This is a genomic window from Amycolatopsis nivea (assembly GCF_004522235.1).
GTDB lineage: Bacteria > Actinomycetota > Actinomycetes > Mycobacteriales > Pseudonocardiaceae > Amycolatopsis > Amycolatopsis nivea.
On record NZ_SDLT01000003.1, the window covers coordinates 113,146 to 169,385 of the forward strand.

A 56,240-nucleotide genomic window follows, 5' to 3' on the forward strand; every position below is an offset into this window, starting at 1 on the left:
CTTTCGCGCAGATGCCGCAGCCGCGCCCCGGCGAAAGTTTTGTCCATGAGTGCTCCGTCCGGCCGGAAGGTTTCCGGGCCTGAACGATTACGTGAACGATCAAGCCCGCGAATTTTCGGTGTGGTTGCGAACAGCAGATTCGCAACCTTTGCAACATGCTAGGCAATCTTCACAGAAATTGGCAAATTGGAGCAGTAGACCGAGTTTTCCCGCTCGTGTCAGGGTCGTGACCAGGCAAGGCGAGCAATCGCAAACTTCGCAACACGGGAGAGTCCGATGACCGAGCAGGCCAATCAGCTCGAGCAGGCGGCGGCCGAGCTGGCCGAGCAGTGGAAGACCGACCCCCGCTGGGCGGGTGTCCAGCGGACCTACTCCGCCGCCGACGTGGTGAAGCTTCGCGGTTCTGTCGTCGAAGAGCACACCCTGGCCCGCCGCGGCGCCGAGAAGCTGTGGGAGCTGCTGCACAGCGAGGACTACGTCCACGCGCTGGGCGCGCTCACCGGCAACCAGGCCGTGCAGCAGGTGCGCGCCGGCCTGAAGGCCATCTACCTGTCCGGCTGGCAGGTCGCCGCCGACGCCAACCTCGCCGGCCAGACCTACCCGGACCAGAGCCTCTACCCGGCCAACTCGGTCCCGGCCGTCGTCCGCCGCATCAACAACGCGCTGGGCCGCGCCGACCAGATCAACTGGGCCGAGGGCAACGGCGACATCGACTGGTTCGCCCCGATCGTCGCCGACGCGGAAGCCGGCTTCGGCGGTCCGCTGAACGCGTTCGAGCTGATGAAGGGCATGATCGCGGCCGGTGCCGCGGGCGTGCACTGGGAAGACCAGCTCGCGTCCGAGAAGAAGTGCGGCCACCTCGGCGGCAAGGTCCTCATCCCGACCAAGCAGCACGAGCGCACCCTGAACGCCGCCCGTCTCGCCGCCGACGTGCTGAACGTGCCGTCCCTGGTCGTCGCCCGCACCGACGCCCAGGCCGCGACCCTGCTGACCAGCGACGTCGACGAGCGCGACCGCAAGTACCTCACCGGCGGCCGCACCTCCGAGGGCTTCTACGAGGTCAACAACGGCATCGAGCCGTGCATCGACCGCGGCCTGGCCTACGCGCAGTACGCCGACCTGCTGTGGATGGAGACCTCCACGCCGGACCTCGAGGTCGCCCGCAAGTACGCCGAGGCGATCAAGGCGCAGTACCCGGACCAGATGCTGGCCTACAACTGCTCGCCGTCGTTCAACTGGAAGAAGCACCTCGACGACGACACCATCGCGCGGTTCCAGCGCGAGCTCGGCGCCATGGGCTACAAGTTCCAGTTCATCACGCTGGCCGGTTTCCACGCGCTGAACTACTCGATGTTCGACCTGGCGCACGGCTACGCCCGCAACGGCATGAGCGCCTACGTCGACCTGCAGGAGCGCGAGTTCGCTTCGGAGGAGCGCGGCTACACCGCGACGAAGCACCAGCGCGAGGTCGGCACCGGCTGGTTCGACCTGGTGTCCACCGCGCTGAACCCGGAGAGCTCGACCACCGCGCTCAAGGGTTCGACCGAAGAAGACCAGTTCCACTGACGCACCCCGCGGGCCGGCGATTCCGGTCGCCGGCCCGCCCCTTCCCTTTCCCCCTTCGCGGAGGTACGAGATGGCTGACACGTTGAACACCCGCATCGAGGTCACCGGGCCCGCCGATGGCCGCTTCGCCGAGATCCTCACCCCGGCAGCACTGGACTTCGTAGCCAAACTCGACAACACCTTCGCCGGACGCCGCCGCGAACTCCTCGACGAGCGCCGCCGCCGTCGCGAGCGGCTGCAGTCGGGGGAGGAGCAGCTGGACTTCCTGCCCGAAACGCGGGCGATCCGGTCGGACGAGAGCTGGCACATCGCCCCCGTCGCGCCCGGTCTGGAGGACCGCCGCGTCGAGATCACCGGCCCGACCGACCGGAAGATGACGGTCAACGCGCTCAACTCCGGCGCGAAGGTGTGGCTGGCGGACTTCGAGGACGCGACGTCGCCGACCTGGCACAACGTCGTCGACGGCCAGCTCAACCTGTTCGACGCCATCCGCCGCAACATCGACTTCACCACCGAGGCCGGCAAGCGCTACACGATCGGCGACGACCCGGCGACGATCGTCGCCCGCCCCCGCGGCTGGCACCTGGTCGAGAAGCACATCCGCATCGACGGCCGCCCGGTTTCGGCGAGCCTCGTGGACTTCGGCCTGTACTTCTTCCACAACGCCCGGCAGCTTTTGGCGCGCGGCAGCGGCCCGTACTTCTACCTGCCGAAGCTGGAAAGCCACCAGGAAGCGCGCCTGTGGAACGACGTGTTCCTGCTGGCGCAGAAGGAACTCGGCATCCCGCGCGGCACCATCCGCGTGACCGTGCTGATCGAGACGATCACCGCGGCCTTCGAGATGGACGAGATCCTCTACGAACTCCGCGAGCACGCGGCCGGCCTGAACGCCGGACGGTGGGACTACATCTTCAGCGTCATCAAGAACTTCTCCGCGCACGGCGCCGACTTCGTGCTGCCGGACCGTGCCCAGGTGACGATGACGGTCCCCTTCATGCGCGCCTACACCGAACTGCTCGTCAGCACCTGCCACCGCCGCGGGGCCCACGCGATCGGCGGGATGGCCGCGTTCATCCCGAGCAAGGACCCGGTCACCAACGAGAACGCGCTCGAGAAGGTCCGCCAGGACAAGGAACGCGAGGCCGGCGACGGCTTCGACGGCTCCTGGGTCGCGCACCCCGGCCTGGTCCCGGTGTGCCGCGAGGTGTTCGACCAGGTGCTCGGCGGCTGGCCGAACCAGCTCGGCAAGCTGCGTGAAGACGTGACTGTCGACGCTTCGGACCTGCTCGACGTCGCGAGCGCCGGCGGCGAGGTCACCGAAGCGGGCGTGCGGGCGAACATCAATGTCGCCCTCCGCTACATCGACTCCTGGCTGCGAGGCACCGGCGCCGCGGCGATCCACGACCTCATGGAGGACGCCGCGACGGCGGAGATCGCGCGGTGCCAGGTGTGGCAGTGGATCCGCAACGGCACGAAGCTCGAGGACGGCACGGCGCTGACCCACGAGCTGGCCGTCGAATTCCTGGACGACGAACTGACGAAGGTCCGCACGGACCTCGGCTCGTCGGCCCGCCTCGACGACGCCCGCGCGATCTTCACCGAGACCGCCCTCGGCGAGAAGCTGCCGAGCTTCCTCACGACTGTCGCCTACGCCCGCTACCTGACCGAGCGGTGACAGGCTCCGGTCGCCAGTGACCTGACCACCGGCGACCGGTTACCCAGCACCACATTTTGGGATGGTGCAGGGGACGGGTCCGGTGGCGGAGGCTCCCCGCCACCGGACCCGGGTCTTTCCGGACCCGCGCTCCTTCGCTGTTGAGCGGCGAGGGGCGCGGGTTTTCGGCTTCGCGGGTTTTCGATGCTTCGGGCTTGGCCGTGGCTTGGCTTCTCGCTCACTTCCGCACGCACGCTGCCCGAACCCCGGGTGCTGTTCGGGTCGGCGGTGTCGTGGCCGCTCAGTGGCGAACCCCGCGTACGCCCCAGGTCGCGCTTGATCTCGCCTCTCGTCGCGGATCAAGCCGATCACCGCTGCCAGTTCGACCACGTACCCAGTTCGGACCCGCGCTCCAGCCCCGACGCCCGATGTCGCCGAGTCCCTGACACGCCCGCGCCGGATGGATCTCGCCCGCTCTCTTCAGCCGGTCTCCAGCCCCTTGGCTGCGCTCAGCCATCGCGCTCCCCGAACGGCCTACCCCGCTGAGATCCTGGCTCCTCGCCCGGTCCGGCTGGTAACGCGAACGAGCTGCGACCAACTACCCGACTCCGACGTCTCCGCGGCCGAACCACCGTTGCCGCTCAATGGCGAATGCCTGGTAGACGCCCATTTCAAGCCTTCGATCGCCCTCCTGGCCACGACGGCTCCCTTCCGCGGCAGGCACCCGAAGCCGCGCCGCTCACCTGCCGAACACCCCTTGCCTATTTGATTCGACATACATATATTGCACATGTAACTACCTGGGGGAGCGTCGCCGGCGAGGGTGCCGGGCAGCTTCCGATCTGACTCGCATCCGGAGAAACCATGCATTGGCTTTACCTCGGCATCGCTGTGCTCTTCGAGATCGCCTTCGCGCTCGGAGCCAACGCCACGGACGGGTTCACCAAGCTGTGGCCGTCGGTGTTCACGCTGGTCATGGCAGCCGGCGGCATCTTCTTCCTCAGCCGGGCCCTGCTGACCCTCGACGTCGGCGTCGGCTATGCGATCTGGACCGGTCTCGGCTCGGTGGGCATCGTGCTGCTGGGCGCGCTGATCTTCAAAGAGAAGCTCAACTGGCGCAAGCTCATCGGCTTCGGCCTGGTGATCTGCGGCATCATCGGTCTCCAGTTGACCGGTGCCTGACGCTCCTCTTCCCGCTCCCGAAAGGATTTCCGCCGTGTCCGTTCAGCCCGAAGCAGCACCAGCCATCACACCGGAGAGTACGCAGACTAATCGCCGAGCATGGGGCATCCTTCTCTTCGCCGGAGTCTGCGAAATCGCGTTCGCCGTCAGCACGGACGGCAGCCGAGGCTTCACCAACCTGCCGTGGTCGATCGCCACGGTGATTACGGCCGCCGCAACGATTTTCACGCTCAGCCTGGCCTTGCGCACCATCGATGTCGGCGTCGGTTACGCGGTCTGGACGGGTATCGGCGCGAGCGGTGCCGCGATCTTCGGCGCGATCATCTTCGGCGAAAGTCTGGGACCGCTGCGCATCCTGTTCCTGGCAGTGATCATCACCGGCGTCATCTGCCTCAAACTCGCCGGCGGATCAACCGATTCGGCGAAGGCCGACGACTGACCGTATCCAGCCCGACGTCCCGCCAAATCCGCCAAGTGGCGGCGAATCTGCTTAGCTCTGGCGGCGGGCGCCGTGAGCACGTTTTCGTCACTACGCTGCACCATTGCTTGCGACGAACCTGGAGGCCAGCCAATGCCGATGGCGACCGTCAACGACCGCCCGATCTTCTTCGCCGACACCGGGGGAGACGGACCGGTCTTGCTCCTGGGACACGGCTACTTCCTGGACCACTCAACGTTCTCGCCGCAAGCAGCGGTGCTCGCGCCCACGTGGCGCCTGATCACCTGGGACGCCCGCGGCCACGGGCAAACCCCGGATAACGACCCCGGCACCTCATACACCTATTGGGACCAAGCCCGAGACGCGCTCGGCCTGCTCGACCACCTGGGCATCGAACGCGCCGTCGCAGGCGGACTGTCCCAAGGCGGATTCACCGCGCTACGAATCGCTTTGCTGGCACCCGAACGGGTCGCAGGCCTGGTGCTCTGGGACACCGAAGCAACACCGTGCGACCCAGCCGACAAAGCAGCCTACGGCGGCATGTTCGCCGCATTGCGCGAATACGGACCAATCGATGACCTCATCATACCGTTGTCGACACAGCTGCTCGGAGAATCCGACCTGCGTGACGAGTTGCGCGCACGATGGCGAGCCACCTCCGCACTGCCGCTAGGCCCGGCCGCGCAGTGTCTGCTGGAACGAGACGACGTCTCGGGCCGCCTGAACGAAATCACCTGCCCGACGTTGCTGATGTGGGGCGAGCAAGACGTTTCCCTTCCGCACGACCGCATGGACCTGCTGAGCGAACGCCTCCCGAACGCCGGAGAGGTGCACGTAATCCGCGGCGCGGCCCACACCCCAACCCTGACTCATCCAGAGCAGGTCAACCCGTTGCTGCAACAGTTCCTGCAGACGCTGGCCTGACCGGTACCACCGAGCGGCCGAGAGTGCTCGCGCAGCTAGAAAACCCGAATTCTCCCACCTCCCAGCGCCATGCAGACCACCGCGATCTCCGGACACGAGAGACTTGACGAACGCACAATTGCATGCACGCACATGTGCTATACAAGAGGCCTCGGCGTCACTTCTCGACGCTGGACAAGGCTTTCCGGAGAGGTCGTTCGCGTGACCACCACACCTTCCCCTGGCCGCAAGCAGGCCGGGGCGAAACTCACCACCCTCGGCGCGATGTGGCCCCGCATGATGGCCCTTCGCAGCCGCATCGACCATGAGGTCGAGCAAGCCTTGCAACGGCAGCTCCACCTGGGCTTCTCGGAATTCGTCGCCCTGATGTCGCTGGCCGATCGCCCCGACGGTGAACTCCGCATGCAGGAGCTCGCGGACGCGACATCACTCAACCAGAGCTCCGCGACCCGCCTGGTGGGCCGGCTCGAGCGGACCGGTCTGACCGAACGACGTCTCTGCGAATACGACCGCCGAGGCGTCTACACCGGAATCACCGACGCCGGACGAGCCACGTTGCGCAAGGCTGTCCCGGTCTACGAAGCAGCCTTGGCGAACGCTTTCGACCGCGTGGCAGCGGACCCCGACTACCGCGACCTAATCGCCGCCGTCGACCCCCGCTGAAAGCGCTCTGACCAGGTATTCGCCACTGAACGGCGAATCTCGCCGACCACCTTCGACCAGCGCTGAACTTACACCTCGAACGCGTTGCCAGTAGCGATCTTCGGCCGTCCCAACTCTACCGGTTCGCCGACCCGAGCCCGCCGATAAACCTCGACGGTCGCCTCAGCGATCCGCCCCCAGTCGAAGTCCGCGCCCAGCCGGGCCTGCGCCGCACGCGCGCGCCGGGTCGCGGCTGGAACGTCGCTCAAGACAGTCGTCACGGATGAGGCAAGACCCGCGACGTCACCTGGCGCGAAGGCCAAGCCGGTCTCCCCGTCGATGACAACCTCGCCGAGCCCGCCCGCGGTCGACGCCACCAACGGCGCTTTCGCGGCAGCAGCCTCCAGCGCGACGATCCCGAACGGCTCATACCGGCTCGGCAGCACGACCGCGTCGGCCGCGGCGAGGAGAGCGCGCAGGTCACGGTCGGAAAGATGACCGACGAAGTCCACTGCCCGGCGAATCCGCAGCTTTCGAGCCTGCGCGACGAGTTCGTCGTGATGTCGCCCTTTACCGGCGACGACCACCCGAGTCCCTGGGAACCGCCGGCGGATCCGCGGCAGCGCGGCCAGCAGGTCTTGCACGCCCTTTTCCCACTCAAGCCGACCGAAGAACAGCAGGAACGGAGCCCCGTCCGGGCTGTGCTGCTCCCGCATCCGCGCGACCTCGCTGGACGATACGCGCCAGCTGCGCCCCTCGATGCCGTTGTGGATCACCGCGACGTCAGCAGGGTCGATCTCGAAGAGGTGCGCGACCTCCTTGCGCATGGCCTGCGAACAGGTGATCACCGCGTCGGCGCGGTTGGCCAGCCACCATTCGACCGAATGCACCTGCTGGTTGAGCGGATGCGACAGCCACCCCGAATGCCGGCCCGCTTCGGTCGCGTGGATCGTCCCGACGAGCGGCACCCGGGCAGCCTCGGCGACCGCGATCGCCGGATGCGTGACCAGCCAGTCGTGGGCATGGACGACGTCGGGTTGCCACGTGCGGAGCAAATCCTGCGCTGCCCGGATCATGGCGTGGCCCATGGCGAGCGTCCACGCGACGAGATCCCGCTCGAAAGTCAGGTGCATCGGATCCTCGGCCACGCGGACGACCCGGACCCCCTCGATGACCCGATCGCTGCGCGGATGAGTCGAGGCGTCGGTGCCCGCGGTGTGCCGGCAGAGGACGACGACGTCGTGGCCCTGCTGCGCGAGGTGCCTTGCCAGCGCGTGAACGTGCCGGGCCAGGCCGCCGATGACCACCGGCGGGTACTCCCAGGACAACATCAGCACGCGCATGGCCCGAGGTTACTCGCCAGTCGCTTACCCCGGGGCGGCCGTCCGAACGACCGGCGGAAAGCCTCGCCTTCTGCTGGCGAAAAAGTGCCTGAGCAGGCAAGAACCAGCTGGTCAGAGCGTTTCGCCAAAAAGCGGCAACAGGTCCGCACAGCCGCTCCGACGGCTCGCGACCACCGCATCCCCGCAGCTCAGCACCGCGCCGCGGTCCGCAGGGAGCACTAGGCCGAAACACAGGTTCCAGCTACAGCCACCCGCCGCGACGAGTAACCCTCACGCGCCGCGGCACACCTACTGCGCTCGCGGGCGCAGCGTGCTGGCGAGCTGCTGACCAGCGATTAGCCACTCAGTGGCGAGGAGGTTGTCGACGGCATCTCCACCGTCTCGCCTGCGGAACGGCCATCAAGGACCAGTTGCCAGCCAGCGACCACCGACAGCCGACATGACCGTCGAGCAGGACCTGGGTCGTCGGTTGCCGGGCGGCGCCCAAGCCATGCCGCGGAACGCGATTCTCTGCCACCATAACCAGTGATGACTCCAACAGAGCCCGAATGGCAGCGAGCGGATTCGCCACTGACCACCCCGTGGACCGATCGAGTCGACCCGGCCGCGGTGCTTCCCGAGTACCCGCGTCCCCAGCTCCGCCGACCGGAATGGCTGAGCCTCAACGGCGTCTGGGAGTACGCAGGATGGCCCGCTTCGCCCGCGGAGCCGCGCCCGGTCGGGTACAGCGAGCGCATCCTGGTTCCCTTCGCGCCGGAATCGGCGCTCTCCGGAATCGGCCGACGCGACGAAGTGCTCTGGTACCGACGGTTGTTCGAGGTTCCGCAAAGCTGGCGCGGGCGACGGGTGTTGCTGCATTTCGGTGCAGTCGACCAGAAAGCCGAGGTTCGGGTCAACAACCAGACGGTGGTCACCCATGAGGGCGGGTACACGTCGTTCTCCGCGGACATCACAGACGCGCTCCGTGCATCGGGACCGCAGGAAATTACCGTTCGCGCAGAGGACCGTACGGATATCGAGCCGTACCCGATCGGCAAGCAGCGCAACGAACCTGGCGGTATCTGCTACACCCCGACGTCGGGAATCTGGCAGACCGTCTGGGTCGAGCCGGTGCCGGACGAGCGCATTTCCTCCCTTGAGATCACCTCGGACTTGTCTGGTGTCTCAGTGTTCCCGCAGGTCACCGGTGGCGCTCAAGTGGAGCTGATCGTTTCGCCGCCAAACGGCGACGAGGCAGTACGCGTTCGGAGCACCGCTGGCGCGCGGCCGCGAGCCAACCTTCCGGAACCGCGTCCGTGGTCTCCTGACGATCCGTTTCTCTACGACATCACCGTCCGTCTTCTCGATGCGCACGGTGATGTATTGGACGAAGTCGCCAGTTATTGCGGCCTGCGAACGGTAGAAATCGTCCCGGATGTCGACGGACAGCCACGGATCGCTGTGAACGGCCGGATCACCTTCCTGCACGGACCACTCGACCAGGGCTACTGGCCGGACGGCGGTTACACCGCGCCGACAGACGAGGCGCTCCGGTTCGATCTGGAGAAGACGACGGAACTCGGGTTCAACCTGGTCCGCAAGCACGTCAAGGTCGAACCCGCGCGCTGGTACTACTGGGCGGACCGGCTGGGTTTGGCGGTCTGGCAGGACATGCCGTCACTGGTCGTCTCGTTCGCCGGACCGCCCGGGCACGCGCCGGATCCGCTGCCCGAAGGACAACAACGGTTCGAGGCCGAACTGCGGGAAATGGTCGCGCAGCTGAGCAACGTCACGTCGATCGTCGCCTGGGTGCCGTTCAACGAAGGCTGGGGAGAATTCGACACTGCCCGGATTGCCGCGCTCGTAAAGGAACTCGACCCGACTCGGCTGGTGATCGCCAACAGCGGCGTGAACTGCTGTTTCTCTCGCCCCGACACTGGTGCTGGCGACATCTACGACGACCACACCTACGTCGGGCCAGGGGAGCCGCACGAGGGGGACCATCGCGCCCTGGTGGACGGTGAATACGGCGGCCTGGGCTTGGTGCTCGACGACCACATTTGGCCAGGTCCGCCCAACGCCTACGAAATGACGGCGGATTCCACGCATCTCACTCGCCGGTACGCGGAGGTGAGTGAACGCCTCGAACGGTTGGTTTCCGATCTGGGGTTGTCCGGCGCGATCTATACTCAGACCACTGATGTAGAGAACGAAGTGAACGGCCTCCTCACCTACGACCGCCGAGTGGAAAAGCTCGACTTCACCGACGCCGCGAACCACAACCGAGCGGTGATCGCGCGTGGTTCGTATCCCGACGTGAAGACCGCGGCCGAACTGGCTGGCGAGGCTTCGGACAGCCGTTGACCTGCAATTCGCCGTTGAGCGGCAACGCGAGACAGGCAGCCCTGCACTGGGCTGCGGCCTGGGGGACGAACCAGGCCGACTTGCGATTCGCCGCTCACTGGCGACGAACTGGCCAACGGTGTTTCGAAGCTGCCAGGGTTTCGTCCAGTTCGGACATGGCGGGTCACCGTCCACCGTGCTGTGCCGACGTCACTGCCGAATTAGCCTTTGAACGGCGACGGCATCCTCGGTCGTGGCACCGGCCTGACGTTGTGGTGCGCGGTGACGTCCACTCGTGGCGACTTATGGCGCTGGTCGTCAGTCGCCGATAAGTGGCGACACCACCGCGGACAAGCAGAGGTGAGGAACGCCGGATCTTTCGCCACTGAGCGGCAACGGCAGCAAACGGCTAGCGCTGTCTCCTTGGGAAGCCAGCCGCCTCGGCGTTTGCCAGCAGTTGCCGAAAAACGGCAAATGCCCTCCGGCCGCGATGAACGCTGGCCGGAGAGCAGGACCGGAGCTCAAGCAGGCAGCGCCGCTTCGATCGCCGCGACGATCGTCTCGTCTTCGGGCTCCGTGCGCGGCCGGAAGCGACCGAGCACCTTGCCGTCCGGGCTGATCAGGAACTTCTCGAAGTTCCACTGCACGTCACCGGCTTCGCCGTCCGCGTCGGGAGTTTCCGTGATGCTCGCGTAGAGCGGGTGCCGGTCTTCGCCGTTGACGTCGACCTTTTCGAACAGCGGGAAAGACACACCGTACGTGGTGGAGCAGAACGTCTGGATCTCCTCCGCCGTGCCTGGCTCCTGACCGGCGAACTGGTTGCAGGGGAACCCGACGACCGAGAAGCCCTTGTCGCCGTAGCGTTCTTGCAGGCGTTCCAGGCCGGTGTACTGCGGCGTCAACCCGCACTTCGACGCCACATTCACCACGAGCAGCGTCTTGCCGGCCAGCGGTCCGCCAAGAGTGGCGTCTTCGCCAGACAGAGTCTTGAGGGGCAGGTCGCGGATTCCCATGGAGTTCCTTTCGATCGTCATGCGCGAGGACGCCGCAGGGTGCGCGCGTCCAGATGTCCGAACGGGCCGTCGGCCCGGCGGTATTCCTCGGCCAGGGCGAGCGCGCGAGAGCGATCTCCGCTGCGCAGCAACCCTGCCAAGGCGTCGAACCGCTCGGTGTGCACACGAGCGCGCCGGCGGGCGTAGTCGGCGGCGGAGTCTTTGGTGACCATGAACGCCCAGTCGCTGGACAGTGCCATCATCGCCTCGGCGACGGCCTGATCGGCAACGGCGTCGCGAGTGGTCCCATCCTGCTTATCGACCAGGTCGAGCAGGCGGGCCTGCAGTGCGGTGTTGTCCTGCACCATGTCCGCGACCTGCTCGCCGTCCCATACACGCCAGTCCTTGCCGGAACCCCATGAGGATGCGGGCAGCTGGACCGGTTCGCCTAGGTGGCCAGCCTCGAGCGCGCCGCGCAACGTGGTCACCCGGACGCCTGCTTCGGGCAGTGCGCGCAGGATTCCTTCGAGCCACGCGGGCCCTTCGTGCCACCAATGTCCGAAGAGTTCCGTGTCGTATGCCGCAACCACTAGCGACTCGCGGCCATGTTGCTCGCGGAGAGACCTCAACCGCGCGACGACTGTCTCGACGAAATCCTTGACGTGCGAACCTAGAACGTCTGCGGCGAGCGCAGGATCGTATGGAGCTTTGTCTTGTGGCTCAACGGTTTTTCCGGTGACGCGCGACGCCTTCAGTCCGACTTCATGTGCCCAGGTGTGGAAATCCCGATACGCGGCATGGCCTGGATAGCCGGCTTTCGGCGACCAAACCCGGTAGGTGACTTCGAGATCGCGGCCGAAGCAGACGACGTCGGAGTCTCCGACGGGATGCGCGGCCGAAGTGTCACCATGGAGTGAAGGGCCGTCGACAAGGAAGCGTCGCACACCGGCATCGTGATAATCTTGTTCCATCCCCGGTGCGTAACCACATTCAGGTGCCCAAATACCTTCTTGTGCGCGGCCGATGCGCAGCGCAGTGTCCTCGAGCCCGGCCTGGAGAGCGAACCGTCGCACTCGCTGATCCAGGAGCGGCTGGAACGGATGCGCCAGCGGCCCGCCGAGCAGTTCGATCGTGTCACTGTCCACAAGCGACCGAAGGACGGGCGAGAAACCGTGCCGCCAGCGCGTTTCCAGCTCTTCGGTGGCGTGCATCGCGGCCTGGTGCTCGGCGGCGGCCAGGTCGCGCAGCAATGGATCGCCGTGCCAGAGCGTCGATGCGTGCTGCGTGCGCAGCTGCCAATGGCCGATCCAGTCGTGGCAGGCGCGGATGGCGTACGGATCGTCGAGCTGTGCGGCGAGAACCGGCGTCATGCCGAGTGTCAGGACGTCGCGTCGCCCCTCAGCGGCGAATCGGCGCAGCAGGTCGACGACCGGCAGGTACGAATGTGTCCACGCCTGGTACAGCCACTCCTCGCCGACCGGCCAGCTGCCATGGTGCGGCAGCCATGGCAGGTGGCTGTGCAGGACGAGGCAGAACGTGCCTTCGTGGGCGGGATTCCGGGCGCTCACGGGCGCACCGCCACGGCCACCAGGTCGAGGCTCGCGTCCAGGTCGTCACTGTGGACGGCGAAATCGTCGGCCCGGATCGCTGCGACGTCCGCGAGGAGGTCGGCGGGCCAGGCGGCCTGCCCGGGGAGCGAACCCATGACGACGTCTAGTTGGGCGTCGATGATCGAGCCGCCGTAACGGGTTTCCATGGTGCGCAGGGATTCCGCATGGTGCAGCCCGTTCAGCGCCGCCACGGTGAACCCGGCTGCGCGCAGCAAGTCGTCCATTTCGGACGGTGCCAGTTCGCGCGTGTGGAACGGGTTGAGCGGGGTGTCGCTGTCCGGCGTGAAAGTTAGTCGGTTCGGGGTCGTGACCAGCAGTTTTCCGCCCGGGCGCAGGACCCGGAAGCATTCGGCGAGGAAACCGTCCTGGTCCCAGAGGTGCTCGATCACCTGGAAGTTCGCCACCACGTCGACCGCGCCGTCCTGCAACGGGAGGTACGCCAGGTTCGCGCGCGCGACGTCGACACTTGGGTACCGGCGTGCAACGTGCTCGGTGGTCGGTACGTCGTAGTCCAGTGCGAGCACTCGCCGGGCATGCTGGGCGATGAGCCCGGCGCCGTAGCCCTCGCCGCAGCCGGCTTCGAGCACCGTCGCGTCGGTGCAGTGGGGGAGGAGGGCGAGGTACGCGGCTTCATGGCGGCGGAACCAGTAATTTTCCTCGGGGATGCCGGGGACGGTCCGTTCGCCGGTGAGGTGCAGTGCCTCGGCCCGGGTGGCTGCGTTGGTCACCTGCGCGACCCTAGCGCCTGTCACGTTTCGCGCAGCCGTCTCGTTCCAGCGGTATGCAACGGACGATCACGCGCATCCTCCTGATCCTGCTCGGTCTCTACACCCTGGTGCAGGGGCTGTGGCCGCTGCTCGACCCGATGGGGTTTTACCAGGACTTTCCCGGTTTCCGGCATGGCTGGGTCTCCATGGACGGGCCCTACAACGAGCACTTCATCATCGATTTCGGCGGCCTCAGCCTGGCGCTCGGCGCGATGCTGGTGGGCGCTGCCGTGATGGGCACCACAGCTGTCGCGAGGCTGGTGGCGATCGCGGCGTTGCTGTTCGCCGTCCCGCACCTCGTCTACCACGCGGGTCACGTCGGGCACTATCCGCAGCTCGACCAGGTGCTCATCATTGGCGGGCTCGCGGTGACGGTCCTGCTGCCGCTCGTGGTGCTTGTGGTCCCGGGGCGGCGAATCGAGATCAGTTCGACGGCGACACCGTGATGCTGAGCGCACCCGGGCCGACGTGAGCGCCGATCACGGTGCTTGCGTCGCCCACCACGATCTCGCCCGCGCCCGGCACGCGTTCCCGCAGCCGCCGGACGATCTCGTTCTCGTCAGAGCCGAACCGGGTCACCGCGAGGTCCACCGGCTGGTTGCCCGCGGCCTTCACCGCCAGGTCGACGAGCCGGTTCATCGCTCGTTTAGTGCCGGGAACGCGGGCGAGCGGACTCACTTCTCCATTGCGGACGGTGAGCAGCGGCTTGATCGCGAACGCACTTCCGAGCATCGACTGGGCGGCACCGATCCGTCCTGACCGCCGCAGGTACTCGAGCGTGTCGACATAGATCAGTTCGGTCGAGTTGCGCACTCGTCGTTCCGCGGCGTCCAATACCCGTTCGAGCTGCCCGCCGGCCCCGGCGACCCGGGCGGCGGACACGGCTGCGTAGCCGAGACTCATGCTCGCCGTCCCGCTGTCGAGGATGTGCACCGGAATGCGGACCTGCTGGGCGGCTTCGCGGGCGGCCTCGACGGTCTGCGAAAGCCGTCCGGAGATGTGCAGGCTCACGATGGCGGACGCGCCGGCGGAGGCCGCGTCCTGGTAGCTCCAGAAGAACGCGCCCGGATCCGGCGGCGAAGTCGTGACGGCCGCGCCGGATTTCATCGTCTGGATGAGCTCGCTCCGGTCGAAGCGGTGCTCGTCGTCCGTCTGGTCGCCGACATGCAGCTGGACCTGGACGACACTGATTCGCCACTGAGCGGCGAGTTGCTCGGGCAGGCACGAGGTCGAGTCGGTGACTACGGCGATGTGCGCGGACATGGTGCCGGAGCGTAACCCCTAACGGCCTACTGCGAGTAAGTGACCGTTGCTCCGATCGGGCGAGCGGCGCGCTGGAAGGGCTAACCGGCCAACTACTGGGACGATGGTCCCATTAGATTGCTCATCCAGGTGAATGCCGTCACCTCGAGGGGTCCGGCCGCGGAATTGCCCCTAATCTACCGCTCAGTAGAGCACTGTCCCGCGGCCGAGAGCCGGCCCCAACCGGGAGGTCGAAGAAGACCCATGACGAACATCGTTGTCCTGGTCAAGCAGGTACCGGACACCTACTCGGAGCGGAAGCTCTCCGGTTCCGACAACACCCTTGACCGCGAATCCGCCGACGCCGTGCTCGACGAGATCAACGAGAAGGCCGTCGAAGAGGCCCTCAAGATCAAGGAAGCCGGCGAGGGCGAAGTCACCGTGATCTCGGTCGGCCCGGACCGCGCGACCGACGCGATCCGCAAGGCGCTCTCCATGGGCGCCGACAAGGCCATCCACGTCTCCGACGAGGCGCTGCACGGCTCCGACGCGATCGCCACCGCGAAGGTCATCGCCGCCGCCGTCGGCAAGGTCGAGGGCTTCGACCTGATCCTGGCCGGCAACGAGGCGTCCGACGGCCGCGGCGCTGCCGTGCCCGCGATCCTCGCCGAGCTGCTCGGCGTGCCGCAGCTGACCTACGTGCGTCAGCTGACCGTCGAGGGCTCCGCCGTGAAGGCCGACCGCGAGACCGAAGACGGCATCACCCACCTCGAGGCGAACCTGCCGGCGCTGGTGAGCGTGAGCGAGAAGATCAACGAGCCGCGCTACCCGTCGTTCAAGGGCATCATGGCCGCGAAGAAGAAGCCGGTCGAGACGCTGACCATCGCCGACCTGGGCATCGACGCGGGCGAGGTCGGCCTCGCCAACGCGTGGTCGACGGTCGTCGAGGCCTCGCCGAAGCCGCCGCGCACTGCGGGCGAGAAGGTCGAGGACGAGGGCGACGGCGGCTCGAAGGTCGCTGAGTACCTGGTCGCGCAGAAGCTCATCTGAGACACGGTTTCGAGGAGGATTCCGGAAAATGGCTGAAGTACTCGTCCTCGTCGACCACGTCGACGGTGATGTCAAGAAGGTCACGCTCGAGCTGCTGACCGCTGCGCGCGCTCTCGGCGAGCCCTCCGCCGTCGTGGTGGGCCCGACCGGCACCGCGGCGAAGGCCAAGGAAGCGCTCGCCGGCCACGGCGCGGCGAAGGTGTACGTCGCCGAGGGCGACGACGCCGCCGGTTACCTGGTGACGCCGAAGGTCGACGTGCTCGCGAAGCTCGCCGAGCAGGTCTCCCCGGCCGCGGTGCTCGTCGCCGCCAGCGCCGAGGGCAAGGAGGTGGCCGCGCGGGTCGCGCTGCGGCTGGGCTCCGGTCTGCTCTACGACGCGGTCGGCGTGAACGCCGACGGCACCGTGGACCAGTCCATCTTCGGTGGCGCGTTCTCCGTGAAGGCCAAGGCCGCGAAGGGCGCGCCGGTCGTGTCGGTGCGTCCGGGCGCGGTCGAGGCGGAGGCCGCCGACGGCGCGGCCGCCGAGGAGACCGTCGAGATCCCGGCGCAGGACCCGGCGAAGTCCGCCAAGATCACCGGCATCGAGCCGGTCGTCGGCGGCGACCGTCCGGAGCTGACCGAGGCGTCGATCGTCGTGTCCGGTGGCCGCGGCGTCGGCTCGGCGGAGAAGTTCGACGTCGTGGAGAAGCTGGCCGACTCGCTCGGCGCGGCTGTCGGCGCGTCCCGTGCGGCCGTCGACTCCGGCTACTACCCAGCGCAGTTCCAGGTCGGCCAGACCGGCAAGACGGTGTCGCCGCAGCTGTACATCGCGCTCGGCATCTCCGGCGCGATCCAGCACCGCGCCGGCATGCAGACCTCGAAGACGATCATCGCGGTCAACAAGGATGCCGAGGCCCCGATCTTCGAGATCGCCGACTTCGGTGTGGTGGGCGACCTGTTCAACGTCGCGCCGCAGCTGACCGACGCGGTCGACAAGCGCAAGGGCTGACGTTTTCTTTTCGCTCGGAAGGCCGTCGCGTGCTCGCCACGCGGCGGCCTTCCGCGTTCTCCGGAAGCTTCCCAGCTGCCTGAGAGGAACCTGAGAACCCGCAATTAACTCAACGTGCACTGACCGGTCATCGATTGGCACTCTCCGAGGCCGCTTACCGGCAGGTACACCTTGACCATGACGTCGTCACAGCTCCTCGTCAGTACTGATCAGGCGGGTGCCGACCTTCCCGCAGGCGCTCCGCGGTATTCGCTTCTGGTCGCCAACGGGAACGATGAAGTGCTCGCCGCACAGAAACTGCGATACCGGGTTTTCGCCGAGGAGATGGGGGCGGAACTGCATTCCCCGGAGCCCGGCCGGGACGTCGACTACTTCGACGAATTCTGCGACCACCTCGTCGTCCGCGACGACAACACCGGCGAGATCGTCGGCTGCTATCGCATGCTTCCGCCGGAGCGCGCCGCGCAGGCTGGAAAGCTTTATTCGGACAGCGAATTCGACCTGACGACGCTCGCCGCCCTGCGGCCGTCCTTGGTCGAGACCGGACGGTCTTGCGTCCACCCCGACCACCGCAGCGGTGCCGTCGTGAGCCTGGTGTGGGCCGGGATCGCGCGCTACATGCTCCTTTCCGGACACCGCTATCTCGCCGGGTGCGCTTCGGTCCCGATCGACGACGGCGGCAGCTATGCCGCGGGCGTCTGGGATGTCTTGCGCACCAAGCATCACGCCGACGACTCGTTGCGCGTCTCGCCGTTGACGCCCTGGGAACCGGGCGCGATCCCACGTCCCGACCGGGCCATGCTTCCGCCGCTCATCAAGGGTTACGTGCGGCTCGGCGCCAAAGTGTGCGGCCCGCCGGCTCTCGACGCCGACTTCGGGGTCGCGGACTTTTTCGTCCTTCTTGATCTGCAGCAGGTCGACGAGCGTTACTTGAAGTTCTTCCTCGGGGCGCAAGGATGAGCCACGCATGGATGCCGACGTCGCCCTGCGGTGACGGTTGCCTCACCGACGGCGCACCGACGGTCGGCCTGCCGCGACGGATTTTGCGTTTCACCGCAGCGGTTTCAGTAGTCTTCGCGGCGTTGCTGCTCGCGCCGGCGTTGCTGGTGATTCGCGGCCGGAGCCGGGAACGCTTGGTGCGCCGGATCTTCCGGGCAGTGCTGAGGGCGTTCGGCGTGCGGATGTCCGTGGTCGGCGGCGGGGACTTCCTCCTCGCCGCCCCCGCGGGTCGCGGTGCGCTCGTGGTGAACAACCACATCTCGTGGCTGGACATCATTGCGATCAACGCGCTGCGCCCGATGCGGGCCCTCGCGAAGATCGAGATCGCCTCCTGGCCGATCTTAGGGGCGCTTGTCCGTCGCGGGGGCAGCATTTTCCTGGACCGCAACCGTTTGCGCGCTCTGCCGGACACCATGTCCGAACTTGCCGACAGCCTCCGCGCCGGCGCGCTCGTCAACGTGACTCCCGAGGGCACCACCTGGTGCGGCTTGGCCTCCGGCCGCTTCACGACGGCCACCTTCCAAGCCGCGATCGACGGCGGTGTTCCGGTCCGGCCGATCGCCCTCCGCTACCGCCTCGCCGATGGCCGCGAAACCAGTCAGCCGGCGTTCATCGGACCGGAGTCGCTCATCGCGTCTTTACGCCGGGTCGCCGCGCTGCGCGGCCTGGTGCTGGAAGTGCATGTGTGCCCGGAGATCGCTCCCGGCCGCGCAGAGGACCGCCGTTCGCTGGCCGCCCTTGCCGAAGCGGCTGTCCACTCGGCCCTCGGCACAGTCCGCATCCCGCCGCAGCGTCGTCGCCGGGTTCTCGTCGGCCGCCCTGCGGATTCCCAGCCGGTTGCGCACTGACGAACCCCCTGGTCACGGGGCCGCGGAGGGGAGTTGCCGTTTTTTGGCGACACCTTCTCCGCGGCTCCCAGCCCAGCCGCGGTTAGCCTTTCGGCTGACAGTGGACCAGCCCATTCGCCACTCAATGGCGACAGCCGCCCGACTCGCCTCACCGCCGGATGGCTACCCGCTCGTCGCCTGTAACCGCCACCTCGTCATCCGCCACTCGCCTCCCAGCGGCGAATCACTCAGGTCGGCGCGCCTAATTTCCGCGACTCACATCTCTCGCCGCTGAATGGCGACAGTCGCGTATCGTCGGCGCGTCTGCCCACGGTGCTTAGCCTTTTCGCCACTGAGCGGCAACGGCCCACGCGCCGCGGTCGCCGTAAACCGGCAACACCAACTTGCCGAGCCGTGTCGTCCTCAAGGCTAGCCGACGAACATGGTCAAGAAATGGCAAGAGTCAGCTTCCCGCCGGGGTGCCCGTTCCGGCTCTCCTCTTGCGCAGCCGCTGCTTCCGCCAAGGGGAACGTCTTACCCTGCGCAATCCGCAACCCGTTGTGTACATATCCGAGGATCTCGTTCAGGACCTCTTGTGTCTGTCCGTCCTGGCCACCAGACGAAAACGGCACTCCGAGTTCGAAGGCCGCACCGTCGGCAATGGTCACGATGCGATCCTTCGACCCGCGCAACTCGATCGATTCCGGCAAAACGCCATGGCCGGACGCGTCGAACACCGCATCGACCGGTCGGTCCGCCACTGCACGGACCCGCTCGAGCCACCCGTCGCCGTAACGCACTGGAATCGCACCCAGCGCTTTCACCTCATTGAGATTGTGTTGTCCAGCCGTCCCGATTACCGTCGCGCCCAATGCGACCGCGATCTGTGTCGCGAAACGACCGACAGCGCCGCTCGCTCCGTGGACAACCAACAGCTCGCCAGCTTTGACGTCGAGCAGCCGCAACACGCGCAACGCAGTTTCGCCAGCAACCGGCAACGCAGCCGCGTCTTCCCAGGAGAGGCCGACAGGCTTGCGAACGATCGCACCGCCGAGCGCGTACTCCGCGTATCCGCCGGTCGCCGACCAGCCGAACACCTCATCTCCGACGCCGAATTCAGCACCGTCGCCCACCGCGTCGACCACTCCGGCGATCTCCAACCCCGGAATCTGCGGAGTTTTGAGCGCCGCACCGCCAGCCATCGCCCCCGAACGAATCTTCCAGTCGATCGGGTTGATCCCCGCGCGCCGGACCGCGACCCGGACCTGCCCCGGGCCAGGCTCCGGTGTCGGAACCTCGTTCAGTTGCAGCACTTCGGGCCCGCCGTACTCGGCGAAAGTGATGGCTCGCATCTCGGTTCGCACTCTCCTTCGGTCGCCGTACGTCCTACTTAAAGCCAGCCAGCATCCGGCGCATTCCGAACCGCACGCTCGATTCGCCAGTCAACGGCAAAACCCGGGCTCTGTCGCGCTCGACCACCAGCTCTGAGCCTGATCCATCGTTCTAGGCGACTGCAACGACGTCGCCAGTTACCCGGTGTCATCAACTTCCTGTGCCGAGCGACCCTCGCTCGGCCCGCCGCCGCATCCACGGGCTGACGCCAACCTGAGGCAACGATCCACCCTGGATGCGATCCGCCCCACTGTTCACCCCTGAAGACCTACGGGTGGCTTGACCTCCAGAGCGCTGGAGGTTGCAAGCTTCCGATCATGAGCCAGGCCGTCGAAGCGCAGCCTCGAAAAAGTGTCCTCTGGAGTCGCGAACACCGCCTTGTCACCGTCGGGCTGTTGCTTGTGGTCACGCTGGTGGCCTTTGAAAACATGGGCGTCGCCACCGCGATGCCGACGCTGGTCGCCGAACTTCACGGTCTTGCGCTCTACTCGTGGCCGTTCACCACGTTCCTGGTGGCGAGCGTCGTCGCCACCGTCTTGTCCGGACGGCTAGGCGACCGTCGAGGCCCAGCGCCAGCACTGCTAGTGGGGCCGGCTCTGTTTGCCGCAGGACTAGCTGTCGCAGGCATCGCCACGACGATGCCGACGCTCCTGGTCGGCCGAGCCCTGCAGGGCTTCGGCTCGGGGTTTCTGCTGGTGTCCGTCTCGCTGCTGATCGCACTGACGTTCACCGACCGCGAACGCCCCGTCATCTACGCGGCGAACGCGACCGCTTGGGTTCTCCCCGCGGTCATCGGCCCGTCCGTCGCCGGCGTGGTGACCGTGACGGTGGGCTGGCGATGGGTCTTCCTCGGGCTGCTTCCCCTGGTCGGGATCGGAATTGCTCTCCTTTACAAGATCACTCGCCGCTTGCCTGCCCATGTGCCGCTGCCAGCCGGACGTCGCGCGGGCGTCATCGCCGCCGTCGTCGCCGCGCTCGGCGTTGCCGCCCTGAGCTGGGCCGCCCAACACCCATCGCCTGCCGCAATCGCATACGGAACCCTGGGTCTTGTCGCGCTAGCCGTCGCACTGCGCAAACTCCTGCCTGCCGGAACGATGACCTTTCGCCCCGGACTGCCCACGGTGGTCGCCTCCCGCGCCTTGATCGCCGGCGCATATGCAGGAATGGAGGCGTATCTCCCACTGACCATGACCGCCGTTCACGGCTACAGCCCCGCACTCGCTGGCTTGCCGCTCACCATCACCGCTCTCGGCTGGTCCGCCGCATCCGCCCTCCAAGGCCGGTTCCTCGACTGGTCCCGCGAGGCATCGCTGCGTACTGGTTTCGCACTCGTCGCGATCGGCCTGGTCGGCTTCGGCTTTGTCGCCCAACCGTGGTTCCCGGCCTGGGTGGCCTTCGCTGTTTGCGCGGTCGGCGGGGCCGGGATGGGAATCGCGATGCCCGCCATCTCGGTCCTCCTACTGCGTTACTCCCCGGAGGGAGAGCGCGGCTTCAACACCTCCGCGATGCAGCTCGCCGACTGGGTCGGATCAGCGCTGCTCATCGGGCTCGGCGGGGTACTCCTGGCCGCTGTCGCGTCCGCCGCCCAGCCGTCCTCCGCGATGGGACTGCTCAGTATCGCCCTCGTCCTGCTGGCGCTGCTCGGCGTCCAACTCACGAGCAGGTGGCCGAAACAGGTGTGACGTGCCACTCCGCGGCCCGGGGCGAGCTTCGTCACAGGCCGCATCGGTCTACCCTGATAGAGCGATGACCTATCTCGACCATGCGGCAACGACTCCGATGCTGCCCGAAGCCATTGCGGCGATGACTGAGGCTTTGTCCACCGTGGGCAACGCCTCCGCGCTGCATTCTTCGGGCCGTCGTGCTCGGCGGGCCGTCGAGGAAGCGCGCGAAGTGATCGCCGCCGCTCTGGGCGCGCGGCCCTCGGAGATTATCTTCACCGGCGGCGGTACGGAGAGTGACAACCTCGCGGTCAAGGGCATCTTCTGGGCTCGCCATGGCGAGGACTCGGCCCGGCGTCGCATCCTTTGCAGCACGGTCGAGCATCACGCGGTCCTCGACACTGTCGAGTGGCTTGAGCAGCACTCCGACGCCGAGATCACCTGGCTCGAAGTCGACGACCAGGGCCGGGTCTCGCCGGAAACGCTCCGCGCGGCGATTGAATCGGCACCGGAGACTGTCGCCCTGGCAACGGTGATGTGGGCGAACAACGAGGTCGGCACGGTCAATCCGGTCGCCGCCCTCGCCGCGGTCTGCAACGAGTACGGCATCCCCCTGCACACCGACGCCGTCCAGGCCGTCGGTGCAATTCCGGTCGACTTCACCGCATCCGGCGCAGCCGCACTCACGCTGACCGGTCACAAGCTTGGCGGCCCGTACGGCGTCGGTGCGCTGCTTCTTGACAGGGATACGTCATGTGTCCCGGTCCTCCACGGCGGTGGCCAGGAACGCAGCGTTCGTTCGGGCACTCTCGACGTCCCAGCGATTGCTGGCTTCGCCGCTGCTGTCCAAGCGGCGATCAGCGGCCGCGCAGAGTACGCCGACCGAGTTGAGAAGCTGCGCGACGAACTCGTCGCCGCGGTCTTGCGGGAGGTCCCGGACGCGATTCTTAATGGTCGCGACGGCGAGCGTTTGCCGAGCCACGCTCACTTCACCTTCCCCGGCTGCGCAGGCGACAGCCTGCTGATGCTTTTGGACGCCAAGGGCATCGAGTGCTCCACCGGCTCGGCATGCACCGCGGGTGTCGCGCAGCCAAGCCACGTCCTCCTGGCAATGGGGGCAGACGCCGCCGCGGCTCGCGGTTCGCTCCGATTCTCGCTTGGCCACACGTCGACACTGGACGACGTGCACACGCTGGCGCGCGAGATCGGTGGCGTCGTCACCCGTGCCCGACAGGCCGGCCTCGCCGGCATGCGCAAGCAGACCCAGAAGCAAGAGGTGTAAAGCAATGCGGGTACTGGCCGCAATGAGCGGAGGAGTCGACTCGGCCGTCGCCGCCGCGCGTGCAGTGGACGCCGGCCACGATGTCGTCGGAGTGCACCTGGCGCTTTCAGCTCAACCTGGCACGCTGCGGACAGGTTCCCGCGGCTGCTGCACCATCGAAGATTCACACGACGCTCGCCGGGCCGCGGATATCCTCGGTATCCCGTTCTACATCTGGGATTTCGCGGAGCGCTTCACCGAAGAGGTCGTTGAGACGTTTGTCGGCGAGTACGCCGCCGGACGTACGCCCAATCCTTGCGTGACTTGCAACGAGAAGATCAAGTTCGAGGCGCTGCTTGAGAAGGCGCTCGCTCTTGGCTTCGATGCTGTCGCGACCGGTCACTATGCGCGCCTGGCGACCGTTGACGGCGAATTGGAACTTCGCCGGAGCGCGGACGAAGGCAAGGATCAGTCGTACGTGCTGGCTTCCCTGCAGCCAGAGCAGCTGCGTCATGCGATGTTTCCGCTGGGCGACTCCTGGAAGTCGGATGTGCGTGCCGAGGCGGAGCAGCGCGGGCTTTCCGTCGCGCGGAAGCCGGACAGCCACGACATCTGCTTCATCCCGGATGGCGACACCAAGAAGTTCTTGGAGAAGCGACTCGGCGAACGTCCTGGCGAACTCGTCGATGCAGAGACCGGCGCGGTGCTTGGGCATCACACTGGCGTGCACGGGTTCACCGTCGGCCAGCGGAAGGGCCTCGGCATCGATGCGCCGGCCGCTGATGGGCGACCGCGGTATGTCCTTTCGCTTGAACCTGTTTCGGGCACGGTGAAGGTCGGGTCGTCGGCAGACCTCGGTGTCCACGCCATCGACGCGGACCGCCCGATCTGGCCGAGCGGACGAGCATTGGACGGGCCGACCGAATGCACCGTCCAGGTTCGCGCGCATGGGGGCATTGCCGATGCGGTCGCCGAAGTGGATGAAGACGGACGAGTCTCCATCCAACTGCGGGAGCCGCTGCGCGGTGTGGCACCTGGCCAGGTCGTTGTTCTTTATCGGCAAGACGACCAGGCCGGCGACCTTGTGCTCGGGAGTGCCAAGATTTCTGGCACGCGCTGATCTCTCTACGCGCCTAGGCGTTCCTCCTCAGGCTGTTCCGGCGTGGGCTGTGGATCGTGCAGTGGCGGAGGCGCGCTTTCAGCCGTCTCGCCCGTCGGAGTCGTGACGATCAGCTTCCCGTCCTGCATGACCTCATAGCTCCAGTCGGCTCGATTCTTGAGACGACGGTGACGTAGGCAGTAGCTCAAAGTCGAGTCCGCGTCCGCGGAATCGGGGCCGGTCGGCTCCGTGAGGCAGTTGTGCGCGGGCCGCGGGCAGCCGGGCTGTCGGCACTCACGGTCGCGGACCCGCACGAACTCCTCGACATCGATGTTCGGCCGATACCGGAACTTGCCGACCTCGATCACTTGCCCGGTCAGCGGGTCAGTGATGACCCGGCGGACGATCGTGTCGGGACCAGTCGCGATGTGGCGCGCGAGTTCGGCGGGGATATGACCGTGGCCGGCTAGCTCAGCGGGATTCTCGTTGAGGCCTAGATATGTCTTCAGATCGACATAGAGGTACACCTCGGTCTGCTCGGGAACGCCGCCCTTGCCGCTGAGCAGCAGATCGATCGCGACGTCAGCGCGCAGCTGGTCGAGGGTTCGCTTTTCGTCGCCCGTCTTGAGCGACCGAGCGATCTTGTCGACGCGGAGGTAGGCCGCTGCGGCTTTGTCCGTCGAGGCGTTGTCGATGGAGAACCGCGAGATTCCTTCGCTCTGGTGCTGCAGGATGACGCGACGCTCGGCTTTCCGCTGAGACAGTCGGTTCATCGCCCCATCTGGGTCGATTTTCGTTGCGGCGTAAGCGGTCGCCTTGCGGACTTGGGTCGGGTTCTTGTCTTCCAGCCGGTGTTCGAGCAGGTAGTCGACCATCCGCGCGTGGTGGTCGGACAGCTGGCTGGTGCCGTCGGTGACTTTCATGGCGCGGTAGAGATCGAACTTGCCCTGGTCCATCAGCCGGAAAGTTCGAGGCAGACGGTGGGCCAGAGCTTCGGCCGCGTGGATCATCGCTCCGGCTCGGGTATCGGTGATATGCAAGGCAATCGCGAGCTCGCACGCCAGTTCGTGCGGGTCTGATCTTCGTCTTCGCATGCCCGCCATGCAATGCAACTGCAACGCCTGCAAGCGGGCGATCTGCCGGTTCGCATCCTTCACTGCCGCTATCAACTGGTCTGGCTGCAAGCGATCGAAAAGGCTGAGGTTCGCGTGCATGGTTCGGAGCAGGAAGGCGAGGTCTGCGGTTTCGGTGGTGGTGGTGGTGGTGGTCTGGCCGACGTGATCCGCCGGCGCGGTCGACTTGCTCATGATCGTCACGATACGCAGTTATTCGAGCACAGTCAGCTAAATTGCACGAGGGGACCCCTCGTGCAATCGCTTGGCTTCCGCGTGGCAACTCTGGCACGGTGAAGGCAGGGCTATCGAGCGTGCGGACGGTTGAAGCTGCGGGAGGGAGTGATCAGAGATGCAGCTTGAAACCCGTGTGACTCGCGACGAAGCCCAATCGTTCGTAGAAGCGGTGCGCTGCCGTCCTCGTTGTGTCCGAGGTGAGCTGGACCAGGTTGCAGCCGCGTCGTCGTGATTCGTCGATGGCCCACTGCACGAGTTGTGCGCCCATGCCCGAGCTGCGGTGATCGCGGTGCACGCGCGCGGCTTCGATTTGCCCGCGAAGTGCTCCGCGCCGCGCGAGACCGGGAATGATCGTCAGCTGAAGTGTGGCTACCGGTCGGTCGTTTGACGTTGCGACGACCAGTAGCTGATTTGGGTCTGCATCAATGGTTTTGAAAGCCTGCAGGTAGGGCTCGAGGTCGGCTGGCGAGTCGCGGGTTGCTCCCAGTTGGTCGTCCGCAAGCATCTGGACGATCGCTTCGACATCGTCGGCTCGAGCTCGTCTCACAGTGGTAGGAGGCACGGTAGTTCAGTATTCCAGTGGGTGAGCGTGGGATGGTCGACCGCTACGTGGTCTTGTAGCGGCGAATGCCGTCGACTTCTTCGGCCGTGAGCTTGTTCTGTGAGACCAGCAGATCCAGGTGTGCGCCGGTTTCCAGGACGGCGAGCATCTGATTGAAGGCGTCCATTTCGGACAGTTTGCGGCCGCGGCGGGTCCAGCCGAGGCGGTTGGCGGCTTCGAAAGCGGTGCTTGCCCCTGCTTCGATCTGGGCCGCCATCGTGTCGAGACGTTGCCGGTGGTGTTCGAGAAGTTCGTCGACGCGGGCATGCACGCTGTCGGTGACTGGGCCATGAGCCGGCAGCATTCGCCGGTCCGGCATGCCTCGAACGAGACGGAGGGAGTCGAGATAGTCGTTCAGCGGCAACTCAGCCGGAACTGGCTGGAAGCCGATCGACGGAGTGATGTGCGGGAGCACGTGGTCGCCGGAGAACAACAGGTTTGCTGCGCCGTCGACGAAAACCACATGTCCGTTGGTGTGCCCTGGGGTGTGGACTACGTCGAACTCACGGTCGGGCAGCACCGCTCGCCGGCCGGGCGTCAGCCATTCGTCCGGCTCTTCCCAAAGATTCGCCTCGGTGTGGCGAGGTTCCGAACCGAACAGCTTGCTGAGCGCGGTGATGACCTCTTGTCCGTCGCTGAGGCGAAGGAGATCGAGCTGGGCTTGCATGGGGAACTGGTTTGGGTTGGCGCTCGCGTCCAGTGAAGGCTGCTCGAGCTTGCCTAGGGCGATCCGGTTGCCGAACTCCCGCCGAAGCGCGACTGCCTGTGTGTAGTGGTCGCGGTGGACGTGGGTGATGAGGAACTCACGGACGTCGCCGAGTTCGGCGTCGATCGCCTTGAGTGCGTCGGCCAGCAACTGGCGAGATTCGGTGAGGGCCCATCCCGAGTCGACGAGCACGAGGTTCGCGCCGTCGGTGACGGCGTAGACGTTGACTGCGCGCAGGGCGTCGTTCGGGAGCGGCAAGGGGATCCGGTAGACGCCCGCGGCCACTTCGTAGACCCCGGGATCGGCCCAGTTCGAGTAACTGCCTTCGGGCAACGGCTCCACGGCGACCTCCGTCCAGGCGGGACCTCGGCGTCCCGGACTTTCCTTACATTGGGCCGTATTCCGGTCGCTGTCCACCTGGCGGGGCTGAGACACCGGTCACGTGATCAGCCGGATGGTGCGGTGAGCGCGAGGTCGATAGTCAACGTTGTCGCGATGAGCATGCTGGCCAGCGGCTCGGGGACCTGCTGCGGGATCTCTACGAGACAGGCGTTGCCGCTGAGCGGCGAAAGCTCCGGCGATGGAACTCCGACGTGGGCGACCTCTGCGCCGGCCGGGTCCTCGACCGTGACTTCCCAGCGTTGCCGGCCAGTGGCGATGACGGTGGCGATCGTCTTGCCTTCGGCGCGAAGGGTGAAACGGACGCGGCCTGCGTCGGTCGGGATGATTTCGCCGATTGGCGTTCCGTCCGCGCGGGTGACCACGAAGCGGGCCAACTGGTCCTTCGCGGGTTTCTCGACCTTGAGGACAGTGCTCTGGTTCGCGTCGCGGACCTCGAACATCCGGCCGATGTGCTGGCCGGATTTCCACAGATGCTGAATGACTCTGCGCAGAAAACTGGGCGTCATGACGGCTACGTCGCCGATGTGAAGGCCGTGGCGGTCGAACACGCCGTACTCCTGGCCGACGGTGGTCGGCTTCGGCTCCCGGCTGACGTAAAGGACCGGCTCGGTGAAGAGAGTGCGCTCAAAGGAGCGGCTTGAAGCCCGGCGGCCCGGTGCGCCGGGCATGCTGCCCCGTCGCGGCTCCCGGGCGGATGCGTCACCGGGTGTTTTGCCGGGCGGTGGCGGGGCGGAGCTGGTCATGACGATCCAGACTAACGCGGTGACCGCGAATTCGGTGCAGGCAAAGGGATATGCGGCGAATGTCCGACTATTGCCGCGCGGCTGGGTGAAGCTTGTCCACAGGGGCGGTGCGGACAGCACCCGCACGTTCCGCGACAATCCGGCCTGTGACTGAACGACCTTGGCCCGCGGGCGCGGCAACGGGAATCGGGTCTATGCCGGGGACCGATCCCGTCGAGGCCGCTGCCGTGGTGTTCGGAGAGCTTCCCGGCTTCCCGTATGTGCCCGAATTGCCGGCTCGTGGCGTCGGTGCCGACCTGGTCGGCCGGACCGCGGCGTTGCTCGTCGACCTGGCGATCGAGGTTGTGCCCAGCGGTTACCGCGTGGCCGGGCGGCCCGGTCACGAGCATCGTCGCGGGCGTGACCTGCTCCAGTGGGACCTCGACGCCGTCCAAGCTGCCCGCGAGAACGCTGGCGCGCCGGCCGTTCTCAAGACCCAGATCGCTGGGCCGTGGACGCTCGGCGCGGGGATCGAGCTTGCCCGCGGACACCGGGTGCTCACTGACCGCGGGGCGTTGCGGGACTTCACCGCGTCACTCCTCGACGGGCTTGCCCAGCATGTCGCGGAGCTGACCGCGAGGACTGATGCACCGGTGGTCGTGCAGCTCGACGAGCCGTCGTTGCCTGCTGTTCTTGCCGGAAAACTGTCGACTCCGTCGGGTTACGGCAACGTGCCGGCGGTGCCTGAGCCTGAGGTTCGGGAGCTGCTTGCGACGACGATCGAACGGATCGGCGCGTTGACTGGGCAGCCAGTCATCGTCCACTGCTGCGCTCCGCGGCCGCCGATCGCGCTCCTCCGTGCCGCGGGTGCCGGGGCCATCGCGTTGGACGTCAGCCTGCTTGCCGGGGCGTCCGCCGAGCTCCTGGACGAGATTGGCGAGGCTTGGGACAGCGGTATCTCGTTCTTCTTGGGCCTCGTACCGGCTACGGACCCGGTGACGGCTCCCGGCCTGAAGGACCTCGCTTCGCCGGCGCTCAAGCTCGTGGACCGGCTGGGGTTCAACCGTTCAATCCTGGCCGAGCGTGCGGTTCCGACGCCGGCGTGTGGGCTGGCCGGTGCCACGAACGAGTGGATGCGCCGCGCGCTCGCTCTTAGTAGCGACCTGGGCAAAGGGTTCGTGGAGCCACCCGAGAACTGGTGATTTCGCGGACGCGCCGCTGCCGTGACGCGTACCGTGGCTGGCGAAGAGAAGCAACCGGGGGAATTTCGAATCATGCGCTTGTTCCGTCGTCGCCGCTCGGAAGCCGACACCGAGGCCGCGCCGCCAGATCCCCGTACGCCATGGCCTGAGCAGCAGGTGCCGTCTGACGCCGTCGCCGCGGCGGCTGCGTTCTGGGAAGGGTGGTACGACCTCCTGCCCGAAGTCAGTGCTGCGCTGGGCGAAGGCGAGCCGCATCGGGTCGAGCACGATCTGTGCGTGCTGGTCGAGGCGCTGCACCCGCGGCTGCACTTCTCGCTCGAACGCGGCCGGACCGCCATCTACGCGTTGGTCGTGAGCGGGCAGGAAGACCCGGAGCTGCGCCCGTACACCGACGCGTGGAAAGCGGCTGGACCGCCGGACGACGCGATCTGGGAGTACCACGATTCGGTGCCTCCGGTCCCGGACCCGACAGAGGTGACGGTGAACCTGGGCGAGCATCGGATCTCGCTGGCCGATGTCCGGGTTGTCGCGCAGGTGGACGATGGCGTGGTCGACGTCGCAGTCCATCATCCGGCGTTCGCGGAGCTGGACGAGGCTGCCCGCACCACGATGACGTTCCTGCCGCTCGACGCGACGTTAGGCGAGCGTCTGGCCGCCGAGAGGCTCCGCCGGGTCGAGACCGCCGAGGCGGTGCCGGAGGGCACGATCGATCTGCTGGAGTTCCGGGAGCTGGTCCGCGGACTGACGGAGCGACCGGACGAAAGTGTCGGTGCCTCCGGCTAGGCTCACCACCTGTGAGCAGCACCGACCTTCCCCAAGACCAGGCGGCCGTGGAGGCCGCCCAGGACGTGACCGACGTACCGGCCGACGTGCGCGAGCGGCACGGCGCGCTCGCCGAGGAGATCCGCGGCCATCAGTTCCGGTACTACGTGCTGGATTCGCCGATCGTCTCCGACGGCCAGTTCGACGCGCTCCTCAGCGATCTCCAGGAGATCGAGGACGAGTACCCGGCGCTGGTCACGCCGGATTCGCCGACCCAGAACGTCGGCGGCACGTTCTCCACCGAGTTCGTCGCGCACGACCACCTCGAGCGCATGCTGAGCCTGGACAACGTGTTCGACACCGAGGAGTTCCTCACCTGGGTCGAACGGGTCGAGAAGGAAATCGGGTCCACGGAGTACTTGGCCGAGCTGAAGATCGACGGGCTCGCCATCAACCTGCTCTACGAAAACGGCAAGCTCACCAGGGGCCTTACCCGCGGCGACGGGCGTACGGGCGAGGACGTCACGCTCAACATCCGCACCCTCGACCAGGTACCGGACCAGCTCACCGGCACCGACGAGTTCCCAGTGCCGAAGCTCGTCGAGGTGCGCGGCGAGGTCTACTTCCGCGTCGAGGACTTCCTTGAGCTGAACGCGAAGATGGTCGAGGCGGGCAAGTTGCCGTACGCGAATCCGCGCAACACCGCTGCCGGGTCGCTGCGGCAGAAGGACCCGAAAATCACCAGGGAGCGCCGGCTACGGCTGATCTGCCACGGTCTCGGCAAGCGCGATGGTTTCGAGCCGGTGACGCAGTCGCATGCTTACGACGCGTTGGCGGCGTGGGGGTTGCCGGTGTCGCCGCACACGCGAGTGCTGCGGACCGGCAAGGAGCTCACCGATCACATCGCCTATTGGGGTGAACATCGGCACGACGCCGAGCACGAGATCGACGGCGTGGTGATCAAGGTCGATCAGGTCGCTTTGCAGCGCCGGCTCGGCACCACGTCGCGTGCGCCGCGGTGGGCGATCGCGTACAAGTATCCGCCGGAAGAGGCGATCACGACGTTGCTCGACATCCAGGTCGGCGTCGGGCGCACAGGGCGGGTCACCCCGTTCGCCGTAACCGAGCCTGTGAAGGTCGCGGGCTCGACGGTCGCGCGGGCGACGCTGCACAACCAAGAAGAGGTCAAGCGCAAGGGCGTGCTGATCGGCGACCGGATCGTGATCCGCAAGGCCGGCGACGTGATTCCCGAGGTGCTCGGTCCCGTCGTCGACGCGCGGACCGGCGACGAGCGCGAATTCGTCATGCCCACCGAATGCCCGGAATGCGGCACGGAACTCGCCTATCAAAAGGAAGGCGACAAGGACATCCGGTGCCCGAACACCCGGTTCTGTCCTGCGCAGCTGCGGGAACGGCTGTTCCATCTCGCCGGTCGCGGTGCGTTCGACATCGAGGTGCTCGGGTACGAGGCGGCGGTTGCGCTGCTCGACGCCAGGGTGGTCGCTGACGAGGGCGACGTATTCGACCTCACCGAGGAGGCGCTCGCCGAGGTGGAGTTGTTCCGCACCAAGGCAGGCGACCTGTCGGCGAACGCGCGGAAGCTTCTGGCGAACCTCGATTCGGCGAAGGACCGTCCGCTGTGGAAAGTGATCGTCGCGCTGTCGATCCGGCATGTCGGGCCGACCGCGGCGCAGGCGCTCGCGCGCGAATTCGGTTCGTTGCAACGGATCGAGGACGCGAGCGAGGAGGAACTCGCGGACGTCGACGGCGTCGGCCCGACCATCGCGCACGCCGTGCAGGAATGGTTCGAGGTCGACTGGCACCGGGAAATCGTCGAAAAATGGCGACGGGCCGGGGTTCGGATGGAGGAAGAGCGCGACGAGTCCATCCCGCGGAATCTCGAGGGCCTGTCGATCGTGGTGACCGGTTCGCTGGACGGGTTTTCCCGTGACGAAGCGAAGGAAGTCATCATGGCGCGCGGCGGCAAAGCTGCGGGATCGGTGTCGAAGAAGACGGCGTTCGTTGTGGTGGGCGAAGCTCCGGGGGCGAAGTACGACAAGGCTGTGCAGTTGAAGGTGCCGGTGCTGGACGAGAACGGGTTCCGCGCGTTGCTGGAGCGCGGCCCGGAGGCGGCTGCGGAACTGGCGCTCGACACCGGTTCGGACGAGGAAGCTGAGGGCGGCGATGAGTGAGGTGGAGATCCGTCCGGCGCGGCCGGAGGAGTTTGAGGCGCTCGGCGAGGTGACCGTCGAGGCTTACCGGATCGAGGGATTCTTCGACACGGACGCGGCGTACGAGGCGAAACTCCGTGACGTGTCGGGGCGAGCGGAGCACGCCGAGCTGCTGGTCGCGGTAGATCCGGACGGAGAGGTCTTGGGCTCGGTCGCGATCGTTCAGCCCGGGAGCAAGCTGTCCGAGATTTCCCAGCCGGGTGAGCTGGAGTTCCGCATGCTGGCGGTCGCGGAGGCGGCGCGCGGGCGAGGGGTCGGGGAGGCGCTCACCCAGGCGGTGCTGACCCGTGGCCGGGAACTCGGCGTCGACCGGGTCGTGCTGAGCAGCCTCGACGTGATGCGGAAGGCGCACCGGCTCTACGAGCGGCTTGGGTTCCGGCGCTTGCCCGCGCGGGACTGGCATCCGCATCCGGGGGTCAACCTGATCGCCTACGAATACGGCTTCTGACCGCTCGTTCTCGCTGGTCAGGGACTTTTGCCGGTTTTTGGCGAAAGCGTTGGACGGGGTTCGCCGCCGGTTTTCGCCGTTGAGTGGCGACGGTTTGGCGAACCCCACCTGGGCTTCCGTCGGGTACTGGTGAGCGCTTTGGCGGACCTGGCGGTGGGCGTCGGTCGGGCGGAAGTGGTCGAGGCTGTCGCTGGCGGACGGCTGTGCGTCGGCGCGTCTGTTTGGCGAGCTTCGACTGGGTACGGGTTGTAACGTCTGGATGTCTGGCTTCGACTCAAGCTGTCACGCGTGAAGTACCGACTCGTACCGAGGAAGCGTGAGCATGGCGAAATTCGTTCAAGCCGCAGTACCGGTCGTTGGCGTTGCCGCGTTTCTTGCTGTTGCGTGCAACGCGGCACCACAACCTGGTGGCACCTCGACGACGACAGTCACGAGCGAGACTGTGACCGCGACGGCGACCCAGTCCGCGACGGCAACCGTGAGCGCACCGGTCAGCACTGCGCAGCCGGCGACGATCAAAGTCCCTGACGTGTCCGGGATGAATCATCAGGACGCGCAGGACGCCATGCAGGCGGCTGGGCTGTACAACCTGCGCGAGGTCGATTCGTCCGGGAAGAAACGGATGATGATCATCGACCGGAACTGGTGCCAGACCGGGCAGGATCCCAAGCCCGGGACCGTGGTTTCCGCTGGCACAGTCGTCACCCTCTATGCCGACAAGTGCTGATCGCCGCAGCCAGGGGAGTCGGTAGGCGTTTCACCTTCATGAGGGAGATTGTCTGCACTTGAGGACGGCCGACGGCGGCTGAACTACAGTGCGACGAGGGGCCGAGTCGGGCTCGAATTTGTGCTGGCTACGACCTTTTACCGGCCGATTCGCCGATTATCGGCAACCAAGATCCGCCAGACGCTCCGCTCGGCCACCACCTTCAGGACACCTGACCCAAATCTCGGGTCACCCGTCCAGGACCACCGCGACGATCCCGGCGAAGTGCGCCAGCCGGGCGACCTCCGCAGCACGGAAGTTGGGCCCGCCCGGTCGCGCGACGAGCATCGCCTTCCCCGGCTTGCCCAGCGGAGTGGCGGCCAGTTCGGTGCCGAGCTCCTTCCACGTCTCCGGGACCCACGAATCCTCGCCGTCCAAGACGGTCGCACGTTCCAGCGGCAGCCACGGCAAGTCCGTGAACGGGTTCTCTGGCGCCGCGCTCGACGAAGCCAAGCGGCGAGGTCCCGATTCCGCGTGCTCGACGATCACCGCCCACCCGGCGCGGATGATCTTCGGCACACCTTCGGCGAGCAAATCCAGCCCGGCCTTCGGCTGTGCGGCGATCTCCTCGACCAGTTCGAGCTCGCGATGGGTGTCGAGGATGCCCGCGTACGGCCGCACCGCGTCGACCTCGACGCCTTCCACGCTCTCGGCCGCGGTGATCAGCGCGTCCGGGAGCCTGCCCGACGGGAGTTCGACCACCAGGTCGTCGATCGCGAGGCCGCCGCCGCGTTCCACCACGTCCACGCTCAGGATGTCGGCCCCGACCGTGCCGAGCGCGGTCGCGACCGCGCCGAGGGTGCCGGGGGAGTCCGGTAGCTGGACCCGGATCAGGAACGACACCACGCGCCCCTCTCGCCTCAGGCGTCCCAGCCCTGTCGTGGGACGCGCTTGCCGGGCGCCGATTGTGACAGACCGGGTACCCGCGGGGGCCCGCTGTCCGGCAAGCGGGACGCCCTGCCCGGCGCCCGCGGCCCGATAACCCGGTCGAACCGTCCGACGCCGTCACCATAGACTTGCAGCTTCCGAGAGCACCCGCACAGCACACCCCGGGAGTCACCCGCGTGCCCAACATTTCCCGAGACGAGGTCGCACACCTCGCGAGGCTGGCCAGGCTGGCCGTGACCGACGACGAGCTGGACGTTTTCGCCGGCCAGCTCGATCAGATCCTGGACTCGGTCGCGAAGGTCAGCGAAGTCGCCGAGGAAGACGTCCCGCCGACCTCGCACGCCGTGCCGCTGACGAACGTCTTCCGCGAGGACACCGTCCGGCCCAGTCTCGAGCAGCAGGACGCGCTGGCCGCCGCGCCGGCCGCCGAGGACGGCCGGTTCCGGGTGCCGCGGATCCTGGGAGAAGAACAGTGAGCGAACTCGTCAAGCTGACCGCCGCCGAACTGGCGGCGAAGATCCACTCGCGCGAGGTGTCCGCCGTCGAGGTCGCGCAGGCGCACCTGGACCGGATCGCCGCGGTGGACGACCACGTGCACGCGTTCCTGCACGTCGACACGGAAGGCGCGCTCGGCGCGGCCAAGGCCGTCGACGAGCAGCTGGCCGCGGGAGAGCAGCCGGCGTCGCCGCTGGCGGGCGTCCCGCTGGCGCTGAAGGACGTGCTGACCACTAAGGGCGTCCCGACGACCTGCGGGTCCCGCACGCTCGAGGGATGGCTGCCGCCGTACGACGCGACCGTCACGCGCAAGCTGCGCGAAGCGGGCGTCGTGATCCTCGGCAAGACGAACATGGACGAGTTTGCGATGGGCTCCTCCACGGAGAACTCGGCGTACGGCCCGACGCACAACCCGTGGGACCACGCGCGCATCCCGGGTGGTTCGGGCGGTGGCTCCTCTGCGGCGATTTCGGCGTTCGAGGCGGCTCTCGCGATCGGTACGGACACCGGCGGCTCGATCCGCCAGCCCGGCGCTGTCACCGGCACTGTGGGCGTGAAGCCGACGTATGGCGGAGTGTCGCGCTACGGCCTCGTGGCGTTCTCGTCTTCGCTCGACCAGGCCGGGCCGTGCGCGCGTACGGTGCTTGACGCCGCGCTGCTGCACGAAGCGATCGCTGGCTACGACCCGATGGACTCGACGTCCATCAACGCACCGGTGCCGCCGGTTGTCGCCGCGGCGCGCGAAGGCGCGAAGGGCGACCTGTCCGGCGTACGCGTCGGCGTTGTGAAGGAGTTCGGCGGCGACGGCTACCAGGCAGGCGTGCTGCGCTCGTTCCAGGCTGCCGTGGAGCAGCTTCGCGCTCTCGGCGCCGAAGTGGTGGAGGTGTCGTGCCCGCACTTCACGTACGCGCTGCCTGCGTACTACCTGATCGCGCCGAGCGAAGCGTCGTCGAACCTCGCGCGCTTCGACGCGATGCGGTACGGCCTGCGCGTTTCGGACGACGGCGAACACAGCGCCGAAGAAGTGATGTCGCTGACCCGCGAGAAGGGCTTCGGCGCTGAAGTGAAGCGTCGCATCATGCTCGGCACGTACGCGCTTTCGTCGGGCTACTACGACGCGTACTACGGCTCCGCGCAGAAGGTGCGCACGCTCATCACGCGCGACTTCACGCAGGCCTTCGAGAAGGTCGACGTGCTCGTGTCGCCGACGACGCCGACCACGGCGTTCAAGCTCGGCGAGCGCGTGGACGACCCGATGGCGATGTACCTCGCCGACCTGTGCACCATCCCGTCGAACCTCGCGGGCAACGCCGCCATGAGCGTCCCGAGCGGACTGTCCGACGAGGACGGGCTGCCGGTCGGCCTGCAGATCATGGCCCCGGCGCTCGCCGACGACCGGCTGTACCGCGTCGGCGCCGCGTACGAGGCCGCGCGCGACGCCGCTGCCGGCGGCTCGCTCGTGCACCAGGCTCCGGAGCTGGGAGGAACGAAGTGACTGCCGTGGCCGAGTTGATGGACTACGCCGAGGTCATCGAGCGGTTCGACCCCGTACTCGGGCTCGAGGTCCACGTTGAGCTCAGCACGAACACGAAGATGTTCTGCGGCTGCGTCAACGAGTTCGGCGGCGAGCCGAACACCAAGACGTGCCCGACCTGTCTCGGCCTGCCCGGTTCGCTGCCTGCCGTGAACGGCAAGGCGGTCGAGGGCGCGATCCGGATCGGTCTCGCGCTCAACTGCGAGATCGCGGAGTGGTGCCGGTTCGCCCGGAAGAACTACTTCTACCCGGACATGCCGAAGAACTTCCAGACGTCGCAGTACGACGAGCCGATCGCGTTCGACGGCTACCTCGACGTGACGCTGGACGACGGCGAGGTCGTGCGCGTCGAGATCGAGCGCGCGCACATGGAGGAGGACACCGGCAAGTCGCTGCACATCGGCGGCGCGACCGGCCGGATCCACGGCGCCGAGCACTCGCTGCTCGACTACAACCGCGCCGGCGTGCCGCTGATCGAGATCGTCACCAAGCCGATCACCGGCACCGGCGAGCGGGCGCCCGAGGTGGCGCGCGCGTACGTCACCGCGCTGCGCGACCTGCTGCGGGCGCTCGACGTGTCCGACGTCCGCATGGACCAGGGCTCGCTGCGCTGCGACGCGAACGTGTCGCTGATGGCCAAGGACGCGACGGAATTCGGCACGCGCACCGAGACGAAGAACGTCAACTCGCTGCGCAGTGTCGAACGCGCGGTGCGGTACGAGATGACGCGCCAGGCGGCGATTCTCGCCGAAGGCGGGTCGATCCGGCAGGAGACGCGGCACTTCCAGGAGGCCGACGGCACCACGTCGTCCGGGCGCGCCAAGGAAACCGCGGAGGACTACCGGTACTTCCCGGAGCCCGACCTCGTGCCGATCGCGCCGTCGCGCGAGTGGGTCGAGGAACTGCGTGCGACGCTGCCGGAGATGCCCTGGGAGCGGCGCAAGCGGATCCAGGAAGAGTGGAAGCTCTCCGACGAGGCGCTGCGCGACCTGCTGAACGTCGGTGCTGTGGACCTCGTCGCGGCGACGGTCGAAGCAGGTGCGACGCCGGACGAGGCGCGCGGCTGGTGGGTCAACACGCTGGCGCAGGAAGCGAACACGCGCGAGGTCGAGCTTGCCGAACTGGCGATCACGCCGGCGCAGGTCGCCGAGGTGATCGGGCTCGTGTCCTCCGGGGAGCTGACGAACAAGCTCGCCAAGGAGGTCGTGCAGGGCGTTCTCGCGGGCGAGGGTTCGCCGCGCGAGGTCGTCGAGAAGCGCGGCCTGAAGGTCGTTTCCGACGATTCGGCGCTGCTCACCGCGGTCGACGAAGCTCTGGCCGCGCAGCCGGACATCGCCGACAAGATCCGCGGCGGCAAGGTCGCCGCGGCAGGCGCGATCGTCGGCGCGGTCATGAAGGCGACCAAGGGCCAGGCCGACGCCAAGCGGGTGCGCGAGCTGATCATCGAGCGCGTCGGTTCCTGAGTGGCTTTTTCGCTTCGACGCGTCACCTGGCGCGAGTGGCTCGGCCTGGCGGCCGGGCTGCTCGCGGCCGGGTCGACAGCCCTGCCCTGGACTGTGTTGTCGGCGGACACCGCGACGCCCGATGTCCGCGAGGCGTTTAAGACGTTGCCGCACAGCGACGTCGTGCGCACGGCGTGGAATTCGGATCTTTTCTCGTGGGGGCCGCCGTTGCTGCTGGCCGTGGTCGGCCTCGCGGTGGTCCTGTTCGGGCAGGTCACGAAGGCACGAGTGAGCGGGCTGCCGCAGTTGTGGCTGGTGGGCGGCTTGGCGACGGTTTTGCTGATGGTGATCGGCTGGACGACGCTGGACTGGGTGTTCGACAGCGATCAACGGGCGTTCCTGGACGCTGCGGGCGTGTCGATCTCGGGCGGGGTCGGACGGTATCTCGGGATGGCGTTCGCGGTCGGGTCGGTCGTGGTGGCGATCGTGGACATCCGGGCGGCTCGGGCGGAGAGCCGGGCTTCCCGTCGTCGCCGCTGAACGGCAACGCGGGTCGGTCCTGGCTGGGCTTCTGGCAGATTCGCCGCTCAGCGGCGACGGGGTTGAGTTCTCGTGGGCTGGCTTCGGGGGATTCGCCGCTGGCTGGCGACGGGTGCTCGGATCGGGAGTCGACGCTTAGCGGATGGGGCGTTGAGCGGCGACGCATGCTCAGCCGGGACGCGGGTTGGTGGATTCGCCGCCGAGTGGCGACTCCGACCGGACTTCACGTCGGCTGCGCGCAGCGGGCCACGGCAAGCGGGCGGCTCGAGTGGAAACAGAATGTCGCGTGATCAGGTCAGGTGTCGCCACTAAATGGCTAACCGCAGGTCGGCTGGCCATTGAGCCCGGGAAAGGATCTGCCCGACGCGCCCGGCGTCAGTCCTTGCCGGGACCGCCGCCCGTGTCGCTCATCACGATCAGGACCACGCGGTCGTCGCTGGAGACCGGTTTGCCGCCGTCCTTGTTGACGGTTCCGGCGACGGCCAGCTGAGGGTTGATCATGCTCATGGCGGAGAGCCGGCCGTACGTCGTGGCGGCCTTGCTTTTGCCGTCGAGGGTGACCGTCGGCTTGCCGGTGACCGCCCCGTCTTTGTTGACCGGCAAGTTCTGCATACCCGTGGACGACGCGATGCCGAGGATGCCGTTCGCGTCGACGAAATCGACGCAGCCGCCGAGAGTGGGCTTGTCCTGCCAGGTCCACGCGGGTGTGCTGAGGGGCTGGCCGGGCTGGAGGCGGTACACGGCGTCCGGGCCGTTGGCCGGGTGATCGGTCACCCACGTGCGCTTCCCGTCGGACGAACGGCAGATGCCGCCGGGGGAGTGCAGGCCGGCGGCATAGACGGCCGACCCGGACGCGGGATTGCCGGTGGCCGGCTTCCCTGACACGTCGATGCGCAGGACCTTGCCTGCCAGGGAATTCGGGTCCGCAGCTGCGGCTGGGTTGCCAGCGTCGCCGGTCGCGACGAGCAGTGCGCCGCTTCCGTCGCTGGCCAGCGCGCCGCGGTTGCCGGTCGGGCCCTTCGGGATTCCGGTCAGTACCGGCTTCGGGGCCTGGCCCTTGGCGAAGCGCACGACTCGGTTGTCCGACGCCGTGGTGACGTACGCGAAGACCAGCTGATCCTCGACATAACTCGGCGACAGCGCCAGGCTGGTGAGCCCTCCGTCGCCGTCGGCCTGGACGTCCAGTTGCGCGAACGACGTCGCGTCATGTCCGGAGCTGGCCAGCATCACCCGGCCGGTTCTCCGTTCACCGGCGAGAGCGGCGGGCGCGGATCCTTCGCCGGGAAGCCCGGCGACGGCGGCGACTGTGTCCAGGCAGGTGGCGATGACGGCCTTGTCGAAGTCCTTGCAGCCCTGCGGAGGCGGAACCGGCGAGGGCGGCGCTTGCGCGGGGCCGTTTCGGGGACCGCTGCCGGGGCCGTCGCCGTGCTCCTGGACGTGGGGCGGCGATTCCGGGCTCGGCACCGGCGCGGGGGTGAACGTCTGGCCGGCGGCGGTGTCGTCGAACCGGGCGCAGCCGGAAAGCACGAGGCCGCCGCAGGCGAGGAGGGCCAGCGGCGCCGACCACCGGAACCGGGTACGCATGATGCCCCAGCCTAGGTGGCGCGGCGTGAGCCACTGGTAAGTGGTTACCGTGGTGATCATGACAGTCACCGTGCTGGTCCCGGACGACGAGGGCGTCGCCGTGCTGTCCGAAATCCCCCTCGTCCACGCGGTGCGCTACGAATGGGGCCGCCCGTTGCCGCCGGAGGCTGCGAAAGCCGAGGTGCTCGTCCCGGCCATGGATTCGGCGGGCGACGACATCTGGAGCGATCTGCCGAACCTCAAGCTGGTCCAGCTCCTGACCGCCGGCGCGGAAGACTGGGTCGGCCGCGTCCCGGACGGCGTGCTGTTGTCCACCTGCCGCGGCGCGCATGGCGGCAGCTTGGCGGAGTGGGTCGTCGGCGTCCTGTTGTCGATGTATCGGAACCTGGACGTTTACGCGGCGGCGCAGCGGGCTGGGCGCTGGGAGCAGTTGCCGTCCGACACGTTGCAGGGCCAGCGCGTGCTGATCGTCGGGGCGGGAGACGTCGGGCGGCAGTTGCGGCGGCGGTTGGAGCCGTTCGACGTTCGCTGCACGATGGTCGGGATGTCGGCGCGTGAGGGCGTGCACGGTGTCGATGAGTTACCGGAACTGCTGCCGCACCACGATGTGGTGGTCATGATGGTCCCCCTCACGTCGCGGACGCGGGGCATGGTCGACGCTGATTTCCTCGCGGCGATGCGGGACGGCGCGGTGCTGGTCAATGCTGCTCAAGGGCCGGTTGTGGTTACCGACGCGCTCGCGGCGGAGCTAGTGGCAGGAAGGCTTCGCGCCGCGCTCGACGTGACCGATCCCGAGCCATTGCCGGACGGCCATCCACTGTGGACGGCACCCGGTTTCGTGCTGACGCCGCACGTCGCCGGAGCAGTACGGGGCGTCCGGCGGCGCGCTTATTTGGTGGCTGCCGCGGAAATCGCCCGGTACGCTGGCGGAGAGCTACCTGGCAATCTCGTGCGCGGCGAATACTGATCATTTCCCGGATGACGGCATGGCACTCAGGGTGAACCCTGAAAGAGCCCCTGACCTCGGCGTGCTCGCTCGCGGGCCACGGCTGAATCCCCTAATCTTCGCCGCGTGACCACTCAAGGGGACGACTACCAGACCAGCGTGCTGTCCGGTGTCGAGGACTCTGCCGGCAACGACTACGACGAACCGCGGCAGGGCGGTCTCGGCTTCGGCCTGCTCGTCCTGCGCCTGGGGCTCGGCGTGATCATGGGTGCGCACGGCCTGCAGCATCTGTTCGGCGCTTTCGGCGGACCGGGCGTCGGCGGGTTCGCGCACGTGCTCGAGATGTTCGGGTACCACAAACAGACGACGCTGCTGTCCTGGATCACCGGCATCACCGAGGTCGCGGGCAGTGCGCTGCTGATCGTCGGCCTCTTCACCCCGCTCGCCGCGGCGGGGCTGCTGGGTGTGGCCGCGAACATCGTCTACGCGAAGTTCCACGGCGGCTTCTTCGAGGGCGCCGGTCAGGGCTGGGAGTACGAGCTGCTCCTGGGCCTGTGCGCGCTGACGCTGATCTTCACCGGCGCGGGCACCATCTCGCTGGAGCGGAACACGCCGTGGCGGAAACGGCCGTTGCCGCTTGGGTTCATCTCGTTGCTGCTGGCGGCGGCTGCGTCTGTGGTGGTCATTGTCCTGACTCGCTGACCGGGCCGGAGACTGCGTCGCTGACTGCGCGGAGGACGCAACGGTGGGGTTGGTGGGCTCGGGTCGTTGACCAGACCGTTCAGGCGTTGCCGTTTAGTGGCGAATGCCTGGTCGGGGCCGCAATCCGAGGCTCGCTGGACTGGCTCGTGGGTGGCGGCTGCAGATGTGGGTGCCGCGGCCGGAGGTTGGCGCGGGTGGGCGATCCGTGGCCGTTGAGTGGCGAATCGTGCCGCTCGGCGGGCCTTGGGCTGGCGAGAGCGAGTGTTCGCCGTTTGGCGGCGAATGTTGCGGCCTGGCGACTCGGGCAGGCCGGAGCGACTGCTCGCCGTTGAGTGGCGATTCGCGTTGACCCAGGGTGGCTTGGGCTGGTCAGGGAGCAGTCGCCGTTGAGTGGCGAATGGGGGCGGGCCGGGGGACTCGGGCTAGCCGCGGTGGCCGTTGGCCGTTCAGCGGCGAATTGTGTCGGCCGGGGAACGTCGGCGGCGCAAATCGGGATTGCGGCGGTGGAAGCCGACTGGCCGAGATACGGAAAAGGGGCCCGCGCACCACGCGCGGGCCCCTTCCGGCAAAGCAAACAGCAGGATCAGCGGTTCGGGTCCCGGACCGCGCCGGTGTCGGCCGACGTGGCCATCCGGGCGTAGGCCCGCAGCGCCGAGGTGATCGGGCGTTCCCGGTCCTTCGGCTGCCACGGACGCTCCGAAGCCTCCATCTTCGCCCGCCGTTCGGCCAGAACTTCCGGCTCGACCAGCAGCTCGAGCCGGCGCTCGTGGACGTCCAGGACGATCTGGTCGCCGTTCTCCACCAGGCCGATCAGTCCGCCCGCGGCAGCTTCCGGCGAGATGTGCCCGACCGAGATGCCCGAGGAACCGCCGGAGAAGCGGCCGTCGGTGATCAGGGCGCATTTCTTGCCGAGGCCGGATCCCTTGAGGAACGCCGTCGGGTGCAGCATTTCCTGCATGCCGGGACCGCCCGCCGGGCCCTCGTAGCGGATGACCAGCACTTCGCCCGGCTGGATCTCCTTCTTGAGGATCGCCGACACGGCTTCCTCCTGGCTCTCCAGCACCCGCGCCGGGCCCTGGAAGTGCCACAGCTCCTCGTCGATGCCCGCGGACTTGATCACGGCGCCGTTCTCGGCCAGGTTGCCGCGCAGGATCGCGAGGCCGCCGTCCTTCGTGTAGGCGTGTTCGACGTCGCGGATGCAGCCGCCAGCGGCGTCGGTGTCCAACGACGACCAGCGGTTTTCCGTCGAGAACGCCTGCGTGGTCCGGACCCCGCCGGGGGCAGCGTGGAACAGTTCCAACGCCTTCTCCGACGGAGACTCGGCGCGGATGTCCCACTCGTTCAGCCACGTCGCGATGTCCGGCGCGTGGACCGCGTGCACGCCGGTGTTCAACAGGCCGCCGCGGTACAGCTCGCCCAGGATCGCGGGGATTCCGCCGGCCCGGTGGACGTCTTCCATGTGGTAGTCGGAGTTCGGCGCGACCTTCGACAGGCACGGCACCCGCCGTCCGATGGCGTCGATGTCGCTGATCGTGAAGTCGACCTCGCCCTCCTGCGCGGCGGCGAGGATGTGCAGCACGGTGTTCGTCGACCCGCCCATGGCCATATCGAGCGCCATCGCGTTCTCGAACGCCTCCTTCGTGGCGATCGAACGCGGCAGCGCGGACTCGTCATCGGAGCCGTACCAGCGCTTGCACAGCTCGACCACCGTGCGTCCGGCGTTGGAGAACAGCTCGCGGCGAGCCGCGTGCGTCGCGAGCGTGGAACCGTTGCCCGGCAACGACAAGCCCAGCGCTTCGGTGAGGCAGTTCATCGAGTTCGCGGTGAACATGCCGGAGCACGAACCGCAGGTCGGACAGGCGGAGCGCTCGACCTCGGACAGACCGGCCTCGTCGACCGCCGAGTTCGCGGAGGCCGCGATGGTGGTGATCAGGTCGGTCGGGGCGTGCGCGACGCCTTCGACGACCACTGCTTTGCCGGCTTCCATCGGACCGCCGGAGACGAACACGGTCGGGATGTTGAGCCGCATCGCGGCGTTGAGCATGCCCGGCGTGATCTTGTCGCAGTTGGAGATGCATACCAGCGCGTCGGCCTGGTGCGCGTTGACCATGTACTCCACCGAGTCGGCGATGATCTCGCGCGAGGGCAGCGAGTAGAGCATGCCCGAGTGACCCATCGCGATGCCGTCGTCGACCGCGATCGTGTGGAACTCGCGCGCGATGCCGCCTGCTTCGGCGACCGCCTCGGCGACGATCTCGCCGAGGTCCTTGAGGTGCACGTGGCCGGGCACGAACTGGGTGTAGGAGTTGGCGATCGCGACGATCGGCTTGCCGAAATCGCTGTCGGTCATTCCGGTCGCACGCCAGAGCGAGCGTGCGCCCGCCGCGTTGCGACCGTGGGTGGTGGTCCGGGAACGGAGGTGCGGCACGGCATTCTCCCAGGTCAGAAGGCTGAACCAGGCGGAGGGGAACTACGGCTCCGCAAACTGGTCCTACCAATTCTACTCGGCGGGTTTGCCGCTGCCGCCGCCGGTCCGCTCCGCGTCGGCGGAAGGCTCCGGTTCAGCGGGCCCGGGGGAGGGCTCGGGAGAGGGCTCCGGCGCGGGTTCTGCAGCGGGTTCCTCAGCAGCATCCGGCGCGGTCTCGGCGGCGGCCGGTTTGCGACCGGTGAGTTCCTCGTCGCTCAGCACGCCGGACGGGTCCTGGATCTTGCCCTCGCTCACCAGCGCCAGTACCGGAAGGTGCCGCGTCCGCACCGTGGGAAGACTGACCTGCGTGTCGTCGCCGAGGACCGCGCGCACGCGGGCCTTGTTCGTGATCGCCAGGCCCTTGAGCGACGACCACGGCAGGTCGCGCTTGCCGAAGACGGTCCGGATGTGCAGCCCTTCGCGGGTCGCGACGGTGCGCGTGCGCGCGACGAACACGAGCAGCGCGAGCGGGAAGACGTACAGCCACTGGAATCCGCCGATCTCGCCCAGTGCGATCGGTGTCACACAGACGGTCAGCAGACCGATCGCGAGATACGCCGTGGTCGGGATCCGGAACACGGCCTTCCGGCCCTCGTCCGCACGCTGGTCCTGCTGTTTCTTGGCCACGCAGGAATGGTGCACCGACGCCGGGAGTGACCTGCGTCCGGGTCGCGCGGGAGCAGTACTGGCCGTCCACGATGCGGAACCGCTGTCCCGTAGAGTTGACACTCGCCCAGGCGCGCGACTAACGTCGGGGCCGTGATTACGCAGACCGGTCTCGTACTTCCCCAGCGCGCCGACGCTTAGGAAGAGTCCTCTGCGTCGACGCGCGACCCTCGTGCGACCTTACGGTCGGCGAGGGTTTTTTGTTGCGTGAAACCGGTTCCCCGACCGGAAGTACGGCCCAGACAACCCGAACGAGTGACACCGAGAACCCACGAGGCAGAACCGATGACCAGTGCCACGTCGCGCAGCGACGCGAAGCCCGGGCCGACCGCGCCCGGTGTCCCAGGAGCACGTCCGAAGCCCGCCCCGCCGGCGGGTACGCCGGTGCGCGTCACCGGCGCGCAGTCGCTTGTCCGCTCGCTCGAGGCGGTCGGCGCGGAGGTCGTGTTCGGCATTCCGGGTGGCACCATCCTTCCCGCCTACGACCCGTTGCTCGACTCGACGAAGGTCCGGCACGTCCTCGTCCGCCACGAGCAGGGCGCCGGGCACGCCGCCACCGGGTACGCCCAGGCGACCGGCAAGGTCGGCGTCTGCATGGCCACCTCGGGTCCGGGAGCCACGAACCTCGTCACTCCGCTGGCCGACGCCAACATGGACTCGGTTCCGGTCGTCGCCATCACCGGGCAGCAGTCGCGCGCCCTGATCGGCACCGACGCGTTCCAGGAAGCCGACATCTGCGGCATCACCATGCCGATCACCAAGCACAACTTCCTCGTCACCGACCCGGCGGAGATCCCGCGGGCGATCGCCGAGGCGTTCCACCTGGCCGCGACCGGACGGCCGGGCCCGGTGCTGGTGGACATCCCCAAGGACGTGCTGCAGGAGATGACCTCGTTCTCCTGGCCGCCCGAACTGCGGCTGCCCGGCTACCGCCCGACGCTGCGTCCGCACGGCAAGCAGGTCCGCGAGGCCGCGAAGCTGATCGCACAGGCCAAGCGGCCGGTGCTGTACGTCGGCGGCGGCGTGATCAAGGCCGAGGCGTCCGAGCAGCTGCGCGAACTCGCCGAGCTGACCGGCATCCCGGTCGCCACCACGCTGATGGCGCGCGGCGCGTTCCCGGACTCGCACCGCCAGCACGTCGGCATGCCCGGCATGCACGGGTCCGTCGCCGCGGTCGCTTCGATGCAGCGCGCTGACCTGCTGGTCGCGCTCGGCGCCCGGTTCGACGACCGGGTCACCGGCCAGCTGTCTTCGTTCGCGCCGGACGCGAAGATCGTCCACGCGGACATCGACCCGGCCGAGATCTCCAAGAACCGCAAGGCGGACGTGCCGATCGTCGGCGACTGCAAGGAGATCATCGGCGAGCTGATCGAAGCGGTGAAGACCGAGTTCGACCGCGCCCGTCCCGACCTGAGCGACTGGTGGACGCAGGTCGACTCGTGGCGCGAGGACTACCCGGCTGGCTACGAATGGCCCGACGACGGTTCGCTGTCCCCGCAGTACGTCATCGAGCGGATCGGCGAGCTGGTCGGCCCGGACGCGGTGTACGCCGCGGGCGTCGGGCAGCACCAGATGTGGGCCGCGCAGTTCGTGAAGTACGAGAAGCCGCGCACCTGGATCAACTCCGGCGGCCTCGGCACCATGGGCTTCGCCGTCCCGGCCGCGATGGGCGCGCAGTTCGGCCTCCCGGACACGCAGGTGTGGGCGATCGACGGCGACGGCTGCTTCCAGATGACCAACCAGGAACTCGCCACGTGCGCCATCGAGGGCGCGCCGATCAAGGTCGCCGTGATCAACAACGGCAACCTCGGCATGGTCCGCCAGTGGCAGAACCTGTTCTACTCCGAGCGGTACTCCAACACCGACCTCGGCACGCACAAGCACCGCATCCCGGACTTCACGCTGCTGGCCGAGGCGCTCGGCTGCGCGGGCCTGCGCTGCGAGGCCAAGGAAGACGTCGACGCGACGATCCGGCGCGCGATGGAAATCAACGACCGCCCCGTCGTGATCGATTTCGTCGTGGGGAAGGATGCCCAGGTGTGGCCGATGGTCGCCGCGGGCACCGGGAACGACGAGATCATGGCCGTCCGCGGCATCCGGCCGCTGTTCGACGACGACGAGGTTTCGCAGGAAGCCGCCGAGGCCGCGGCCGCGGAGGGAGAACAAGCATGACTGTCCACACGCTGAGCGTGCTGGTCGAGAACAAGCCCGGTGTGCTCGCCCGGGTCTCGGGACTGTTCTCCCGCCGCGGCTTCAACATCGAGTCCCTTGCTGTCGGGCCCACGGAGAACCCCGAGGTGTCCCGGATGACGATCGTGGTCGCCGTTGAGGAGCTACCGCTCGAACAGGTGACCAAGCAGCTCAACAAGCTGGTGAACGTGATCAAGATCGTCGAGCTGGAAACTGGCAGCGCGGTGCAGCGCGAACTGCTGCTCGTGAAGGTCAGGGCCGACGCCACCGTGCGCAGCCAGGTCCTCGAGACCGTCCAGCTCTTCCGCGCCAAGGTGGTGGACGTCTCGCCGGAGGCGCTCACCGTCGAGGCGACCGGGACGTCGGACAAGATCGGCGCGCTGCTGCGGATGCTGGAGCCGTACGGCATCCGCGAACTCGTCCAGTCCGGCATGGTCGCGGTGGGCCGCGGGGCCCGCTCGATCACCGCCGCTTCTCCCCGCTGAACCTCAGATTTCGTGTAAGTACGGAAGGAAGTAGTACCCCCCATGGCAGTGGAAATCTTCTACGACGACGACGCCGACCTGTCGATCATCCAGGGTCGCAAGGTCGCCGTGATCGGCTACGGCAGCCAGGGCCACGCGCACTCGCTCAGCCTGCGCGACTCGGGCGTCGACGTCCGGATCGGCCTTCAGGAGGGGTCCAAGTCCCGGGCGAAGGCCGAGGAGCAGGGCCTGCGCGTGCTGTCGGTCGCCGAGGCGGCCGCCGAGGCCGACGTGATCATGATCCTCGCGCCGGACACGAAGCAGCGCTTCATCTACGAAGAGCACATCGCGCCGAACCTCAAGGACGGCGACGCGCTCTTCTTCGGCCACGGCTTCAACATCCGGTACGAGCTGATCAAGCCGCCGGCGAACGTCGACGTCGCGATGGTCGCCCCGAAGGGCCCGGGCCACCTGGTCCGCCGCCAGTTCGTGGACGGCAAGGGCGTGCCCTGCCTGATCGCGGTCGAGCAGGACGCTTCGGGCAACGCCCAGGCGCTCGCGCTCTCCTACGCCGCGGCGATCGGTGGCGCGCGGGCCGGCGTCATCAAGACGACCTTCACCGAGGAGACCGAGACCGACCTCTTCGGCGAGCAGGCGGTGCTGTGCGGCGGCGCGTCCGCGCTGGTGCAGACCGGTTTCGAGGTGCTCACCGAGGCGGGCTACGCCCCGGAGATCGCGTACTTCGAGGTGCTGCACGAGCTGAAGCTGATCGTCGACCTCATGTACGAGGGCGGCATCGCGCGCCAGCGCTACTCCATCTCCGACACCGCCGAGTACGGCGACCTCACCCGCGGCCCGCGCGTCATCTCGCCGGCCGTCAAGGAGGAGATGAAGAAGATCCTGGGCGAGATCCAGGACGGCACCTTCGCCCGCGAGTGGGTCGCCGAGGACGAGGCCGGCCGGCCGAACTTCACGAAGCTCGAGGAGCAGGGCAACCAGCACCCGATCGAGAAGACCGGCAAGAAGCTCCGCGACCTCATGTCGTGGGTGGACCGGCCGATCACCGAGACCGCCTGACGGTTTTTCTTGGCAGGAGGCCCCTTCCGTCCGTTCGCCGGACGGCAGGGGCCTCTTTTCGTTCCAAGGCGTTGCCGCTGAATGGCGGATACGCTGTGCCGATGAGCCGCCCGACCGACGACAAGGCGCACATCCGGCACGAACTCGACCTCACCGGCGTCACCTGGATCCGCGCCGAACCTGCGGGCGTGACCCTGGAGCATTGCGCGGAGTACGCGTTCGTCCCGCACTCGGACGGGGTGACCTACGTGGCCATCCGGCAGCCGTCCGACCCGGACGGTGCGGTGCTCGTGTTCACGCCTTCGGAATGGGACGCGTTCACGCGCGGGGTCCGGGACGGCGAGTTCGAGTTGCCGGAGTCGTAGGTTTTCGCGACCCTTTGTGACCGGGAAACCGGCCTCGCTGCTTGGGGGCGGCTGTTGCCGTTTAGTGGCGAATCTGTGGTTAGCGGTGTGATTGCCCAGGTCAGAGGTTCGAGCGCGGCCGTGCGGTCGGGGCTGGCAGTCCGGATCAGACGGCTCCGAGCGTCGCGATGAGTTCGATGACCTGGTAGGCCGTCGGGAAGTCCGGTGCCCGGTAGCGGAGGGTACGGCCGTCGGCGAGTTCCATACCCGGCACCAGCAGTGCGTGTTCGGTCATCCGGGGCCGGTGCACCTGGACTTCCAGGTCGACCGGGCCGTCGAAGCGCAGCGGTCGGACGTCCTCCCGGCCGGCCAGCGCTTCGGGTACCGCGTGCTCGGTTTGGTCGCACGCTTCGTCGGGATGCAGCATCGCGGCCGCGCCCGCCCCCAGCGCGCGTTTGACCACCACGGAGCGGATGCCCGGGGCGACTTCGGCCGCCTCAGCCGCCACGGTGTCATCGCCGCTGGCCAGCACCGGCGGCGTGCCGTAGTGCGCCGCGAGCGCGGTGTTCAGACCGATTTCGCCCAACGAACGGCCATTGCAACGGACGTCCGCGATGGTCCCGCCGGAGATGGTGTGCGCCATGACCGAGCGGGGTGTGCCGGCCTTGCCGTGGTAGCCGATGAACAGGACCGCGTCCGTATTCTCGGCCAATCCCGCCATCATCCCGCCAGGCTTGGGTGTGCCGCGGAGCAATTCGGCGCGTCGGTCCAGCAGTTCGGGCAGAAGGTTCCGGAAGCTCGCGTGCGCCTCGGTGACCTGGACGTGCGTGGCTGCGTCATACGCGAATACGCCGCGGACGGCTGCGTTGGCCTCCGCGGTGAGCAGCTTGCGGTTGCGTTCGTATTCGCTGTGCCCGGGAATGACCTCTTCGCCGTGGACCTCTCCGGCGATTCCCTCCATGTCGACCGAGACGAGCACCCGCATCTCCATCACGCCCTTCTTGGCGACACATGGTCAGGAATGCCACCTTATCGAGCGATTCCGTGCACGGGTCGCGATCGGCCGCCTCGCGTTTGGCGGGATTCTCGGGTCTCCGGATGTTCGGTCGATCGCGAGTTTCGCCGATTCGCGGCTACTCCGATCTCGCCGGACCAGATTCGTGTCCCGTCGGATTCGCCACTGGGAGGCCAATGCTGCAGCGGCCGGTGCGGTGCGCGCGGGCTGGCCCTCAGGACGGCAGGAAGATCGCCGCCGCCGCGTCGGCAAGTGCGTCGGGACTTGGCGAGTCCGCCTCGGTTTGGGCCAGGTGCAGCAGCCCGAGAATGGCCGCGTAAGCGACTCGCGCCCGATGCGCCGCCTGATCCGGCGGGAAGCCGAGTTCGAGATACGTGCTGGTCAGAAGGTTGAGTCGGGCTTGGTTGACGCGGCCGACCGCGTCCTTGACCCGCGGGTCGTTGCGATCGCCGAGCAGGCTCAGGTGTACCGACGGGGCCAATGGCTGGACGGCGCGCACGACGGCGGTGAGCAGTTCACGCAGCCGTTGCCGCGGATCGGCGATTGCGGCGTACTCGGCGAGCCCCGCTTCGCCGTGGTTTCGCCCCCAATCGGCGAGAGCCGCGGTGATCAGCTCGTCCCGGTTGCGGAAGTGCGCGTAGAAACTGCCCTTGGTCACGCCGAGCGTCCGCGCGAGCGGCTCGACTCCGACCGCGGCCAGTCCGCCGTCCGCGATCGCCTTCAGCGCGGCCCGCGTCCAGTCCTGGGCGGACAGCCGGGGCGAATCGTTCACCATGCGCGGAGGATACGCCACCGTATTGACGGCCCTGTCCGCGCTGGATACGGTGGCGTATCCATGCGCAGCCGTATCCATACGCTGCCGTACTGAGGGGCGAAGAGATGGCACACGCGAAGGTTCGCCGAGTGGTCACCGGGCACGACTCCGACGGCAAGGCCCGGGTGGTCGCCGATGGCACCGTCGAGCCGATCACCTCCGGCTTGATGCCGGGCTGCGCGATCTACCGGCTGTGGGGCAGGGACGAGCGACCGGCATTTCCCGACAACGGCTCGCCAGGTCAGGCCGAGGCGTATTACCCGCCGCGGGACGGTTCGCGGTTCATGATCAACACGATCGCGCCTGGCGAACTGACCCCGGCGCGGGATCTCGACGTGACGGCAGCCTGGGAAGAACTGGAGCGACAGGCACCGGGCGCGGCCGCCGCAATGGAGCCCGACGCACCGGGCATGCACACCACCGACACTCTCGATTACGTCCTGGTCGTCTCGGGCGAGGTCACGTTGGAGCTGGACGACGGGGAGCAGACGGTCTTGCGGACAGGCGATGTCGTCGTCCAAAACGGCACGCGGCACGCCTGGCGAAACCACGGTGCCGAACCGTGCACGATCGTCGGCGTCGCTGTCGGTGCGGATCGGGCGTAGGCCGGATTCGCCACTGAGCGGCGACAGTTCCTTTTGCCCGCCGGGTTTGACATTGACATTGTGACAAGGTCTTCACTGGTCGGCGGAGGTGATCCCGATGAACTCGACCCAGATGAATTCCCAGCTCACACGGCTGATCGAGGCGTTGGGCGCCGGGGACTCGTCGACGCGGCTGCAGGCCGCCCTGACGATCGGAACGCGCCCGGACGGCCCTGGTCTCGTCGAGGCGCTCGTCGCACGGTGCGCGATCGAGCCGGACTTTTACGTACGCGACATGCTCACTTGGGCGTTGACCCGGTTCCCGGCCGGGGACACGGTGCCGCGGCTTCTCGCGGAGCTGCGGTCGCCGGTGGCGCAGGCCCGGAGCCAGTCGCTGCACACGTTGTCCAAAATCGGCGACCGGAACGTGTGGCCAGCGATCACCCGATCGTTGCTGCGCGACGCCGACGACGAGGTCGCGAGAAGCGCGTGGCGGGCGGCTGTCGTCCTGGTGCCAGACGGAGACAAGCCCGGGCTGGCGGCTGAACTGGCGACACAGCTCGGTCGCGGCGACCGGACGCTGCAGCTCAGCCTCAGCCGAGCGCTGGTCGCGCTCGGTCCCATGATCGAGCCGGTGCTGGAGGCCGCAGTGACGAGTACCGACCCGGACGTTCGGGCGCACGCTGTTGCCACAGAGCGGCTGCTTCGCGACCCAGACGCCGGTTTCGACCAAGCCGTGGACGAGGCGAAACGGATTGTCGCACTCGGTCCGGAACGGGCTCGGGAAACCGCGTGCTGATCGGCGAGGTCGCCCGCCGTTCGGGGGTGAGCACCCGGATGCTCCGGCACTACGACGCCCTCGGCCTGGTGCGGCCGACCGGTCGCACCGTGGGCGGCTATCGCGAATACTCCGCCGACGACATCCGCCGGATCTTCCACGTGGAGAGCCTCCGGTCGCTCGGGATGTCGCTGCGGCAGATCGGCCGGGCGCTGGAAGATCCCGCTTTCGTGCCGTCGGAGCTGGTCGGCGACCTCATCCGGCGGACCGAAGACCGGCTGAAGCGGGAACAGGAGCTGCTCGACCGGCTCCGCGCGGTCGATGCCTCGGCACCCTCCGGATGGGAGGGTGCCTTGCGCATCGTCGAATTGCTGCGCGGGCTCAATTCACCGGGTGCCGCGCGTCGGCAGCAGACGGTCCTGGCTCCGGCCGACGATGTCCCGGTCCCCGCAGAAGTGCTGGCCAGGGCGATCCTCGCCGAATCCGACCCGAACGTCGCCGGCGCACTCCGATGGGCCCTCGCCCGGACAGACGGCGACGCGGTGGCGAATGTGGCGTCCGGTCTCCGCTCGGAGAACGCCGACGTCCGCCGACGCGCGATCCTGGCACTCATCGAGTTGCCCGGCGACGAGGCGACCGCTGTGTTGATGGACGCGCTCGCCGGTTCCGATCCTGCGGTCCGTCGGCATGCGGCGCTCGCTCTAGGCGCGCGAGGTGTAGGGGAGGCGGTGCCGACGCTTGTCGAAATGGTCGTTGAGGGGCGAAACGACGTCGAGGCAGCTGAGGTTTTGGGCGCGCTGGCGGACGGGGGTGCGGGCGGAATTGTCGGCGCGTTGGTCGAGGCCTCGGCGGCGCATCCTGCCGATTCAGCGGTGCGGATCCGGTTGACGCAGGCACTCGCGGAGATGCCGGGGACGCTCGCGCACGGGGCGTTGCAGCAACTGACAGGGGATGGGGATCGGGCGGTGGCGTTGGTGGCTTCGGCTTTGGTGAAGGTTGTTGAAGAGCGTGAGGGTGTTGGTGGTGAGGGCTCGGGAAGCACCTAGCCGGGTGCCGGTAGTTGGCGGAGATTCAGTGGGTTGAAGCTGGTCAGGGGCATTTGCCATTTAAGGGCGAAAGTTGATCTGGGGTGACTGGCCGTTCAGCGGCGACCGGCTGTTGCCGCTGAACGGCGAACGACCGCGGTGGCAGTTGGTGTCACCGGCTGGCGAGGTCCGGGGCTGTGGGCGTCTGCCGCTTAACGGCAACGATGGTTTCGACGGTTGATTGGCTGCGTCGGGATGCTGGTTCGCCGTTGAGTGGCGAATCTTGTGACGAGCCGTCGTGGCGGTGGCGGACAGCGTGGGGGTTGCCGTTCAGCGGCGAGAGAGCGGAGCAGTTGCCGTTATTCGGCGACGCGGGCGATGAGTTCCGGCAGGCGTCCGGTGGCTGCAGCCAGGGCGAGGTGGTCGCCGTAGTCGCGGGATTCGACGATCTGGCCGTCTCGGATGCGCATGACGAAGATGTTGTTCACCTGGAACGGAGTCCTGGAGCTGGTTTCGCCTACGTAGGTCGATTCGCCGATGACGACTTCGGGGTCGGTGCTCAGGTGGAGCACCAGGTCGGTCACCTCGATGCGGAAGGCTGCTGCGGCACCGGCGGCGAAGTGGGTTCGCAGGTCGTCTCGGGTGCGGAGGATGGGGGCACCGGGCAGGAACGGGTGGCGGACATCGGTTTTTGCCGCATAGAGGTCGGGGAGTTCGGACCAGCGTCCGTCGGCGACGCCGAAGACGACTCGTTGGAATACGCCTTCGCGGCTGTTCGGGGAGAAGAGTTCAGTCGGGCGCGGAGCGATGGGGCGTGGTTCGTAAGCGGGCGCTTGGGCGTATGCCGCGTCTAGGCCGGCGGTCGCGTTTTGGATCACGGCTAGGCGCAGGTAGTCGTGATAGTCGCGGGTGTGCGTAAGGAGTCCGTCGCGGGCGCGGAGGACTTGGATGTTGGCGGTCTCGGTGGTCCGGCCGGTTTTTCGCGATTCGGCGGTGTACTGGTATTCGGCCACGATGACGTCGGGGGCGGTGGTGTCGTGGATGGTCACGTCGTGGCGTTTGAGGCGAAGGGTTTGGCCCAGGCCGCTGACGAAACGGTCGTGCACTGCGGCGCGGCCTTCCAAGCGTCCGGGCCTGGGGACTGCGGTGGGGTGTTCCACGACGGTGTCTTCGGAGTAGAGGCGTGCGAGGTCGGCGAAGCGGCCGTCGGTGATTCCGGTGGAGAGCTGGTCGAACAGGTCGCGTGCAGTCGGCATGAGGGTCTCCGCGGGGTCGGTTAACCGGAGTCTGTAGTCCGTTACGATACGGACTACAGACTCCGGTTGTCTACCGGCCGGGAGTTGCCGATTAGTGGCGACTGAGGCGGTGCAGCAGTTCTTGAGCGGCGGGGCTGTCGCAGGCTTCTGCCCAGCCTTCGGGAGTGCTGTCCCAGAGAGCGTCGCGGGCGGTGAGGTCGGCGCCGGCGTTTACGAGGAGTTCGATGACGTCCAGTCGGTTGCTTTGGGCGGCCAGGTGCAGCGCCGTGACGCCGACTCCGTGGCGTGGGCCGCCGAAGGTGCCGACGTGGTTGACGTTTGCGCCCAGTGACAGCAGGGTTTCTGTTGCCGCTGAGTGGCCACACGTCGCTGCCCAGGTGAGGGCGGTGCCGCGGTAGACGTCGGCGTCCAGGTTCGCGCCGCGTGACGCCAGGGTGCGGAGTGCGGTTGTTTGGTTGTTGCGGGCGGCCCAGGCTAGGGATTCGTCGAGGATCTCGGTCGGGTCGTTTGTCGGCTGCCAGAAGGGAAAACCGCTGTGCGGACGGTAGAACTCACGGTGTGCGCCGGCTGCTGGAGAAAGAGTCCCCTTTGGACTGACGAGTTCATCCAGTAGTGCGTCGTCGCCGAGACCGGCTGCGACGCGCAGGTTGCGAGGGGACCGTTCGTGCGTTGCCAGTTTTTCGGCAACAGCGCGATTTCCCCAAAATAGAGCCACAATGAGCGGGGTTCCGCCGTCGCCGCGGCCGGAGACGGCCAAGGGTGCGCCGGCGTTGATCAAGAGGTCGGCGATCAGTGGTAAATTGCTGTAGGCGGCTTGGTGCAAGGCAGTCCAACCGTGTGCGTTGGCTCGTGCGGGATCGGCACCGTGGGCGAGCAGGACGCGGACGAGGCGTTCGTCATGGGTCGCGGAGGCCATGCCGAGCAGATCGTTCCCGTTGGTGCCGCGTGCGTGGGCAAGGTGCGGGGCTTCGGTGAGCAGTGCGGTCAGGCCGTCCAAGTCTCGGGCTTCTACCAGCTGATACGCCCGGGCGAACGGTTCGCCGTTTTTCGGCATATTCTCGACGTGGGTCTTCAGCGCCCGCCATGTCGGGAAGCCGTGCTCGCGGGCGATGACGGTTCGCGCGCCGGTGCGGGTCAGCGGCTGTTCGTGCCGTTCGAAGGCGGCGCGGGCGTCGGGAGTGCCGTCTTCGGCTGAGGCGAGGAGGCCGACGGCGCGGCCGCGGTAGTACTCGACGTCCTGGTGGTAGGCGTGCTGGACGTCCGGTCCGTGCTCGGCGATTCGGCGGACGTACGCCTGAAGCTGTGGCCAGCTGGGGAATCCGTAGCGGCGGGCGAGCCGGAACTGCGCTTCCGACAGTGCGACCGCATCCGCGCGGGCGAGTTCCTTCGCCTGCTTGCGCAGCTGACCGAGGTCGGGGTTGGCGGGCAAGGCCGTCATCAGGGAGTCCTTCCTTCCCTTGTGCGCCCCGTGGTCCGCCGGCACCGGGCAGGGAAGAAGGAGAAGCTCGGCAACTCGTAGTACGGGGGTGGGCTCAGCCCTTTCCGCGGACAGGACGCGGCCCCTGCCGCGCGAGGACAACTGTAACTCAAAAGGGTCAACGTCCGCCGGTGATGACGCTGACTGCGATGCCGAGCGTGGCCGTGTTGTACATGAATGACAGGACGCTGTGGGCGAGGACGAGGGAACGGATCGACGTCGTCCTCGTTTCGACGTCCGAGACGGCGAAGCTCGTTCCGATGGTGAACGCGAAATAGGTGAAATCGGCGAGCGTGGGACGTTCCGTTTCGGGGAAGCGGAAGTGCTGCGTCGGGAGGCTGTCGTAGTACTTCTGGGCGTAGCGTTCCGCGTAACCGAAGTGCAGGATCGCCCAGGCCAGCAGGACTGCGGGGACACCGACGATTCTCGCCACGACCGGGTCGATGCCCGCTGTTTCCGGCAAGACGATCGACAGTCCGGCGGTGACGCCGACCAGACTGGTCAACAGAGTGAACAGCAGTCCCAGCCGGCGACCGAGAACGCCTTTCAACCACCGGGCGTCGGTGTGGTCTTTTTTCCGGCTACGGGACACGCGCGCGATCCGGATGCCGAGATAGATCAGCGCGAGCAGATCCCAGGAGAGAAGGGCGAGGACGTTGTCGTCCTGGATGAAGGTGACGATCCCCAGCACCAGCAGGACCAGTTCGACCGTCCGGGACGCGGCGATGGCGAGTTTCGTGAACACCGGCGGCTCCCGGGGCGAACGCGGGCGAGGCGTCTCGCGAAGATAACAGCGGGTGGTG

53 protein-coding genes (1 of these 53 running past the window's edge) are annotated in these 56,240 nt (G+C 67.5%); 33 read left to right on the forward strand and 20 right to left on the reverse strand.

Features of this window, described 5'->3' with window-relative positions:
- On the reverse strand, positions 1 to 47 hold the start of the coding sequence (locus tag EIZ44_RS04555; RefSeq protein ID WP_037811830.1) for a short-chain fatty acyl-CoA regulator family protein. 1,378 nt of this gene lie to the left of the window's left edge; the window shows 47 of its 1,425 coding nt (coding positions 1-47); the start codon lies at positions 45 to 47; the stop codon falls past the left edge of the window.
- 229 nt (positions 48 to 276) lie between these two features.
- On the opposite strand from EIZ44_RS04555, the gene aceA reads away from it, so the two are divergent.
- From aceA to EIZ44_RS04585, 6 genes are all read left to right on the forward strand, one after another.
- Entirely contained in the window at positions 277 to 1,566 is a 1,290-nt protein-coding gene (gene aceA / locus EIZ44_RS04560) for an isocitrate lyase (protein WP_037811829.1), read from the forward strand.
- A gap of 70 nt (positions 1,567 to 1,636) precedes the next feature.
- The gene (aceB, locus tag EIZ44_RS04565; protein WP_134727820.1) at positions 1,637 to 3,241 is read left to right on the forward strand and encodes a malate synthase A; all 1,605 of its coding nucleotides are present in this window, start codon (positions 1,637 to 1,639) and stop codon (positions 3,239 to 3,241) included.
- An 843-nt stretch (positions 3,242 to 4,084) separates the two neighbouring features.
- A complete protein-coding gene (locus EIZ44_RS04570) occupies positions 4,085 to 4,402 on the forward strand; it encodes a DMT family transporter (RefSeq protein ID WP_037811827.1) in 318 nt (105 codons plus the stop codon).
- 34 nt (positions 4,403 to 4,436) lie between these two features.
- On the forward strand, positions 4,437 to 4,841 hold the full coding sequence (locus EIZ44_RS04575; protein ID WP_051728875.1) for a DMT family transporter: 405 nt from the start codon (positions 4,437 to 4,439) through the stop codon (positions 4,839 to 4,841).
- Between the two features lie 132 nt (positions 4,842 to 4,973).
- Entirely contained in the window at positions 4,974 to 5,765 is a 792-nt protein-coding gene (locus EIZ44_RS04580) for an alpha/beta fold hydrolase (protein ID WP_134665622.1), read from the forward strand.
- Between the two features lie 201 nt (positions 5,766 to 5,966).
- On the forward strand, positions 5,967 to 6,428 hold the full coding sequence (locus tag EIZ44_RS04585; protein WP_134665620.1) for a MarR family winged helix-turn-helix transcriptional regulator: 462 nt from the start codon (positions 5,967 to 5,969) through the stop codon (positions 6,426 to 6,428).
- A gap of 68 nt (positions 6,429 to 6,496) precedes the next feature.
- On the opposite strand, the gene EIZ44_RS04590 is transcribed toward EIZ44_RS04585, so the two are convergent.
- The gene (locus EIZ44_RS04590) at positions 6,497 to 7,750 is read right to left on the reverse strand and encodes a glycosyltransferase family 4 protein (protein WP_037811824.1); all 1,254 of its coding nucleotides are present in this window, start codon (positions 7,748 to 7,750) and stop codon (positions 6,497 to 6,499) included.
- 528 nt (positions 7,751 to 8,278) lie between these two features.
- Here EIZ44_RS04590 and EIZ44_RS04595 point away from each other — a divergent pair.
- Entirely contained in the window at positions 8,279 to 10,093 is a 1,815-nt protein-coding gene (locus EIZ44_RS04595; protein ID WP_134727821.1) for a glycoside hydrolase family 2 protein, read from the forward strand.
- A gap of 500 nt (positions 10,094 to 10,593) precedes the next feature.
- On the opposite strand, the gene EIZ44_RS04600 is transcribed toward EIZ44_RS04595, so the two are convergent.
- From EIZ44_RS04600 to EIZ44_RS04610, 3 genes are read right to left on the reverse strand one after another with little or no spacing between them, the layout of a single operon-like run.
- Entirely contained in the window at positions 10,594 to 11,085 is a 492-nt protein-coding gene (locus EIZ44_RS04600) for a glutathione peroxidase (protein WP_037811822.1), read from the reverse strand.
- 17 nt (positions 11,086 to 11,102) lie between these two features.
- On the reverse strand, positions 11,103 to 12,632 hold the full coding sequence (locus tag EIZ44_RS04605; protein ID WP_037811821.1) for a 1,4-alpha-glucan branching protein domain-containing protein: 1,530 nt from the start codon (positions 12,630 to 12,632) through the stop codon (positions 11,103 to 11,105).
- Positions 12,629 to 13,402: a class I SAM-dependent methyltransferase gene (locus tag EIZ44_RS04610; protein WP_037811820.1), complete on the reverse strand. Its 774-nt coding sequence runs from the start codon at positions 13,400 to 13,402 to the stop codon at positions 12,629 to 12,631. Before EIZ44_RS04610 ends, EIZ44_RS04605 begins: the two co-directional genes overlap by 4 nt.
- Before the next feature lie 53 nt (positions 13,403 to 13,455).
- Here EIZ44_RS04610 and EIZ44_RS04615 point away from each other — a divergent pair, with 53 nt between their 5' ends.
- Positions 13,456 to 13,887 carry a hypothetical protein gene (locus EIZ44_RS04615; protein ID WP_037811819.1) on the forward strand — a complete coding sequence of 144 codons (432 nt, stop codon included), beginning with the start codon at positions 13,456 to 13,458 and terminating at the stop codon, positions 13,885 to 13,887.
- Here the strand turns inward: EIZ44_RS04615 and EIZ44_RS04620 are convergent.
- Positions 13,865 to 14,704, reverse strand: a complete 840-nt coding sequence (locus EIZ44_RS04620) for a DegV family protein (protein ID WP_037811818.1) — start codon at positions 14,702 to 14,704, stop codon at positions 13,865 to 13,867. The genes EIZ44_RS04615 and EIZ44_RS04620 overlap by 23 nt on opposite strands.
- Before the next feature lie 243 nt (positions 14,705 to 14,947).
- Here EIZ44_RS04620 and EIZ44_RS04625 point away from each other — a divergent pair, with 243 nt between their 5' ends.
- From EIZ44_RS04625 to EIZ44_RS04640, 4 genes are all read left to right on the forward strand, one after another.
- A complete protein-coding gene (locus EIZ44_RS04625; RefSeq protein ID WP_037811817.1) occupies positions 14,948 to 15,733 on the forward strand; it encodes an electron transfer flavoprotein subunit beta/FixA family protein in 786 nt (261 codons plus the stop codon).
- A 28-nt stretch (positions 15,734 to 15,761) separates the two neighbouring features.
- Positions 15,762 to 16,721, forward strand: coding sequence for an electron transfer flavoprotein subunit alpha/FixB family protein (locus tag EIZ44_RS04630; RefSeq protein WP_037811816.1), 960 nt, complete (start codon positions 15,762 to 15,764; stop codon positions 16,719 to 16,721).
- A gap of 177 nt (positions 16,722 to 16,898) precedes the next feature.
- Complete coding sequence (locus EIZ44_RS04635; RefSeq protein WP_037811815.1) at positions 16,899 to 17,681, forward strand: GNAT family N-acetyltransferase; 783 nt, start codon at positions 16,899 to 16,901, stop codon at positions 17,679 to 17,681.
- A complete protein-coding gene (locus tag EIZ44_RS04640) occupies positions 17,678 to 18,568 on the forward strand; it encodes a lysophospholipid acyltransferase family protein (RefSeq protein WP_037811814.1) in 891 nt (296 codons plus the stop codon). Before EIZ44_RS04635 ends, EIZ44_RS04640 begins: the two co-directional genes overlap by 4 nt.
- Positions 18,569 to 18,993: 425 nt before the next feature.
- Here EIZ44_RS04640 and EIZ44_RS04645 read toward each other — a convergent pair whose 3' ends face one another.
- Positions 18,994 to 19,899, reverse strand: coding sequence for an NADP-dependent oxidoreductase (locus EIZ44_RS04645; protein ID WP_037811813.1), 906 nt, complete (start codon positions 19,897 to 19,899; stop codon positions 18,994 to 18,996).
- 357 nt (positions 19,900 to 20,256) lie between these two features.
- On the opposite strand from EIZ44_RS04645, the gene EIZ44_RS04650 reads away from it, so the two are divergent.
- The 3 genes from EIZ44_RS04650 (at position 20,257) to mnmA (ending at position 23,981) form a co-directional block, all read left to right on the forward strand.
- Positions 20,257 to 21,621 carry an MFS transporter gene (locus EIZ44_RS04650; RefSeq protein ID WP_134665612.1) on the forward strand — a complete coding sequence of 455 codons (1,365 nt, stop codon included), beginning with the start codon at positions 20,257 to 20,259 and terminating at the stop codon, positions 21,619 to 21,621.
- Between the two features lie 64 nt (positions 21,622 to 21,685).
- Positions 21,686 to 22,882, forward strand: coding sequence for a cysteine desulfurase family protein (locus EIZ44_RS04655; RefSeq protein ID WP_037811811.1), 1,197 nt, complete (start codon positions 21,686 to 21,688; stop codon positions 22,880 to 22,882).
- A 4-nt stretch (positions 22,883 to 22,886) separates the two neighbouring features.
- Positions 22,887 to 23,981 carry a tRNA 2-thiouridine(34) synthase MnmA gene (gene mnmA, locus EIZ44_RS04660; protein WP_037811810.1) on the forward strand — a complete coding sequence of 365 codons (1,095 nt, stop codon included), beginning with the start codon at positions 22,887 to 22,889 and terminating at the stop codon, positions 23,979 to 23,981.
- A 5-nt stretch (positions 23,982 to 23,986) separates the two neighbouring features.
- Here mnmA and EIZ44_RS04665 read toward each other — a convergent pair whose 3' ends face one another.
- The 4 genes from EIZ44_RS04665 to EIZ44_RS04680 all read right to left on the reverse strand — a co-directional run bounded on the left by EIZ44_RS04665 (position 23,987) and on the right by EIZ44_RS04680 (position 27,887).
- Positions 23,987 to 25,267, reverse strand: coding sequence for a DUF222 domain-containing protein (locus EIZ44_RS04665; protein WP_240691221.1), 1,281 nt, complete (start codon positions 25,265 to 25,267; stop codon positions 23,987 to 23,989).
- Positions 25,268 to 25,418: 151 nt separating this feature from the next.
- Positions 25,419 to 25,814 carry a GNAT family N-acetyltransferase gene (locus EIZ44_RS04670; RefSeq protein WP_051728874.1) on the reverse strand — a complete coding sequence of 132 codons (396 nt, stop codon included), beginning with the start codon at positions 25,812 to 25,814 and terminating at the stop codon, positions 25,419 to 25,421.
- A gap of 100 nt (positions 25,815 to 25,914) precedes the next feature.
- Positions 25,915 to 26,958, reverse strand: coding sequence for an MBL fold metallo-hydrolase (locus tag EIZ44_RS04675; RefSeq protein ID WP_037811804.1), 1,044 nt, complete (start codon positions 26,956 to 26,958; stop codon positions 25,915 to 25,917).
- Between the two features lie 104 nt (positions 26,959 to 27,062).
- Positions 27,063 to 27,887, reverse strand: coding sequence for a hypothetical protein (locus tag EIZ44_RS04680; RefSeq protein ID WP_238607920.1), 825 nt, complete (start codon positions 27,885 to 27,887; stop codon positions 27,063 to 27,065).
- A gap of 20 nt (positions 27,888 to 27,907) precedes the next feature.
- Between EIZ44_RS04680 and EIZ44_RS04685 the strand changes: the two genes are divergently transcribed.
- The 5 genes from EIZ44_RS04685 (at position 27,908) to EIZ44_RS04705 (ending at position 33,110) form a co-directional block, all read left to right on the forward strand.
- Positions 27,908 to 28,942, forward strand: a complete 1,035-nt coding sequence (locus EIZ44_RS04685; protein ID WP_037811800.1) for a uroporphyrinogen decarboxylase/cobalamine-independent methonine synthase family protein — start codon at positions 27,908 to 27,910, stop codon at positions 28,940 to 28,942.
- Between the two features lie 72 nt (positions 28,943 to 29,014).
- Positions 29,015 to 29,725, forward strand: a complete 711-nt coding sequence (locus EIZ44_RS04690; RefSeq protein ID WP_037811798.1) for a hypothetical protein — start codon at positions 29,015 to 29,017, stop codon at positions 29,723 to 29,725.
- A gap of 11 nt (positions 29,726 to 29,736) precedes the next feature.
- Positions 29,737 to 31,896 (forward strand): NAD-dependent DNA ligase LigA, encoded by a 2,160-nt coding sequence (gene ligA, locus EIZ44_RS04695; protein ID WP_134727822.1) that lies wholly within the window; start codon positions 29,737 to 29,739, stop codon positions 31,894 to 31,896.
- A complete protein-coding gene (locus EIZ44_RS04700; RefSeq protein WP_037811794.1) occupies positions 31,889 to 32,383 on the forward strand; it encodes a GNAT family N-acetyltransferase in 495 nt (164 codons plus the stop codon). The genes ligA and EIZ44_RS04700 overlap by 8 nt, the downstream gene beginning before the upstream one ends.
- A 322-nt stretch (positions 32,384 to 32,705) precedes the next feature.
- Positions 32,706 to 33,110: a PASTA domain-containing protein gene (locus EIZ44_RS04705; RefSeq protein ID WP_037811792.1), complete on the forward strand. Its 405-nt coding sequence runs from the start codon at positions 32,706 to 32,708 to the stop codon at positions 33,108 to 33,110.
- Between the two features lie 228 nt (positions 33,111 to 33,338).
- Here the strand turns inward: EIZ44_RS04705 and EIZ44_RS04710 are convergent, their stop codons facing one another.
- Entirely contained in the window at positions 33,339 to 33,992 is a 654-nt protein-coding gene (locus EIZ44_RS04710) for an ACT domain-containing protein (RefSeq protein WP_037716711.1), read from the reverse strand.
- Between the two features lie 221 nt (positions 33,993 to 34,213).
- On the opposite strand from EIZ44_RS04710, the gene gatC reads away from it, so the two are divergent.
- The 4 genes from gatC to EIZ44_RS04730 are packed head-to-tail and all read left to right on the forward strand — an operon-like array spanning position 34,214 to position 38,048.
- Entirely contained in the window at positions 34,214 to 34,513 is a 300-nt protein-coding gene (gene gatC, locus EIZ44_RS04715) for an Asp-tRNA(Asn)/Glu-tRNA(Gln) amidotransferase subunit GatC (protein ID WP_037811790.1), read from the forward strand.
- Positions 34,510 to 36,027, forward strand: a complete 1,518-nt coding sequence (gatA, locus tag EIZ44_RS04720; RefSeq protein ID WP_037811788.1) for an Asp-tRNA(Asn)/Glu-tRNA(Gln) amidotransferase subunit GatA — start codon at positions 34,510 to 34,512, stop codon at positions 36,025 to 36,027. The genes gatC and gatA overlap by 4 nt, the downstream gene beginning before the upstream one ends.
- Positions 36,024 to 37,529: an Asp-tRNA(Asn)/Glu-tRNA(Gln) amidotransferase subunit GatB gene (gene gatB, locus EIZ44_RS04725; protein WP_037811785.1), complete on the forward strand. Its 1,506-nt coding sequence runs from the start codon at positions 36,024 to 36,026 to the stop codon at positions 37,527 to 37,529. The genes gatA and gatB overlap by 4 nt, the downstream gene beginning before the upstream one ends.
- Positions 37,530 to 38,048, forward strand: coding sequence for a hypothetical protein (locus EIZ44_RS04730; RefSeq protein ID WP_037811783.1), 519 nt, complete (start codon positions 37,530 to 37,532; stop codon positions 38,046 to 38,048).
- A gap of 375 nt (positions 38,049 to 38,423) precedes the next feature.
- Here the strand turns inward: EIZ44_RS04730 and EIZ44_RS04735 are convergent, their stop codons facing one another.
- Positions 38,424 to 39,632, reverse strand: a complete 1,209-nt coding sequence (locus EIZ44_RS04735) for a PQQ-dependent sugar dehydrogenase (RefSeq protein ID WP_134727909.1) — start codon at positions 39,630 to 39,632, stop codon at positions 38,424 to 38,426.
- Between the two features lie 58 nt (positions 39,633 to 39,690).
- On the opposite strand from EIZ44_RS04735, the gene EIZ44_RS04740 reads away from it, so the two are divergent.
- Complete coding sequence (locus tag EIZ44_RS04740; RefSeq protein WP_043827837.1) at positions 39,691 to 40,599, forward strand: 2-hydroxyacid dehydrogenase; 909 nt, start codon at positions 39,691 to 39,693, stop codon at positions 40,597 to 40,599.
- A gap of 105 nt (positions 40,600 to 40,704) precedes the next feature.
- On the forward strand, positions 40,705 to 41,280 hold the full coding sequence (locus tag EIZ44_RS04745) for a DoxX family membrane protein (protein ID WP_134665599.1): 576 nt from the start codon (positions 40,705 to 40,707) through the stop codon (positions 41,278 to 41,280).
- Positions 41,281 to 41,863: 583 nt separating this feature from the next.
- On the opposite strand, the gene ilvD is transcribed toward EIZ44_RS04745, so the two are convergent.
- On the reverse strand, positions 41,864 to 43,708 hold the full coding sequence (gene ilvD / locus EIZ44_RS04750) for a dihydroxy-acid dehydratase (protein ID WP_134665597.1): 1,845 nt from the start codon (positions 43,706 to 43,708) through the stop codon (positions 41,864 to 41,866).
- A gap of 72 nt (positions 43,709 to 43,780) precedes the next feature.
- The gene (locus EIZ44_RS04755; RefSeq protein ID WP_205673048.1) at positions 43,781 to 44,374 is read right to left on the reverse strand and encodes a PH domain-containing protein; all 594 of its coding nucleotides are present in this window, start codon (positions 44,372 to 44,374) and stop codon (positions 43,781 to 43,783) included.
- Positions 44,375 to 44,698: 324 nt separating this feature from the next.
- Here EIZ44_RS04755 and EIZ44_RS04760 point away from each other — a divergent pair, with 324 nt between their 5' ends.
- The 4 genes from EIZ44_RS04760 to EIZ44_RS04775 all read left to right on the forward strand — a co-directional run bounded on the left by EIZ44_RS04760 (position 44,699) and on the right by EIZ44_RS04775 (position 48,509).
- A complete protein-coding gene (locus EIZ44_RS04760) occupies positions 44,699 to 46,585 on the forward strand; it encodes an acetolactate synthase large subunit (RefSeq protein WP_037811776.1) in 1,887 nt (628 codons plus the stop codon).
- A complete protein-coding gene (ilvN, locus tag EIZ44_RS04765; RefSeq protein ID WP_037811774.1) occupies positions 46,582 to 47,088 on the forward strand; it encodes an acetolactate synthase small subunit in 507 nt (168 codons plus the stop codon). The genes EIZ44_RS04760 and ilvN overlap by 4 nt, the downstream gene beginning before the upstream one ends.
- A 42-nt stretch (positions 47,089 to 47,130) precedes the next feature.
- Positions 47,131 to 48,144, forward strand: a complete 1,014-nt coding sequence (gene ilvC / locus EIZ44_RS04770; protein ID WP_037811773.1) for a ketol-acid reductoisomerase — start codon at positions 47,131 to 47,133, stop codon at positions 48,142 to 48,144.
- Between the two features lie 101 nt (positions 48,145 to 48,245).
- Positions 48,246 to 48,509, forward strand: a complete 264-nt coding sequence (locus EIZ44_RS04775) for a DUF397 domain-containing protein (RefSeq protein WP_134727824.1) — start codon at positions 48,246 to 48,248, stop codon at positions 48,507 to 48,509.
- A gap of 145 nt (positions 48,510 to 48,654) precedes the next feature.
- Here EIZ44_RS04775 and EIZ44_RS04780 read toward each other — a convergent pair whose 3' ends face one another.
- On the reverse strand, positions 48,655 to 49,479 hold the full coding sequence (locus EIZ44_RS04780) for a M55 family metallopeptidase (RefSeq protein ID WP_205673049.1): 825 nt from the start codon (positions 49,477 to 49,479) through the stop codon (positions 48,655 to 48,657).
- Between the two features lie 238 nt (positions 49,480 to 49,717).
- On the reverse strand, positions 49,718 to 50,278 hold the full coding sequence (locus EIZ44_RS04785) for a TetR/AcrR family transcriptional regulator (RefSeq protein ID WP_037811770.1): 561 nt from the start codon (positions 50,276 to 50,278) through the stop codon (positions 49,718 to 49,720).
- A gap of 104 nt (positions 50,279 to 50,382) precedes the next feature.
- Here EIZ44_RS04785 and EIZ44_RS04790 point away from each other — a divergent pair, with 104 nt between their 5' ends.
- The 3 genes from EIZ44_RS04790 to EIZ44_RS04800 all read left to right on the forward strand — a co-directional run bounded on the left by EIZ44_RS04790 (position 50,383) and on the right by EIZ44_RS04800 (position 52,725).
- Positions 50,383 to 50,922 carry a cupin domain-containing protein gene (locus EIZ44_RS04790; protein ID WP_037811768.1) on the forward strand — a complete coding sequence of 180 codons (540 nt, stop codon included), beginning with the start codon at positions 50,383 to 50,385 and terminating at the stop codon, positions 50,920 to 50,922.
- 97 nt (positions 50,923 to 51,019) lie between these two features.
- Complete coding sequence (locus EIZ44_RS04795; RefSeq protein ID WP_037811766.1) at positions 51,020 to 51,700, forward strand: HEAT repeat domain-containing protein; 681 nt, start codon at positions 51,020 to 51,022, stop codon at positions 51,698 to 51,700.
- Positions 51,694 to 52,725 (forward strand): HEAT repeat domain-containing protein, encoded by a 1,032-nt coding sequence (locus EIZ44_RS04800; protein WP_134727825.1) that lies wholly within the window; start codon positions 51,694 to 51,696, stop codon positions 52,723 to 52,725. Before EIZ44_RS04795 ends, EIZ44_RS04800 begins: the two co-directional genes overlap by 7 nt.
- Positions 52,726 to 53,063: 338 nt before the next feature.
- Here EIZ44_RS04800 and EIZ44_RS04805 read toward each other — a convergent pair whose 3' ends face one another.
- The 3 genes from EIZ44_RS04805 to EIZ44_RS04815 form a co-directional block, all read right to left on the reverse strand.
- On the reverse strand, positions 53,064 to 53,960 hold the full coding sequence (locus tag EIZ44_RS04805; RefSeq protein WP_134727826.1) for a nuclear transport factor 2 family protein: 897 nt from the start codon (positions 53,958 to 53,960) through the stop codon (positions 53,064 to 53,066).
- A 91-nt stretch (positions 53,961 to 54,051) separates the two neighbouring features.
- Entirely contained in the window at positions 54,052 to 55,398 is a 1,347-nt protein-coding gene (locus EIZ44_RS04810) for an ankyrin repeat domain-containing protein (protein ID WP_134727827.1), read from the reverse strand.
- A 157-nt stretch (positions 55,399 to 55,555) separates the two neighbouring features.
- A complete protein-coding gene (locus EIZ44_RS04815; RefSeq protein WP_037811762.1) occupies positions 55,556 to 56,182 on the reverse strand; it encodes a DUF1345 domain-containing protein in 627 nt (208 codons plus the stop codon).
- Positions 56,183 to 56,240 lie beyond the last annotated feature (58 nt).

What these genes read in the sequence shown, in the direction of transcription:
- EIZ44_RS04630 (WP_037811816.1), top strand. Translation starts at nt 15,762, where the DNA reads ATGGCTGAAGTACTCGTCCTCGTCGACCACGTCGACGGTGATGTCAAG.
- EIZ44_RS04690 (WP_037811798.1), top strand. Translation starts at nt 29,015, where the DNA reads ATGCGCTTGTTCCGTCGTCGCCGCTCGGAAGCCGACACCGAGGCCGCG.
- EIZ44_RS04740 (WP_043827837.1), top strand. Translation starts at nt 39,691, where the DNA reads ATGACAGTCACCGTGCTGGTCCCGGACGACGAGGGCGTCGCCGTGCTG.
- EIZ44_RS04640 (WP_037811814.1), top strand. Translation starts at nt 17,678, where the DNA reads ATGAGCCACGCATGGATGCCGACGTCGCCCTGCGGTGACGGTTGCCTC.
- EIZ44_RS04700 (WP_037811794.1), top strand. Translation starts at nt 31,889, where the DNA reads ATGAGTGAGGTGGAGATCCGTCCGGCGCGGCCGGAGGAGTTTGAGGCG.
- EIZ44_RS04790 (WP_037811768.1), top strand. Translation starts at nt 50,383, where the DNA reads ATGGCACACGCGAAGGTTCGCCGAGTGGTCACCGGGCACGACTCCGAC.
- EIZ44_RS04795 (WP_037811766.1), top strand. Translation starts at nt 51,020, where the DNA reads ATGAACTCGACCCAGATGAATTCCCAGCTCACACGGCTGATCGAGGCG.
- EIZ44_RS04655 (WP_037811811.1), top strand. Translation starts at nt 21,686, where the DNA reads ATGACCTATCTCGACCATGCGGCAACGACTCCGATGCTGCCCGAAGCC.
- EIZ44_RS04650 (WP_134665612.1), top strand. Translation starts at nt 20,257, where the DNA reads ATGAGCCAGGCCGTCGAAGCGCAGCCTCGAAAAAGTGTCCTCTGGAGT.
- EIZ44_RS04705 (WP_037811792.1), top strand. Translation starts at nt 32,706, where the DNA reads ATGGCGAAATTCGTTCAAGCCGCAGTACCGGTCGTTGGCGTTGCCGCG.
- EIZ44_RS04590 (WP_037811824.1), bottom strand. Translation starts at nt 7,750, where the DNA reads ATGCGCGTGCTGATGTTGTCCTGGGAGTACCCGCCGGTGGTCATCGGC.
- EIZ44_RS04785 (WP_037811770.1), bottom strand. Translation starts at nt 50,278, where the DNA reads ATGGTGAACGATTCGCCCCGGCTGTCCGCCCAGGACTGGACGCGGGCC.
- EIZ44_RS04595 (WP_134727821.1), top strand. Translation starts at nt 8,279, where the DNA reads ATGACTCCAACAGAGCCCGAATGGCAGCGAGCGGATTCGCCACTGACC.
- aceB (WP_134727820.1), top strand. Translation starts at nt 1,637, where the DNA reads ATGGCTGACACGTTGAACACCCGCATCGAGGTCACCGGGCCCGCCGAT.
- EIZ44_RS04645 (WP_037811813.1), bottom strand. Translation starts at nt 19,899, where the DNA reads ATGCGAGCCATCACTTTCGCCGAGTACGGCGGGCCCGAAGTGCTGCAA.
- EIZ44_RS04805 (WP_134727826.1), bottom strand. Translation starts at nt 53,960, where the DNA reads ATGCCGACTGCACGCGACCTGTTCGACCAGCTCTCCACCGGAATCACC.
- EIZ44_RS04580 (WP_134665622.1), top strand. Translation starts at nt 4,974, where the DNA reads ATGCCGATGGCGACCGTCAACGACCGCCCGATCTTCTTCGCCGACACC.
- EIZ44_RS04780 (WP_205673049.1), bottom strand. Translation starts at nt 49,479, where the DNA reads ATGGAGATGCGGGTGCTCGTCTCGGTCGACATGGAGGGAATCGCCGGA.
- aceA (WP_037811829.1), top strand. Translation starts at nt 277, where the DNA reads ATGACCGAGCAGGCCAATCAGCTCGAGCAGGCGGCGGCCGAGCTGGCC.
- EIZ44_RS04665 (WP_240691221.1), bottom strand. Translation starts at nt 25,267, where the DNA reads ATGAGCAAGTCGACCGCGCCGGCGGATCACGTCGGCCAGACCACCACC.
- ilvC (WP_037811773.1), top strand. Translation starts at nt 47,131, where the DNA reads ATGGCAGTGGAAATCTTCTACGACGACGACGCCGACCTGTCGATCATC.
- EIZ44_RS04620 (WP_037811818.1), bottom strand. Translation starts at nt 14,704, where the DNA reads ATGTCCGCGCACATCGCCGTAGTCACCGACTCGACCTCGTGCCTGCCC.
- EIZ44_RS04775 (WP_134727824.1), top strand. Translation starts at nt 48,246, where the DNA reads ATGAGCCGCCCGACCGACGACAAGGCGCACATCCGGCACGAACTCGAC.
- EIZ44_RS04625 (WP_037811817.1), top strand. Translation starts at nt 14,948, where the DNA reads ATGACGAACATCGTTGTCCTGGTCAAGCAGGTACCGGACACCTACTCG.
- EIZ44_RS04635 (WP_037811815.1), top strand. Translation starts at nt 16,899, where the DNA reads ATGACGTCGTCACAGCTCCTCGTCAGTACTGATCAGGCGGGTGCCGAC.
- EIZ44_RS04810 (WP_134727827.1), bottom strand. Translation starts at nt 55,398, where the DNA reads ATGACGGCCTTGCCCGCCAACCCCGACCTCGGTCAGCTGCGCAAGCAG.
- EIZ44_RS04570 (WP_037811827.1), top strand. Translation starts at nt 4,085, where the DNA reads ATGCATTGGCTTTACCTCGGCATCGCTGTGCTCTTCGAGATCGCCTTC.
- EIZ44_RS04615 (WP_037811819.1), top strand. Translation starts at nt 13,456, where the DNA reads ATGCAACGGACGATCACGCGCATCCTCCTGATCCTGCTCGGTCTCTAC.
- ilvN (WP_037811774.1), top strand. Translation starts at nt 46,582, where the DNA reads ATGACTGTCCACACGCTGAGCGTGCTGGTCGAGAACAAGCCCGGTGTG.
- EIZ44_RS04670 (WP_051728874.1), bottom strand. Translation starts at nt 25,814, where the DNA reads ATGCTTGCGGACGACCAACTGGGAGCAACCCGCGACTCGCCAGCCGAC.
- EIZ44_RS04735 (WP_134727909.1), bottom strand. Translation starts at nt 39,632, where the DNA reads ATGCGTACCCGGTTCCGGTGGTCGGCGCCGCTGGCCCTCCTCGCCTGC.
- EIZ44_RS04760 (WP_037811776.1), top strand. Translation starts at nt 44,699, where the DNA reads ATGACCAGTGCCACGTCGCGCAGCGACGCGAAGCCCGGGCCGACCGCG.
- mnmA (WP_037811810.1), top strand. Translation starts at nt 22,887, where the DNA reads ATGCGGGTACTGGCCGCAATGAGCGGAGGAGTCGACTCGGCCGTCGCC.
- EIZ44_RS04600 (WP_037811822.1), bottom strand. Translation starts at nt 11,085, where the DNA reads ATGGGAATCCGCGACCTGCCCCTCAAGACTCTGTCTGGCGAAGACGCC.